Origin of the sequence: Streptomyces mauvecolor (assembly GCF_039532965.1) — a bacterium.
GTDB lineage: Bacteria > Actinomycetota > Actinomycetes > Streptomycetales > Streptomycetaceae > Streptomyces > Streptomyces violascens.
Genome location: NZ_BAAASQ010000016.1, coordinates 1 through 57,671, shown reverse-complemented (window position 1 = coordinate 57,671; position 57,671 = coordinate 1). Strand labels below are relative to the sequence as shown.

General features: G+C 70.0%; 48 protein-coding genes and 1 tRNA gene (1 of these 49 running past the window's edge). 25 read left to right on the top strand and 24 right to left on the bottom strand.

What is annotated here, in order from left to right; genetic code table 11:
• Together ABD346_RS21520 and ABD346_RS21515 are read right to left on the bottom strand one after the other, a co-directional pair.
• Positions 1 to 287: the 5' portion of a Zn-ribbon domain-containing OB-fold protein gene (locus ABD346_RS21520; RefSeq protein ID WP_344376922.1), read on the bottom strand. The gene continues 145 nt to the left of window position 1, outside the view; 287 of the gene's 432 nt are visible here — the first part of the coding sequence; the start codon lies at positions 285 to 287; its stop codon lies off the left edge, out of view.
• Between the two features lie 3 nt (positions 288 to 290).
• Positions 291 to 1,439 carry a lipid-transfer protein gene (locus ABD346_RS21515; RefSeq protein ID WP_344376920.1) on the bottom strand — a complete coding sequence of 383 codons (1,149 nt, stop codon included), beginning with the start codon at positions 1,437 to 1,439 and terminating at the stop codon, positions 291 to 293.
• A gap of 93 nt (positions 1,440 to 1,532) precedes the next feature.
• Here ABD346_RS21515 and ABD346_RS21510 point away from each other — a divergent pair, with 93 nt between their 5' ends.
• The 3 genes from ABD346_RS21510 to ABD346_RS21500 are packed head-to-tail and all read left to right on the top strand — an operon-like array spanning position 1,533 to position 3,748.
• On the top strand, positions 1,533 to 3,128 hold the full coding sequence (locus ABD346_RS21510) for a FadD3 family acyl-CoA ligase (protein ID WP_344376919.1): 1,596 nt from the start codon (positions 1,533 to 1,535) through the stop codon (positions 3,126 to 3,128).
• 33 nt (positions 3,129 to 3,161) lie between these two features.
• Positions 3,162 to 3,380 (top strand): hypothetical protein, encoded by a 219-nt coding sequence (locus ABD346_RS21505; protein ID WP_344376918.1) that lies wholly within the window; start codon positions 3,162 to 3,164, stop codon positions 3,378 to 3,380.
• The gene (locus ABD346_RS21500; RefSeq protein ID WP_344376917.1) at positions 3,377 to 3,748 is read left to right on the top strand and encodes a fic family toxin-antitoxin system, toxin component; all 372 of its coding nucleotides are present in this window, start codon (positions 3,377 to 3,379) and stop codon (positions 3,746 to 3,748) included. Before ABD346_RS21505 ends, ABD346_RS21500 begins: the two co-directional genes overlap by 4 nt.
• 13 nt (positions 3,749 to 3,761) lie before the next feature.
• Here ABD346_RS21500 and ABD346_RS21495 read toward each other — a convergent pair whose 3' ends face one another.
• From ABD346_RS21495 to afsR, 3 genes are all read right to left on the bottom strand, one after another.
• On the bottom strand, positions 3,762 to 3,938 hold the full coding sequence (locus tag ABD346_RS21495) for a hypothetical protein (RefSeq protein ID WP_344376916.1): 177 nt from the start codon (positions 3,936 to 3,938) through the stop codon (positions 3,762 to 3,764).
• Positions 3,939 to 4,013: 75 nt separating this feature from the next.
• Positions 4,014 to 4,214: a hypothetical protein gene (locus ABD346_RS21490; protein WP_189961640.1), complete on the bottom strand. Its 201-nt coding sequence runs from the start codon at positions 4,212 to 4,214 to the stop codon at positions 4,014 to 4,016.
• A 207-nt stretch (positions 4,215 to 4,421) separates the two neighbouring features.
• A complete protein-coding gene (afsR, locus tag ABD346_RS21485; protein WP_344376915.1) occupies positions 4,422 to 7,430 on the bottom strand; it encodes an SARP-family global regulator AfsR in 3,009 nt (1,002 codons plus the stop codon).
• 206 nt (positions 7,431 to 7,636) lie between these two features.
• Between afsR and ABD346_RS21480 the strand changes: the two genes are divergently transcribed.
• The 4 genes from ABD346_RS21480 to ABD346_RS21465 all read left to right on the top strand — a co-directional run bounded on the left by ABD346_RS21480 (position 7,637) and on the right by ABD346_RS21465 (position 10,558).
• Positions 7,637 to 8,863 (top strand): amidohydrolase family protein, encoded by a 1,227-nt coding sequence (locus ABD346_RS21480; protein WP_344376914.1) that lies wholly within the window; start codon positions 7,637 to 7,639, stop codon positions 8,861 to 8,863.
• A gap of 252 nt (positions 8,864 to 9,115) precedes the next feature.
• Positions 9,116 to 9,562, top strand: coding sequence for an ATP-binding protein (locus tag ABD346_RS21475; protein WP_344376913.1), 447 nt, complete (start codon positions 9,116 to 9,118; stop codon positions 9,560 to 9,562).
• 176 nt (positions 9,563 to 9,738) lie between these two features.
• On the top strand, positions 9,739 to 9,939 hold the full coding sequence (locus ABD346_RS21470) for a hypothetical protein (RefSeq protein WP_344376911.1): 201 nt from the start codon (positions 9,739 to 9,741) through the stop codon (positions 9,937 to 9,939).
• Positions 9,940 to 10,057: 118 nt separating this feature from the next.
• Positions 10,058 to 10,558, top strand: a complete 501-nt coding sequence (locus ABD346_RS21465; RefSeq protein WP_344376910.1) for a hypothetical protein — start codon at positions 10,058 to 10,060, stop codon at positions 10,556 to 10,558.
• Between the two features lie 70 nt (positions 10,559 to 10,628).
• Here the strand turns inward: ABD346_RS21465 and ABD346_RS21460 are convergent, their stop codons facing one another.
• On the bottom strand, positions 10,629 to 11,291 hold the full coding sequence (locus ABD346_RS21460; protein WP_344376908.1) for a rhomboid family intramembrane serine protease: 663 nt from the start codon (positions 11,289 to 11,291) through the stop codon (positions 10,629 to 10,631).
• A gap of 95 nt (positions 11,292 to 11,386) precedes the next feature.
• Between ABD346_RS21460 and ABD346_RS21455 the strand changes: the two genes are divergently transcribed.
• The 6 genes from ABD346_RS21455 (at position 11,387) to ABD346_RS21430 (ending at position 18,915) form a co-directional block, all read left to right on the top strand.
• Positions 11,387 to 11,800, top strand: a complete 414-nt coding sequence (locus tag ABD346_RS21455; RefSeq protein ID WP_344376907.1) for a PaaI family thioesterase — start codon at positions 11,387 to 11,389, stop codon at positions 11,798 to 11,800.
• Between the two features lie 106 nt (positions 11,801 to 11,906).
• The gene (locus tag ABD346_RS21450) at positions 11,907 to 12,851 is read left to right on the top strand and encodes an LLM class F420-dependent oxidoreductase (protein WP_344376906.1); all 945 of its coding nucleotides are present in this window, start codon (positions 11,907 to 11,909) and stop codon (positions 12,849 to 12,851) included.
• Between the two features lie 9 nt (positions 12,852 to 12,860).
• Positions 12,861 to 13,646: an SDR family NAD(P)-dependent oxidoreductase gene (locus ABD346_RS21445; RefSeq protein ID WP_344376904.1), complete on the top strand. Its 786-nt coding sequence runs from the start codon at positions 12,861 to 12,863 to the stop codon at positions 13,644 to 13,646.
• Positions 13,647 to 13,792: 146 nt separating this feature from the next.
• Positions 13,793 to 14,920: an LLM class flavin-dependent oxidoreductase gene (locus ABD346_RS21440; protein ID WP_344376902.1), complete on the top strand. Its 1,128-nt coding sequence runs from the start codon at positions 13,793 to 13,795 to the stop codon at positions 14,918 to 14,920.
• Between the two features lie 798 nt (positions 14,921 to 15,718).
• Positions 15,719 to 17,458 (top strand): N-acyl-D-amino-acid deacylase family protein, encoded by a 1,740-nt coding sequence (locus tag ABD346_RS21435; RefSeq protein ID WP_344376901.1) that lies wholly within the window; start codon positions 15,719 to 15,721, stop codon positions 17,456 to 17,458.
• On the top strand, positions 17,455 to 18,915 hold the full coding sequence (locus ABD346_RS21430) for an aldehyde dehydrogenase family protein (protein WP_344376899.1): 1,461 nt from the start codon (positions 17,455 to 17,457) through the stop codon (positions 18,913 to 18,915). The genes ABD346_RS21435 and ABD346_RS21430 overlap by 4 nt, the downstream gene beginning before the upstream one ends.
• Positions 18,916 to 18,918: 3 nt before the next feature.
• Here the strand turns inward: ABD346_RS21430 and ABD346_RS21425 are convergent, their stop codons facing one another.
• The 4 genes from ABD346_RS21425 to ABD346_RS21410 all read right to left on the bottom strand — a co-directional run bounded on the left by ABD346_RS21425 (position 18,919) and on the right by ABD346_RS21410 (position 22,304).
• Positions 18,919 to 19,242 carry a putative quinol monooxygenase gene (locus ABD346_RS21425; protein WP_344376897.1) on the bottom strand — a complete coding sequence of 108 codons (324 nt, stop codon included), beginning with the start codon at positions 19,240 to 19,242 and terminating at the stop codon, positions 18,919 to 18,921.
• Positions 19,243 to 19,341: 99 nt separating this feature from the next.
• On the bottom strand, positions 19,342 to 20,088 hold the full coding sequence (locus ABD346_RS21420; RefSeq protein ID WP_344376895.1) for an IclR family transcriptional regulator: 747 nt from the start codon (positions 20,086 to 20,088) through the stop codon (positions 19,342 to 19,344).
• A 21-nt stretch (positions 20,089 to 20,109) separates the two neighbouring features.
• A complete protein-coding gene (locus tag ABD346_RS21415) occupies positions 20,110 to 20,697 on the bottom strand; it encodes a Uma2 family endonuclease (RefSeq protein ID WP_344376894.1) in 588 nt (195 codons plus the stop codon).
• A gap of 83 nt (positions 20,698 to 20,780) precedes the next feature.
• On the bottom strand, positions 20,781 to 22,304 hold the full coding sequence (locus ABD346_RS21410) for a CehA/McbA family metallohydrolase (RefSeq protein WP_344376893.1): 1,524 nt from the start codon (positions 22,302 to 22,304) through the stop codon (positions 20,781 to 20,783).
• A 240-nt stretch (positions 22,305 to 22,544) separates the two neighbouring features.
• Here ABD346_RS21410 and ABD346_RS21405 point away from each other — a divergent pair, with 240 nt between their 5' ends.
• Entirely contained in the window at positions 22,545 to 23,375 is an 831-nt protein-coding gene (locus tag ABD346_RS21405) for a TIGR03619 family F420-dependent LLM class oxidoreductase (RefSeq protein ID WP_344376891.1), read from the top strand.
• An 84-nt stretch (positions 23,376 to 23,459) separates the two neighbouring features.
• On the opposite strand, the gene ABD346_RS21400 is transcribed toward ABD346_RS21405, so the two are convergent.
• Complete coding sequence (locus ABD346_RS21400; protein ID WP_344376890.1) at positions 23,460 to 25,118, bottom strand: CocE/NonD family hydrolase; 1,659 nt, start codon at positions 25,116 to 25,118, stop codon at positions 23,460 to 23,462.
• Positions 25,119 to 25,360: 242 nt separating this feature from the next.
• On the opposite strand from ABD346_RS21400, the gene ABD346_RS21395 reads away from it, so the two are divergent.
• Positions 25,361 to 27,982: a bifunctional FO biosynthesis protein CofGH gene (locus ABD346_RS21395; RefSeq protein ID WP_344376888.1), complete on the top strand. Its 2,622-nt coding sequence runs from the start codon at positions 25,361 to 25,363 to the stop codon at positions 27,980 to 27,982.
• Between the two features lie 107 nt (positions 27,983 to 28,089).
• Here the strand turns inward: ABD346_RS21395 and ABD346_RS21390 are convergent, their stop codons facing one another.
• A complete protein-coding gene (locus tag ABD346_RS21390) occupies positions 28,090 to 28,578 on the bottom strand; it encodes a cupin domain-containing protein (protein WP_344376886.1) in 489 nt (162 codons plus the stop codon).
• Between the two features lie 109 nt (positions 28,579 to 28,687).
• Between ABD346_RS21390 and ABD346_RS21385 the strand changes: the two genes are divergently transcribed.
• From ABD346_RS21385 to ABD346_RS21370, 4 genes are all read left to right on the top strand, one after another.
• Positions 28,688 to 29,299 carry a TetR/AcrR family transcriptional regulator gene (locus ABD346_RS21385; protein WP_344376884.1) on the top strand — a complete coding sequence of 204 codons (612 nt, stop codon included), beginning with the start codon at positions 28,688 to 28,690 and terminating at the stop codon, positions 29,297 to 29,299.
• Positions 29,300 to 29,338: 39 nt separating this feature from the next.
• Positions 29,339 to 31,825 (top strand): tetratricopeptide repeat protein, encoded by a 2,487-nt coding sequence (locus ABD346_RS21380; protein WP_344376883.1) that lies wholly within the window; start codon positions 29,339 to 29,341, stop codon positions 31,823 to 31,825.
• An 81-nt stretch (positions 31,826 to 31,906) separates the two neighbouring features.
• Positions 31,907 to 33,031, top strand: coding sequence for an ADP-ribosylglycohydrolase family protein (locus ABD346_RS21375; protein ID WP_344376881.1), 1,125 nt, complete (start codon positions 31,907 to 31,909; stop codon positions 33,029 to 33,031).
• A gap of 82 nt (positions 33,032 to 33,113) precedes the next feature.
• Positions 33,114 to 33,494, top strand: a complete 381-nt coding sequence (locus tag ABD346_RS21370; protein ID WP_344376878.1) for a hypothetical protein — start codon at positions 33,114 to 33,116, stop codon at positions 33,492 to 33,494.
• Positions 33,495 to 33,546: 52 nt separating this feature from the next.
• On the opposite strand, the gene ABD346_RS21365 is transcribed toward ABD346_RS21370, so the two are convergent.
• Positions 33,547 to 35,121 (bottom strand): sodium:solute symporter family protein, encoded by a 1,575-nt coding sequence (locus ABD346_RS21365; RefSeq protein WP_344376877.1) that lies wholly within the window; start codon positions 35,119 to 35,121, stop codon positions 33,547 to 33,549.
• 370 nt (positions 35,122 to 35,491) lie between these two features.
• Positions 35,492 to 36,274 carry an SDR family oxidoreductase gene (locus ABD346_RS21360; RefSeq protein WP_344376875.1) on the bottom strand — a complete coding sequence of 261 codons (783 nt, stop codon included), beginning with the start codon at positions 36,272 to 36,274 and terminating at the stop codon, positions 35,492 to 35,494.
• Between the two features lie 81 nt (positions 36,275 to 36,355).
• Here ABD346_RS21360 and ABD346_RS21355 point away from each other — a divergent pair, with 81 nt between their 5' ends.
• Positions 36,356 to 37,195 carry a hypothetical protein gene (locus ABD346_RS21355; RefSeq protein WP_344376874.1) on the top strand — a complete coding sequence of 280 codons (840 nt, stop codon included), beginning with the start codon at positions 36,356 to 36,358 and terminating at the stop codon, positions 37,193 to 37,195.
• Between the two features lie 105 nt (positions 37,196 to 37,300).
• Here the strand turns inward: ABD346_RS21355 and ABD346_RS21350 are convergent, their stop codons facing one another.
• The 3 genes from ABD346_RS21350 to ABD346_RS21340 all read right to left on the bottom strand — a co-directional run bounded on the left by ABD346_RS21350 (position 37,301) and on the right by ABD346_RS21340 (position 39,546).
• On the bottom strand, positions 37,301 to 37,504 hold the full coding sequence (locus ABD346_RS21350) for a DUF397 domain-containing protein (RefSeq protein WP_189961619.1): 204 nt from the start codon (positions 37,502 to 37,504) through the stop codon (positions 37,301 to 37,303).
• A 174-nt stretch (positions 37,505 to 37,678) separates the two neighbouring features.
• Positions 37,679 to 38,548 carry a helix-turn-helix domain-containing protein gene (locus tag ABD346_RS21345; RefSeq protein ID WP_344376872.1) on the bottom strand — a complete coding sequence of 290 codons (870 nt, stop codon included), beginning with the start codon at positions 38,546 to 38,548 and terminating at the stop codon, positions 37,679 to 37,681.
• Positions 38,549 to 38,793: 245 nt separating this feature from the next.
• Positions 38,794 to 39,546, bottom strand: coding sequence for a GOLPH3/VPS74 family protein (locus ABD346_RS21340; protein ID WP_344376870.1), 753 nt, complete (start codon positions 39,544 to 39,546; stop codon positions 38,794 to 38,796).
• 196 nt (positions 39,547 to 39,742) lie between these two features.
• On the opposite strand from ABD346_RS21340, the gene ABD346_RS21335 reads away from it, so the two are divergent.
• Both ABD346_RS21335 and ABD346_RS21330 read left to right on the top strand, forming a co-directional pair.
• On the top strand, positions 39,743 to 42,310 hold the full coding sequence (locus ABD346_RS21335) for a serine hydrolase (RefSeq protein WP_344376869.1): 2,568 nt from the start codon (positions 39,743 to 39,745) through the stop codon (positions 42,308 to 42,310).
• Positions 42,311 to 42,541: 231 nt separating this feature from the next.
• A complete protein-coding gene (locus ABD346_RS21330) occupies positions 42,542 to 44,425 on the top strand; it encodes an MFS transporter (RefSeq protein WP_381227873.1) in 1,884 nt (627 codons plus the stop codon).
• 83 nt (positions 44,426 to 44,508) lie between these two features.
• Here ABD346_RS21330 and ABD346_RS21325 read toward each other — a convergent pair whose 3' ends face one another.
• On the bottom strand, positions 44,509 to 45,063 hold the full coding sequence (locus ABD346_RS21325) for a flavoprotein (RefSeq protein WP_344376868.1): 555 nt from the start codon (positions 45,061 to 45,063) through the stop codon (positions 44,509 to 44,511).
• 134 nt (positions 45,064 to 45,197) lie between these two features.
• Between ABD346_RS21325 and ABD346_RS21320 the strand changes: the two genes are divergently transcribed.
• On the top strand, positions 45,198 to 45,542 hold the full coding sequence (locus ABD346_RS21320) for a hypothetical protein (RefSeq protein WP_344376866.1): 345 nt from the start codon (positions 45,198 to 45,200) through the stop codon (positions 45,540 to 45,542).
• 550 nt (positions 45,543 to 46,092) lie between these two features.
• Here ABD346_RS21320 and ABD346_RS21315 read toward each other — a convergent pair.
• The gene (locus ABD346_RS21315; RefSeq protein WP_344376864.1) at positions 46,093 to 46,596 is read right to left on the bottom strand and encodes a mycothiol transferase; all 504 of its coding nucleotides are present in this window, start codon (positions 46,594 to 46,596) and stop codon (positions 46,093 to 46,095) included.
• Positions 46,597 to 46,891: 295 nt separating this feature from the next.
• Here ABD346_RS21315 and ABD346_RS21310 point away from each other — a divergent pair, with 295 nt between their 5' ends.
• Positions 46,892 to 47,173, top strand: a complete 282-nt coding sequence (locus tag ABD346_RS21310; RefSeq protein WP_344376863.1) for a hypothetical protein — start codon at positions 46,892 to 46,894, stop codon at positions 47,171 to 47,173.
• A gap of 315 nt (positions 47,174 to 47,488) precedes the next feature.
• Here ABD346_RS21310 and ABD346_RS21305 read toward each other — a convergent pair.
• The 5 genes from ABD346_RS21305 to ABD346_RS21285 form a co-directional block, all read right to left on the bottom strand.
• Positions 47,489 to 47,564 (bottom strand) — tRNA-Arg (locus ABD346_RS21305).
• Between the two features lie 545 nt (positions 47,565 to 48,109).
• Positions 48,110 to 48,247 (bottom strand): hypothetical protein, encoded by a 138-nt coding sequence (locus tag ABD346_RS21300; protein WP_344376861.1) that lies wholly within the window; start codon positions 48,245 to 48,247, stop codon positions 48,110 to 48,112.
• 112 nt (positions 48,248 to 48,359) lie between these two features.
• Positions 48,360 to 48,608 carry a hypothetical protein gene (locus ABD346_RS21295; protein WP_344376860.1) on the bottom strand — a complete coding sequence of 83 codons (249 nt, stop codon included), beginning with the start codon at positions 48,606 to 48,608 and terminating at the stop codon, positions 48,360 to 48,362.
• A 162-nt stretch (positions 48,609 to 48,770) separates the two neighbouring features.
• Positions 48,771 to 49,847: an acyltransferase family protein gene (locus ABD346_RS21290; RefSeq protein WP_344376858.1), complete on the bottom strand. Its 1,077-nt coding sequence runs from the start codon at positions 49,845 to 49,847 to the stop codon at positions 48,771 to 48,773.
• An 827-nt stretch (positions 49,848 to 50,674) separates the two neighbouring features.
• The gene (locus ABD346_RS21285) at positions 50,675 to 51,184 is read right to left on the bottom strand and encodes a hypothetical protein (RefSeq protein WP_344376856.1); all 510 of its coding nucleotides are present in this window, start codon (positions 51,182 to 51,184) and stop codon (positions 50,675 to 50,677) included.
• Between the two features lie 74 nt (positions 51,185 to 51,258).
• Here ABD346_RS21285 and ABD346_RS21280 point away from each other — a divergent pair.
• Positions 51,259 to 57,671 (top strand): polymorphic toxin-type HINT domain-containing protein (locus ABD346_RS21280; protein WP_344376855.1); only part of this gene is annotated, 6,413 nt, incomplete at its 3' end.

Below are 57,671 nucleotides of genomic sequence, written 5' to 3'. Positions count from 1 at the left end.
CGGATCAGCGGATCCTCGGCGAGCTCGACGATCACCGCGTTGTACGGGGCCTGCGCCGCGTAGTCGGGGAGCAGCGGGGGATGGGGGAAGACGTACGACCATATGCGGCCGCGGCCCGAGACCCGGCGCCACTCGCTGTCGAAGGACTGGCAGTGCGGGCAGCAGGGGCGGGGCGGGAAGCGGAGCCGGCCGCAGTCGGGGGCGGCGCAGGCCTGGACGCGGAGTTCGCCCCGGGCCGCGTACTCCCAGAAGGGGGCGCCGTCCGGATCGACAACAGGGGTCAGCATCTCTCAACTCCTCAGCAGAATGGCGGAGGTGGGGACTCCCTCGCCCGCGGTGACCAGGCAGGTGGCGGCGTCCGGGACCTGGGCGGTGCTGTGGCCGCGCAGTTGTTTGACGCCCTCGTTGATGAGGTTGAAGCCGTGTACGTAGGCCTCCGACAGGCCTCCGCCGCCGGTGTTGATGGGCAGGCGGCCGCCGATCTCCAGCGCGCCGCCCTCGGTGAAGGCGGCGCCTTCGCCGCGCCCGCAGAAGCCGTAGCCCTCCAGGGAGAGCGGGATGAGCGGGGTGAACGCGTCGTAGATCTGGGCCACGTCGACGTCGTCGGGGCCGAAGTCGGCCTGCTTCCACAGGTGCCGGGCGGCGGTCCAGGCGGGGCCGGTCAGCGGGTCGTCGTTCCAGTAGTTGACCATGCCGTGGTGCTGGGCGGGCAGGCCCTGGGCGGCGGAGTGCACGTACACGGGCTTGTGCCGGCAGTCGCGGGCGCGCTCGGCGGAGACGACGACACACGCCAACGCGCCGTCCGTCTCAAGGCAGTTGTCGAAGAGGCAGAGCGGCTCGCTGATCCAGCGGGACGTCATGTACATCTCCCGGGTCAGCGGGCGCTCATACATGATCGCGGCAGGGTTCTGGTTGGCGCGGTTGCGGCAGGCGAGGGCGACGTTGAAGAGGTGGTCGCGGGTGGCGCCGTGCTCGTGCAGATAGCGGCGGGCCAGCATGCCGATCTCGTCGGCGGGCCGCAGGAGCCCGAACGGGCGGGTCCACTGGGCCGGGGTGGGCAGTTGAACTGCCGTGTTCTTCCAGGGCCTTGGGCCGCTGCCCCGTTTCCGGGACCGCCAGGCGACCCCGACATTCGCCTGCCCGGTGGCGATCGCGGCAGCCAGGTGCCCGACGGTGGCGCAGGAGCCGCCGCCCCCGTAGCCGATCTTGCTGAAGAAGGTCACGTCGCCCGCGCCGATGGACTTGGCGACCTCGACCTCGTCCGTCTCCTCCATCGTGTACGAGGCGAACGCGTCCACCTCGGCGGGGCTGATGCCCGCGTCGTCGAGCGCCGCGACGATCGCCCGGCACGCCAACTCCTTCTCGGACTCGGGCAGTTGCTTGGCGAAGGGCGTCTGCCCGATCCCGACTATGGCTGTCGCGTCCTTCAGGGTGGCCATGGCCCCACCTCCACGAGCGTCACCAGTACTGACAGCGGAGGAGGCTACAGCTAATCTGACGGTTAGTCAGCTACCGGGAAGGGCGGGGCCTCGATGCGCGGAGACCTGGAGTGGGGCACGATCGCGAAGCTGGTACGCGGCGCGGCCGTCCGGTACGGCGAGCGCGAGGCGGTCGTCGACGGCCGGAGCCGCATCTCGTACGCGGAGCTGGGCGAGCGGGTCGAGCGCGCGGCCGCCGCGTGCATGGCGGCCGGCGTCGAGCCCGGCGACCGGGTCGCGGTCTGGGCACCCAACACCGCGGACTGGATCGTCTCGGCGCTCGGCGCGGTGACGGCGGGCGCGGTGCTCGTGCCGCTGAACACGCGCTTCAAGGGCGCGGAAGCGGCGTACGTCCTCGAAAGCAGCCGCGCGAAGCTGCTGTTCGTGACCGGCACGTTCCTGGGCACCTCCTACGTCGCCTCGCTGCGCCGCGCGACCGCCGAGGGCTCCGGTTCGGGCCCGCTGCCCTCGCTCCCGCACCTGGAGCAGGTGGTGGTGCTCTCGGACGACGCACCCGACAACTTCCGTACGTGGAAGGACTTCCTGGCGGGCGGGGAGGGGGTGTCGGGCGCGGAGGTGGCGGCCCGGGCGGACGGCATCGAGCCGGAGAGCCCCTCCGACATCATCTACACCTCGGGCACCACCGGACGCCCCAAGGGCGCGGTGATCACCCACGCCCAGACCCTGCGCGGCTATGCGATCTGGTCGGACCTCGCGGGCCTGCGCGAGGGCGACCGGTACTTGATCGTGAACCCGTTCTTCCACACCTTCGGCTACAAGGCGGGCATCATCGCGTGCCTGATGCGGGGCGCGACGATGGTGCCGCAGCCCGTGTTCAACATCGACACCGCGCTCGCGAACATCGCCGCCGAACGCATCTCGGTCCTGCCCGGCCCGCCGACCCTGCACCAGTCGCTCCTGGACCACCCGGCCCGCGACCAGCACGACCTGAGCGCGCTCAGGCTGGTGGTGACGGGGGCCGCGGTCGTCCCGCTGCGCCTGGTCGAACGGCTGCGGGCCGAGCTGGGCGTGGGCACCGTCCTGACCGCGTACGGCCTGTCCGAGGCGAGCGGCATCGTCACGATGTGCCGCCGCGGCGACCCGGCTCAGGCCATCGCCTCGACCTCGGGCCGTGCGATACCGGGCACGGAGGTGAGGGTCTGTGCCGAGCCGGGCGAGCCGGGCGAGGTCCTGGTGCGCGGCTTCAACGTCATGCGGGGCTACTACGAGGACGAGCCGGAGACGGCGCGGGCGATCGACGCGGAGGGCTGGCTGCACACCGGCGACGTCGGCGTCCTGGACGAGGCGGGCAACCTCCGCATCACCGACCGGATCAAGGACATGTTCATCGTCGGCGGCTTCAACGCCTACCCCGCGGAGATCGAGCAACTCCTCGGCCTGCACCCGGAGGTGGCCGACGTGGCGGTGATCGGCATCCCGGACGCGCGCCTGGGCGAAGTGGGCAAGGCGTACGTGGTCCGCCGCCCCGGCTCCCCCCTGACGGCGGACGACCTGATCGCCTGGTCCCGCCGCGAGATGGCGAACTACAAGGTGCCGAGGGAGGTGGAGTTCTTGGCCGAGCTCCCGCGTAACGCGAGCGGGAAGGTGGTGAAGGGGGAGCTGCGCTCCTCGCCTGATACCAGGAGCTAGCCGATGCCTGGTATCAACTGATACCGTCGCTGTATGGCCAAGACTCAGATCAATATTCGCATGGACGACGAGACGGCCGAGATGGCCCGGCAGGCGGCGGCGACCCGGCGCATAGCGGTCAACGAGTACGTCGAGCAGCTGATCCGGAACGACAACGAGCACCTGCGTGAGAAGTTCATGGAAGGTGCCCGGCACGTCCTTGAGGAGTACGGCGACCTGATCGACGAGATCAGCGGGGAGCGGCGCACGTGAACCTTTCCGTCGACCTCGCCTGGATCCTGGAACTCGCGCGCGAGACCGGCCAGGACGATCCCGCCGTCGAGGACTACGGAGTGGCGCTCGCGGCGGTGGAGCGCCACAGAGCGGTGCTCATGGGCCACAACGTGTACCACGGGACCTTCGCCAGAGCGGCCGCCCTGACCCACACGCTGGGCCGCTTGCAGTGGCTGGAGCGCTCCAACATGAACGTCGCCGTAGCCGTGGCCCACGGCTATCTGCTGGCCTCCGGAGTGGACGTCAAACTGGACGGGGCCAGGGTGCGGGCGCTCGTGACGGAGCTGATGAAGGACACCTGCACGGCCCACAGCGTGGCCGCGGTCCTCAAAACATGGGCCGTCTGAGTCTCACACGCTCTCAAGCGAGTGACTCCCGGGCCGTGCGGTGAGCGGCCTGGATGTCCTCCGTGGCCTCCTGCCAGGCGGGATCGTCCCGGTCGAGGACCTGCGCGGCGTACTCGGCGGCGTGCAGGCGTCGCGGCGGCGTCGGGGAACGGCGGCGGTGCGGGCCCGCCCCCCCCAGCGGGTCCCGCACCGATGGTCTTGCTTCCCCCCCCGGCCGCGGCGGCTCCCCTCCCGCGCCGCCGCGGCCGTCCCCCGCTCGGATGGGCTACTGGGCCTTCGGCCTGAAGGGCTCCGACGTGGCGTGCTGGTCGAGCGTGGTGATCGCCGGCTCGTCCGTGGCGTGCTGGTCAAGGGTGGTGACCGGGGTGCCGGTGGCGTGCTGGTCGAGCGTGGCGATGGCGGGCTCGTCCGTGGCGTGCTGGTCCTGCGGCGTGACGAGCGGCTCGTTCTTCTTCACGTCGCCCATGATTCTCATCTCCCGTTGATGGCGCTGCCTGAGTGGATGGCGAAACCGTCCGGCCACTCCCCCGAGGGTGGCCGGACGGACTTGCCAGGGCCGACAGATTAATGTCCGGCCGTCCTGTCGGCTCTCGCGCCCCCCGACGCGCCGGGCCGACAGGTAAGACAATGCCGGGTGCCGATAAACGTTCAATGAACGCGCTGACCAGGGCCGTTATGCGGCCGCCAGCGGGCTGAGCAGGGCGCGCACCTGGACGGCCTCCGGCGAGCCCAGCTCCTCGAAAATGACCAGCGCGTCGCGCCAGCAGACCTGCGCCCGGCCGGCGTGGCCGATGGCCGCAAGAGCCTGTCCGAGCACGGTCAGGACGTTGCCGCGCCGCCACTCGCCGCCGATGCCGCGCAGCACGGTGAGCGCCATCTCGGCGTTGGCCGCCGCCTGCGCGGGCCGCCTGCCCGCGAGGTCGACCTCCGCGAGCCGGAACAGCGTCATGCCCTCCCACAGGCGCTGCCTGCTGTCCCGGAACACGTCGAGCGCCTCGTTGAGCCGGTCCGCCGCCGCAGGCAGCTGGCCGCCCTTGGTGAGCGCGAGACCAAGCGCGTAACGGGCGTTGGCGCCGCGCAGCTCGTGGCCCATCGCGTCGTAGATGTCGAGGCCCTCCTGCGCCAGGGTGACCGCGCTCGCGGTGCGGCCCATGGCCAGGTGGATGCGGGACAGGTTGCACAGCGCGCTGGCCTCGCCGGGCCGGTTGTCGTCGGCGCGGAACGCCTCGATGGCGCGGGTCAGATGGGTCTCGCCGTCGGTGTGCCGGTTCTGGTAGAGCGCGATGATGCCGCGCGCGTTGGAGGCCCAGCACAGCGGCAGCGGGTCCGCGGTGGGCCCGGCGAGGCGCATGGCCTCCTGGGCCTCGCGGTCGGCCGGCTCGAACCGGCCCGCCAGCTGGTGCACATTGGCCAGCGTCATCACCGCGCGGCCCTCGGCCTGGGTGTCGCCCCAGGTGCGGGCGGCCTCGCGGACCGCCTCGGCGGTCGCCTCGTACTGCTTGGAGTTGGCGCCGGACTCCCCGAGGTCGAGAGCCGCGTACAGGAGGTCGACGGCGCGGCGCAGGGTGCGCGGCCCGGACAGCTGGCGTACGCAGGCGAGCAGCGGGTCGGCCTCGGTGTACAGCCAGTCCTGGGCGGCGTGGCGGTCGTCGAAGACCAGGCCCCGGTGCGTGGTGGGCTCCAGGTGGTCCACGAGGCGGTCGCCCGGCCGCTCCAGGGCGTACACCCCGGACGCCGTCGCCAGATAGAAGTCGAGCAGGCGCGACATCGCCGAGTCGCGTTCCGCGGACGGCAGATCGTCCCGCTCGGCGCAGGAACGCGCGTAGAGCCGCACCAGGTCGTGATAGCGGTAGCGGCCCGGCGCGGCCGACTCCACCAGGGACGTGTCGACCAGCGACTCCAGGAGGTCCTCGGTCTCCTGCTCGGGCAGGTCGAGGACGGCGGCCGCGGCGGCGAGCGAGATGTCCGGCCCGTCGGGCAGGCCCAGCAGGCGGAAGGCGCGGGACTGGGCGGGCTCCAGCTGGCCGTAGCCCAGCTCGAAGGTGGCCTTGACCGCGAGGTCGCCGGCCTGGAGCTCGTCCAGGCGGCGGCGCTCGTCGGCGAGCTTCGCGGCCAGTACGGACACCGTCCAGGTACGGCGCGAGGCGAGCCGGGAGGCCGCGATGCGGATGGCGAGCGGCAGGAAGCCGCAGGCGGCGACCACGTCCAGGGCCGCCTCGCGCTCGGCGGACACCCGCTCCACGCCGACGATCCGGGTGAACAGCTGGAGCGCCTCGTCGGGGGACATCACGTCCAGGTCGACGAGGTGCGCGCCGACCAGGTCGACCATGCGGATGCGGCTGGTGACGAGCGCCGCGCAGCCCGCGGTGCCCGGCAGGAGCGGCCGGATCTGGGCCGCGTCACGGGCGTTGTCGAGCAGCACCAGGACCCGGCGGCCGTCCAGCGTGGAGCGGAACAGGGCCGCGCGCTCCTCCATCGAGTCGGGGATCGCCGAGTCCGGCGTGCCGAGCGCGCGCAGGAACGCGCCGAGCACGGTGTCCGGCTCGGCGGAGTGCTGCCCCGCGCCCTGGAGGTCGACGTACAGCTGGCCGTCGGGGAAGTACGGGCGGGCGGTGTGGGCGACGTGCACGGCGAGGGTGGTCTTGCCGACGCCCCCGATGCCGGCCAGCGCGGAGACCGCCATGACCGTGGTCTCGGCGCTGGCGAGCCGCGAGGTGAGCTCACGCACGAACGACGCTCGACCGGTGAAGTCCGGTACGGACGCGGGGAGTTGGGCCGGGCGCACCGGCGCAGGGACGGAGGCGGGCGCGTCGGCGGGCGGCCGGGCCAGGTCCTCGTCGGCCTGCAGGATGCGGTGCTGGAGGCGGGCGAGCTCTGGCCGCGGGTCGACGCCGAGCTCGTCGGCGAGCAGCCGCCGGGTGTCCGCGTACACGGCGAGCGCCTCGGCCTGGCGGCCGCTGCGGTACAGGGCCAGCATCAGGAGTTCGCGCAGTCGCTCGCGCAGCGGGTGGGCGGCCGTCAGTGCGGTCAGCTCGGAGACGGCCTCGGCGTGGCAGCCCGCCTCCAGGTCCATGTCGAGGCGGGCCTCGGTGAGCTGGAGGCGCCACTCGGCGAGCCGGGTGCGCTGGTTCTCGGCGTACGGGCCCGGCACGCCCGCGAGCGGTTCGCCGTCCCAGTGCGCGAGCGCCTCGTTCAGGAGGTCGCGGGCGCGGGGCTTCTCGCCGCCGGCCCGTGCCTTCTCGGCGGCGGTCGCCAGTTCCTGCGCCTCGGCGAGGTCGAGGGTGGCGGCGCCGGCCCGGATCGCGTAGCCGCCGGACTCGCTGACCAGGACCCCGGGGTCGAGCACCTTGCGCAGCCGGGAGGCGTACGTGCGGAGCGCGGCAAGCGCCTGCGAGGGCGGTTCCTCGCCCCAGATGGCGTCGATGAGTTCGGCGGCGGTGGCGGTGCGGCCGTCGCGCAGGAGCAGGGCGGCGAGCAGGGCGCGCTGCTGCGGGGAGCCGGACGGCAGGGCCTCTTCGCCCCGCCAGGCCCGTACGGGTCCGAGTACGCCGAAGCGGAGCCCGGCGCCGGATGCCTCCGGGTCGTGCTCGGCCGCCGCCTGGACGAGGTGCCCCGTCGTGCGCTGCGGCGGCGGTACCGGAGCGCGCTGCTCCGGTACGCGCGTCCCGCCGTCACGGTCCATAGCTGCCCCCTGTACCCCCGTACTCCTGGATTGCTCCCCGCCAGTCTGCCCTGTCCGGAGGGGTCGCGTCAGCAGCGGGTGACGCTCTGCACAAGGCTTCGACACATGCCCTGCACACTCATCGCAAGCGCTGTCCACCGCGAATCGGGCAGGATGCGGGGGTCAACTAGCTGACGGATCGTCAGATCAGGTCTACCGTAAACGACATGGAGACCTTCCCGAAGATCATCTCGGTGGACGACCACACGGTGGAGCCCCCCAACGTCTGGCGGGACCGCCTCCCGTCCGCATACCGGGACATCGGCCCGCGCATCGTCAGGGCCCCCCTGAAGGAAATGACGTTCCTGGGCGGCAAGTTCGCCCCGGTCATGGGAGCCAAGGGGGACGACGGGCCGATCGGCGACTGGTGGGTGTACGAGGACCTGCACCGCCCGTTGACCCGCCTGGACACGGCGGTGGGCTACGACAGGGACGAAATAAAGCTGGAAGTGATCACGTACGAGCAGATGCGACCGGGCTCGTACGACGTTCCGTCCCGCCTCGCCGACATGGACGTGAACCACGTCCAATCGGCCCTGTGCTTCCCGACCTTCCCCCGCTTCTGCGGCCAGACCTTCACCGAGGCGAAGGACCGCGAACTCGGCCTGCTCTCGGTGCGGGCGTACAACGACTGGATGGTGGAGGAGTGGTGCGGCCCCCAGGCGAGGGGCCGCCTGATCCCCCTCACCCTCATCCCGCTGTGGGACGCGGAGCTTGCCGCCGCCGAGGTCCGCCGCAACGCCGCGCGCGGGGTGCGTGCGGTGGCCTTCTCGGAGATACCGCCGCACCTGGGCCTGCCCTCGATCCACACGGACGACTGGGACCCCTTCCTCGCGGCGTGCGACGAGACCGGCACGGTGATCGCCATGCACATCGGCTCCTCCAGCCGCATGCCCTCCACCTCCCCGGACGCCCCGCCCGCGGTGGGCTCGACCATCACCTTCGCCAACTGCTGCTTCTCGATGGTCGACTGGCTGATGAGCGGCAAGTTCGAGCGCTTCCCCAACCTCAGGATCATGTACGCGGAGGGCCAGATCGGCTGGATCCCGTACATCCTGGAACGCGCGGACGTGGTCTGGGAGGAGAACCGAGGCTGGGGCGGAGTGGCGGACAAGGTCCACCGCCCGCCGTCGGAACTCTTCAGGGACCACGTGTACGGCTGCTTCTTCGACGACGCGTTCGGGCTGCGCAACCTGGACGCGATCGGCGTGGGCAACGTCCTGTACGAGACGGACTACCCCCACTCGGACTCGACGTGGCCCAAGTCGAGGGAGGTGGGGGAGTCGCAGATGGGGCACCTGGCGGGGGATGTGGTGGAGCGGATCGTGCGGGGCAACGCGATCGGGTTGCTGGGGCTGACGCCCGAGGGGCTTTGGGCGGGGGCGCGCGCCTAGGCGGGGCCGAGCGGGAAACACCGGGCCACGCAGGCCGCCCGGTGCGACCGTTGGGCTGCCGGCCGACCGCTGCCACCACCGCGCTCGCTTCGTCGTCCGGCTCCACGCCCCAGTCGTCGCTCATCCGCACCCACCTCCGGGGCGGCCGTACCCGGGACGGTCGGGACGGCACCGGCACAACGCCGGGACAGAAACTCTGTGTACTCGCTCGATCGCTCGCCAGGGTAGGCGCGGGTGGCCACGCTGAGTGATGTGAAACAGGAAACTGCCCAAGGGGTACGTGAGTTCAGCGTCCAGCTCTCCTGCACCAGGCGCGGCGCCCGGATCGCCAGGATCACCACGGCCGAGCAACTCCGCCGCTGGGAAAGAGGCTTCGCGGATGCCGAGTACGTCGTCGGCGAACTGGCGGCCAATGCCGCGCTGCACGGGCGCGTGCAGGGGCGGGACTTGCGGCTCCTGCTCAGAGAGGACGGCGTCACCCTGCGCATCGAGGTGACCGATGCGCAGGGTGACCGGCTGCCCGTCGTGCGTGCCGAACCGTGCGGCGAGGCGGGCCGTGGACTGCTGCTCTTCGGTGCCCTGGCCGACCGCTGGGGCGTCCTGACGGGGCCCGGCCCCTGCAAGACGGTGTGGGCGGAGCTGACGCTGCCCGGTCGGTCCCGTCACCGTGCGGACCGCGACGACCCTGGCAGGGGCTGATGGTTGCTGCCGGTGCCGCCGCCTTGCGGGCCAGGAGTGATTGAGTACGCGTACTCATGAAGCTGCCCATCCCTCCTCATAGCCGTGCGGCGGGAAGCGTGGGGCGGGAGAGGCGGAGGGGAAGAGTGGCGTCGTTCGAGGAGGAGTGGGCGCAGCTCAAGCGTGACGCTACGGCGATGCGGTTGGCGAGCGCCGCGCAGGACGATGTGGGCACGGCGGACGTGAAGGTCTCGCAAGCCGTGTGGACGTCGGCGGGGCGCGCCGTCGGGGAGCTCGGCGGCGACGTGAAGCAGGCACTTGGCGCGCTGGACCAAGGGCAGCAAGGGCTCGCCACCGGTGGCGGGGTGGACACCGCGGCGGCCCAGTCCGACGTCTAGAAGTCGGACGCCGCAGATCACGGAGCGTACTGGGACGAAGATTCTGAGAGTCTCCGCAACCAGGCGGCCGTAATAACTGGCAGGTACAACAAGGTGACCTATGGCTAAGTGGCATTCAGTGACGATCGGTCTGGTCGCCGCGACCTTGGTTCTCTCGGGTTGCTCTGGGGCGAAAGGTGAGAGCGTGCAAATTCGCGACGAAGCGCAGGTGAAGAAGAAGGTGCAGGGCACGTCGAGTCAGTTGCTCGACATCATGGGGGTCAAGGGAAAGGTGTCGGAGCCCGGACCGTCGACGCTGGCCTGCTCGGACTACCCGGACGATCAGACGGTCCACAGGATGCGGCATCCCTGGAGTGTGTACGGGGTTCCCGACGATGAGTTGCGACGTGCGATGGACCGGCTGCGGGATCGACTCCCCCGGAACGGGTGGAAGATCACCAAGGACGGTGTCGACAGCAGCCGGTCGAAGTCTCCGCAGATCATCGCCGAGTCTTCTGCCGACCGTCTCGCCGTTGACATCCGGCTGGGGATCGAGCCCGCAGGCGGCGAGTATTCCTCGATGATCGAGGTGACTGTCTCCTCCGCCTGCTTCCGTAGCCAATCGGCGGATGCCGCATAAGTCGGCCCCAGGTGCCGATGCGAGTGGATCACCTCTACCCCGCGGGCCGCTTGCCGGGCAGGAGTTGGTGCTACTCGGCCAGCCGGACAGCCGTCCGAACCCGGAGCCGAGCCAGGCACGCGCCCAGTACGCACCCCGCCAGGATCCCCACCCCGTGGTTGTTGCCCAGAGCGCACAGGATCAGGCCCGCCGCGGGGATCAGGGCGGGGAGAAGGCGGGGCGCCAATGGGGCCGGGCGCGGGAGTTGGGCTGTTGCCAGGGCGCCCAGCAGGCCGCACAGGGCAACCGAGTCGCCGCCTCCCGTCGGGCTCCAGCCCGCCATGCTCACTGCCTGCGCGGTAGCCCCGCTCGCCAGGAATATCAGCGGCATCCACACCGGGCCGAACCGACGCTGGGCCACGGGGGCGATGACCACGATCGCCGCCAGGTTGAAAGTCAGTTGGAGCGGGCCGGAGGTCTGCACCAGGAGTGCGGTCAGCGCCCGCCACCAGGGTGCGCCGGGCTCGCGCTGGAGGTGGTCCATGGCGGAGGGGACTGCCGTCTGCACGACCGCCATCGCGGCCATTACCACCACCAGCGCCGCCGCGACCCACGGCACCGGGCGCCGCCACAGGATGCGCAGCAGTTCGGCCGGGTTCACGCGGCGCGCGCCCGCCCCGGCCTGGACGATCTTCGTGCCGGGCACCACGACGGCCGCCGCGCAGCCGTAGAGGAGCACCGTGTGGAGGGTCATGGGCTCATCGTGGCGCAAGCGGTCCGGGACGCGGCAGGGTGGTCCGTCGTCGGGTGGCGGTGACATTTGTCCGGGGCGCCGCCACCATGAGCGGCATGGCGCTGACCCTTGCTGAAGCAGAGAAGATCCTGGCCGACAACTTCGCACCCTGGGTGCTCGGTCTCGGGCTGACGGTGGAGGACACCGGCGAGTTCCATGCCGTACTGCGGCTGCCCTGGAGCGACGCGCTCGCCCGGGACGGGGGCGGGATCAGCGGGCAGGCGCTGATGGCCGCCGCCGACACCGCCACCGTCATCGCCGTGGCCTCGGCGCGCGGGGCGTACGGGCCGATGACGACCGTTCAGCAGTCCACCACCTTCCAGCGCCCGGTGACCGGCGTCGACGTACTGGTCGACGCGCGCGTCACGAAGCTCGGGCGCCGGATGGCCTTCGCCGAGATCACCATGACGGCCGAGGGCGCGGAGGAGCCGGCCGCCCGCGCCTCCACGGTGTACGCCCTGCTGGGCTGACACCACCACCGCCCGCACACCCCTTGCCTGACGATGCGTCAGCAATGACGATGGGGCCACCGAGTCATTTGACGGATCGTCAGATCAGGGTGGAGGCGGGCGTACGGTGCCGATACTGCCGAACGGGCGACTGGTGTACGGGATGCAGCTTCCCGTCCAGTCGCAGAGCACCATCTACGCGGAGGGGTGGGAGGCCGACGCCGGGCCGGAGGATCTGGCCGCGATCGCGCGGGCGGCCGACCGGTCCGGCTTCGCGTACGTGGCCAGCTGCGATCACGTTGCCATTCCCCGGCGGCTCGCGGGACCCATGAGCACCATCTGGTACGACCCCGTCGCCACCCTCTCCTTCCTCGCCGGGGTCACCGAGCGGGTCCGGCTGATGAGCCATGTCGCCGTCGTCGGGCTCCGGCACCCCCTCGTCACCGCCAAGCAGTACGCGACCCTGGACCACCTCAGCGGCGGGCGGCTGATCCTGGGGGTCGGGGCCGGGCACGTACAGGAGGAATTCGAGGCGGTCGGGGCCGACTTCGAACGGCGCGGGCCCGTGCTCGACGAGACCATCGACGCACTGCGGGCCGCGCTCGGGCCGGAGGAGTACCCGTCCTTCCAGGGCGAGCGGTTCGCGTTCAGCGGGCTCGGACAGCGGCCCCGGCCCGCCCAGCGGCACGTACCCGTCTGGGTGGGCGGATCGTCCCCGGCGGCGGTCCGCCGGGCCGCCCTGCGCGGGGACGGCTGGCTGCCCCAGGGGGACAAGAGGAGTGAACTCCCTTCCCAGATCGCCAAGTTGAAGGGCATCCGCGAGGATGCCGGGATCGTCGACCCCATCGTCATCGGCGCGATCACCGAGGCGTTGTACGTCGGTGAGCCCGGCTGGGAGACCGGCCGGCGCACCCTCACCGGGAAGCCGGAGGCCCTCGCGGAGTCGCTGCGCGCGTACCGGGCGATGGGCGTCGACCAGATCCAGGTGCGGTTCCGGTCCCGGGGGCGCGACGAGCTCACCGACCAGATGGCCGCGTTCGGGGCCGACGTCGGCCCGTACCTCAATGACTAGGAGTCCAGTATGGGCAAGCTCGATGGGCGGGTCGTCCTCATCACCGGTGCGGCGCGCGGGCAGGGCGAGCAGGAGGCCCGCCTTTTCGTGGCCGAGGGAGCCAAGGTCGTCATCGCCGATGTGCTGGACGAGCAGGGCGAGGCGCTGGCGAAGGAGTTGGGGGAGGAAGCGGCCCGCTTCGTCCATCTCGATGTGAGCCGGGAGGAGGAGTGGACGGCCGCCGTCGGCGCCGCCAAGGATGCCTTCGGGAAGATCGACGGGCTGGTCAACAACGCCGGGATTCTGCGGTTCAACGCGCTGGTGGACACCCCGCTGGATGAGTTCATGCAGGTCGTGCAGGTCAACCAGGTCGGCTGCTTCCTCGGGATCAAGACCGTGGCGCCCGAGATAGGCGCCGCGGGCGGCGGCACCATCGTCAACACCGCCTCGTACACGGCGATGACCGGCATGAGCGCGGTGGGTACGTACGCGGCCACCAAGCACGCCATCCTCGGGCTCACCCGGGTCGCGTCGATGGAGCTCGCGCACTTGAAGATCCGGGTCAACGCGGTGTGCCCGGGGGCGATCGACACGGCGATGTCCAACCCCGCCCAGCTGGATCCCACGGCGGACGCAACCGAGACGTCGGCGGCCCTCGACGAGCTCTACCGCAAGCTGGTGCCGCTCGGCCGGGTCGGCAGGCCCGAGGAGGTGGCCGCGCTCGCCCTGTTCCTGTCCGCCGAGGACTCCTCGTACATCACGGGCCAGCCGTTCGTCATCGACGGGGGCTGGCTGGCGGGGGTGTCGCTGTTCTGAGGCCGGTCCTGGTCACGGTCCCGGTCCTGTACGTCTTCTGACTTGTCGTCAGGTATTGACTGCCTTCGCGGCCGGTGGAACAGTCGAGCTCGTCACAATCTGACGATGCGTCAGAAACTCGTGATATCTCATGAAGGAGAAGTCCCTTGGAATTCGGACTCTTTGTGCAGGGATACGTGCCGGCAGCACGGTCCGCGGTCGACCCCATGGCGGAGCACAAGGCGCTGATGGAGGAGACGAAGTACGTCATCCAGGCCGACAAGTCCGGCTTCAAGTACGCCTGGGCCTCCGAGCACCACTTCCTGGAGGAGTACTCGCACCTCTCGGCCAACGAGGTCTTCCTCGGCTACCTCGCCCACGCCACCGAGCGCATCCACCTCGGCTCGGGCATCTTCAACCCGCTGGCCCAGGTGAACCACCCGGTCAAGGTCGCCGAGAAGGTGGCCATGCTCGACCACCTGTCGGAAGGGCGCTTCGAGTTCGGGTCGGGGCGGGGAGCGGGCTCGCACGAGATCCTGGGGTTCATACCGGGCGTCACCGACATGAACTACACCAAGGAAATCTGGGAAGAGACCATCGCGGAGTTCCCCAAGATGTGGCTCCAGGAGGAGTACCCGGGGTTCCAGGGCAAGCACTGGCAGCTTCCGCCGCGCAAGATCTTCCCCAAGCCGTACGGGAAGTCGCACCCGGCCATGTGGTACGCCGCCGGGTCCCCCTCCTCGTACGCCATGGCCGCGCGCAAGGGGCTCGGGGTGCTCGGCTTCTCCGTGCAGAAGGTCTCCGACATGGAGTGGGTCCTGGAGCAGTACAAGACGGCCATCCAGGAGGCCGAGCCGGTCGGTGACTTCGTCAACGACAACGTGATGGTGACGTCGACGGCGATCTGTGCGCCCACGCATGACGAGGCCGTACGGATCGCGGTCGAGGGCGGGCTCAACCGGCTTCAGTCGCTGGTGTTCCGGTACCACGACACCTTCCCCCGGCCGGAGGGGATTCCGGAGTGGCCGGAGACCCTGCCGGAGTACAACGCGGAGATCATCGAGCTGCTCATCGCCGAGGAGCTGATGATCTGCGGCGATCCGGACGAGGTCACGGCGCAGTGCAAGCGGTGGGAGCAGGCGGGGGCGGATCAGTTGTCGTTCGGGCTGCCGATCGGGGTGCCGTTCGAGGACACGATGCAGACGATTCGGCTGATCGGGGAGCATGTGATTCCGAAGATCGACACGGATCCGGTGCACCGGTCGTCCCGGTTCCGGGCGGCGGCGGGGGGCTGACGCCCCCCGGGCCCCGGGGCCCGCACTCCCTCCCCTTCCGCTGTGACACTCTGCGTTCCGCCGCGCGGGCTCCGGGGGTGAGATGTCCGGGTGCGGCCCGGTGGTCGCTGCCGGGGCTCTGCCCCAGACCCCGTATCGCGCCTTAAGGGCGCTCGTCCTCAAACTCCCCCAAGGCCTCAAGGGCCAGGGGGGACCCCCATGACGGGCTGAAATGCTCCCGTGCCGGCCAGGATCAACCCTGCTAGGGGCGCGGGGAACTGCGCGACCAGCCACCTGCGGTCCGCAGGCGAAGGCGGGTTGGGGGGAGCGGGGCGCAGCCCCGCCGGGGTCCGGGGCGGAGCCCCAGGGCACCCCGCATCCCACCCCCGTCACGGGCGGGTGGGTGGGCGAACCCCCCGGGGTCTGGGGCGGAGCCCCAGGAGGGCCCGAGCTGTTCGACCCCGCGCATACGGGCGGGCCGGTGGGCAACCCCCGGGGGCCCGCCCCAGCCCAGGGGGTGCCGGGGGCAGTGGCCCCCGGGCACAAAGACGCGGGGTGGCGTCTTCCCGGACCGCCGCCTCGTACCCGGCCCCGGCCGGAGGCCATTCGCGGCGGCCCCCGGCCGGGGCAGACCCGCGTACGCGGAGAACGGAGGCGCACCCTGCGTACGCAGAACCGCCCCCGGCCGGGGCAGACCCGCGCGCGGAGAACCGGGGCCCGCGTACCCGGCACCGCCCCGGCGGGGGTGCGCGCCCCGTACCCAGAACCGCCCCCGCGTACCCCGCACGGCAAAGCCGCCGTACCGAAGAAAGGGACCCCATGCTCGACCACCTGATCAAGGGCGCCACCCTCGTGGACGGCACCGGCGCCCCCGCCCGGCCCGCCGACGTCGGCATCAGGGGCGGCCGGATCGCCGTCATCGCGGACCCCGGCACCATCCAAGAGCCCGCCGCCGGCACCGAGGACGCCACCGGGCTCGTACTCGCCCCCGGGTTCGTCGACCCGCACACCCACTACGACGCCCAGCTCTTCTGGGATCCGTACGCCACCCCGTCCATGAACCACGGCGTCACCACTGTCGCCGGAGGCAACTGCGGATTCACCCTCGCCCCGCTCCACCCCGACCGCCCCGAGGACGCCGACTACACCCGCCGCATGATGTCCAAGGTCGAGGGCATGTCCCTCAAGGCCCTTGAGGAAGGCGTGAGTTGGGGATGGGAATCGTTCGGCGACTATCTCTCCGCCCTTGACGGGCGCATCGCCGTCAACGCCGGATTCATGGTCGGCCACTGCGCCCTGCGCCGCCACGTCATGGGTCCGGACGCCGTCGGCGGGCAGCCGAGCCCCGAGCAGCTCGACGCCATGCTCGCCCTGCTCCACGACGCCATGGACGCCGGGGCCTGGGGGCTCTCCACCACCCAGTCCTCCACCCACTCCGACGGCGACGGCAAGCCCGTGGCCTCGCGGCACGCGCTGCCCGCCGAACTGCTCGCTCTCAGCAGGGCGGTTGGGGAGCACGAGGGTACGCAGCTGGAAGCCATCGTCGCCGGGTGCCTGGACCAGTTCGCGGACGAAGAGATCGATCTGCTCGTCGACATGAGCGCCGCCGCCGGGCGTCCGCTCAACTGGAACGTCCTCACCATCGACGCCGCCGTACCCGAACGCGTACCCCGTCAGCTCGTCCCGAGTGAGCGCGCCCGCAAGGCCGGTGGCCGGATCGTCGCGCTGACCATGCCGATCCTCACGCCCATGAACATGTCGCTCGGCACCTTCTGCGCCCTCAATCTCATCCCCGGCTGGGGCGAGATCCTCGGCCTGCCCGTCCCCGAACGCATCGAGCGCCTGCGCGACGCGGACGTACGCGCCGAGATGCTGCGCCGCGCCGACAGCAAGGAGGCCGGCATCTTCCGCCGCCTCGCCAACTTCGGGCGGTACGTCATCGGCGACACCTACAGCCCCGAGAACGAGGGCCTCTCCGGCCGGGTCGTCGGCGACATCGCCGCAGAGCGCGGGCTCGACCCGTTCCACTGCCTCGTCGAGATCTGCGCCAACGACCGGCTGCGTACGGTCCTTTGGCCCATGCCGACCGACAACGACCCCGCCACCTGGGCGCTGCGCCGCGAGACGTGGGAGCACGAGGACGTGCTGCTCGGCGGGTCCGACGCGGGCGCGCACCTCGACCGGATGTGCGGCGCCCCGTACACGACGCGCTTCCTCGGGGACTGCCTGCGCGGCCGCAAACTCGTCCCCCTGGAGCGGGCCGTGAAGATGCTCACCGACGATCCCGCCCGCCTGTTCGGGCTGCGTGAGCGCGGCCGGATCGAGGAGGGCTTCCACGCCGACCTCGTCCTGTTCGACCCCGAACGCATCGAGGCCGGGCCCGCCACCCTCGTACACGACCTGCCCGGCGACAGCCCCCGGCTCGACTCCAAGGCGATCGGCATCGTCTCGGTCCGGGTCAACGGCATCGAGACCCTCCGCGACGACCGGGTGACCGGGGCCGTGCCCGGCACGGTGCTCCGCTCGGGCCGCGACACCAGGACGGTGAGCACGAAATGAGCGACGGCGAACGGCAGTTGTTCATCGGTGGCGAGTGGGTCGAGCCCGACGGCGGGCACTATCCCGTGCTCGACCCCGCGACCGAGGACGTCGTCGGGCTCGCGCCCGAGGCCAGTCGCGAGCAGGTGTACCGGGCGGCGGCCGCCGCGCGCGAAGCCTTCGCATCCTGGTCGCGCACGCGCCCCGAGGAGCGGGCCGCGATCCTCGACCGGGCCGCCGACCTCATGCAGCGCGACTTCGCCCCGAACGCCGAACTCGCCCGCGCCGAGACCGGTGCCACCAGCGCCACCGCGCGCGGCATGCAGGTGGGCGTCGGGGTCTCCCGGTTCCGCCGGTACGCGAAGGGCGCCCTGGAGCCGGTCGAGGAGGCGCTCGTACCGCAGATCAACGAGGCCGGGCCCATGGGCAAGGCGGGGGTCTTCGGGGCGCTCGCCGTGCGGCAGCCGGTCGGCGTGGTCACCTGCATCACCTCGTACAACAACCCCTGGGCCAACCCGGCGGGCAAGGTCGCGCCCGCGCTCGCCATGGGCAACACGGTGGTGGTGAAGCCCGCCCCGCAGGATCCGCTGTCGGTGTTCAAGATGGCCGAGGCGCTTCAGGAGGCGGGGGTGCCGCGCGGGGTGGTGAACGTCGTCACCGGGTCCGCGCCCGCGGTCGGCGAGGCGGCCGTCGACTCACCGGACGTGGACATGGTCAGCTTCACCGGCTCCACCGCCGTCGGGCAGCGCATCGCCGAAGTGTGCGGCCGCGACATGAAGCGGCAGCTGATGGAGCTGGGCGGCAAGGGCGCGGCGCTCGTCTTCGACGACGCCGACCTCGACTCGGCGGTCCAGGGCATCGGCACGACCTTCGCCTTCTACAGCGGCCAGATCTGCACCGCGCCGACCCGCGTCCTGGTGCAGCGAGGCGTCCACGACCGGCTGATCGAGAAGCTCAAGGGGTACGCGGGCTTCATGAAGGTCGGCGATCCGACGGCCCGGGACACGGTGGTCGGCCCGGTGATCTCGGCCGCCCACCGGGACCGTATCGAGTCGTACGTGGAGCTGGGCAGGAAGGAGGGGGCCACGGTGGTGGCGGGCGGCGAACGCCCGGCCATGGAGCGGGGTTTCTATGTCGCCCCCACCCTCCTCGCGGACTGCACCAACGACATGCGGGTGGCCCGCGAGGAGATCTTCGGCCCGGTCGTCGTGGTCGTCCCCTTCGACGACGAGGACGAGGGCATCGCGCTGGCCAACGACAGCGAGTACGGCCTGCTCGACTACGTCTGGTCCGGGGACGTGGCCCGCGCCTTCCGCGTCGCGCGGCAGCTGCGCGCGGGCGGGGTCGGCGTGAACACGATCGGCCGCAACATGGAGGCGCCGTTCGGCGGCTTCAAGAAGAGCGGGGTGGGCCGGGACGTCGGCTCGTACGCCCTGCACGCGTACAGCGAACTCCAGGCGATCGTCTGGCCGGGCTAGCGCCTACTTCGGGGACAGCTCGGCCATCTTGTTCCACCCCTGGCCGGGCACCTCGACGTTGATGATCTCGGGGGTGGCGGCGATGGCGCCGGCCATCGACTCCATGCCCGCGCGGAAGTGGTCGGAGTCGACGTGTGCCGCACCCGCGGCCGCGTCGGCGAAGGCTTCGAGGAGGGTGTACTGGGTGGGGTCGTCCACGCTGCGGGACCAGTCGTAGAACAGGTTGCCCGGCTCGGCGCGGGTGGCGCGCGTGAAGTCGTCGACGATGGTGAGCCAGTTGTCGGCGTGCTCGGGGCGGACGGTGAACCGTACGGCGATGAAGATCATGCCTTCACGGTGCGGGGCGGACGGAGCCGGTGCAAGCGGGGCGGCGGCGGATTCCGGCTCCTTCGGAATCCGGGCCGGAACCCGTCGCGGCCGGGCCTCTCAGGCCCCCGGCACCAGCTCGGCGGCCGCCCGGGCCACGGCACCCCGGATCGCGCGGTGCCGCCTGCGGAAATCGGTGGTGGCGAGCGACACCGACAGGGCATGCACACTGCCGTCCCCGCGCGGACCGGGAAGCGCGACCGCGAGACAGGTGTACGCCGGATCCGCCTCCCCCATGGACACGGCGAACCCCTGCCCGCGGACCCGGGTGAGCTCCGCCTCGAACCGGTCGGCGGCCGTGATCGTACGGTCGGTGAACCTGGCCATCCCGTGCTCGTCCAGGTAGCGCCGGCGCACCGGCCGGGGGAGCCCGGCGAGCAGCGCCTTGCCGTGCGCGGTGGCGTGGGCGCGGATCTCGGGCCCGGGCGTGAAGGGGTTGGCGGTGTCGGCTACGGGGGCGGTGCTGTCGACCACGGTGATCAGCCCGCCGCGGTACGCCGTGTAGTACGCCTCGGCGCCGGTGGCCCGGCGCAGCCGCCCGAGCAGCTCACCGACGCCGGGGGCGAGACGCAGATGCCGCTGGAAGGACCGGTGCAGCGCGGGCACCCGGGGCCCCGGCGCGTACCCCTCGGCGGTCCGGGTGAGGTGCCCGCGCGCGGTGAGCGGCCCGAGCAGGTGGTACACGGTCGACAGCGAACAGCCGAGCCCCCGGGCGAGCTCCTTGGCCCCCACCGGCCCGGGCGCGTCCGCCACGGCATCGAGGATCGCGAGCGCGCGGTCGACGGACTGGGGAGTGCTGCTGGTCATGGGGCGAGGGTACGGCGAGGCTCAGTCGCGGGCGAAGTCGTCGGTCTGGAGGGTGAGGCCGACGACGGTTCCTTCGAGGTCGATGGGTGCGCCGAAGTCGAGGGTGAGTTCGCTGCGGTACTTGCCGTCCCTCGGCAGGGTGTGGAGGTGCCACTCGCTGGAATAGGGGTCGACGATCAGGTAGACGGGAACATCGGCCTTGGCGTACGTCTCCTTCTTCGAGCCATAGTCGTTGGCTGCGGTGTCCCTGGAGATGACCTCGGCGACGAACTCGATGTCCTGGTAGCGCCAGTGCCCCTTCGCGTCCTTCTCGGCACCGACGGCCAGGGCCGTCACATCCGTAGCGAACCCGTTGAGCCGCCCAGGGAAGTCGATGCGGACGTCGGACTTGAGGCGCTGGCGGGGATATTTGGCCCGGAGCTGTTCGATGATGTTTGCCGTGATGTCCCAGTGAGTGTCCCGCTGCGGCGACATGTAGATGGCCCCCTCGACGACCTCGACCTTGTATCCCTCGGGGACGCGCATCTGCTCAATCAGCTCGAACATGGTGTCGAGGGTGAGCTCGTTGCTCTGGTTGGCCATCTTGATCCTGTCGTCGACAGCAGTCACTGTGGCACTCCTTCCCCGCCGCGTGTGTGGTCACAGGCAGCCGCGCAGTACAACGATAAGCACGGCCGCGGGGTCACGTCGGGTTACCGGCCGTCCAGGAACACCGGATTCGTGAACGCCGTCAGCGGTCCCGGGAGCCCCTGGACGACCGGGGCGTGGCGGACCTCGGCCCGGATGTACGTCGCGTACTGGGGGGTCGTCTGCCAGGTCGCCGTGCCCGTGCCCGAGGCGGGGAGCCGGGTCGTGTACAGGGTGCCCTGGTCCGTCACGAAGGATGCCGAGCAGCCCGGCGCGCCCGTCACTTCCAGGCGGGCCGTCACCGGCTCGGCGGCGTCCGCCCGCAGGCGTTCACCGATGCCCGCGTGCTGGCCGTGGCCGCCGGACACCGAGAAGGACAGGGACACCTGCGCCGACTCCGCCACGTACGAGTGGCCCGCCTTCAGGCCCGCCTGGATCGCCTCTCGGCTGAGGTCGTCGGCAAGGACCACCGTCTGGGGGCCGCCGATGCGGTCCGGGTCGCGGTGGGCGTCGCTGTTGCCCATCGCTGGGGTCCAGGCCCGGCCCGAACGTGCCGACACCGTAAGGGAGTTGTCCCACTCCTGGAGAGTCACCTCGTCGTCCGGGGTGTACGGGCCGTTCCACACCTCCACCGCGTCCGCCTCGCCGAAGCCGAACTTCCAGCCGCAGCCGACGCACGTGGCGTGCGGGTGGGCCGGGACCACGATGCCGCCCGCCGCGCGGACCTCGCGCGCGAAGTGGCCGAAACGGTTGTCCCGGGCCCGGTAGCGCCAGTCGACGAAGGTGCCCGGGTCGGTACCCAGGGCCACCACGTGGCCGTTGCGCGTCGTGATCTCCTCGCCCGTCATGATCAGGAGATCGTCGCCCCACAGGCCCTGCCACGCCCGGTGTGCCGCATTCGTGTTGTGCTCGGAGGTGTTGATGAAGTCCAGGCCGGCCGCCCGCGCGAGCGCCGCCATCTGGGCCGGGGTGCGGCCGCCGTCCGAGTGCACCGAGTGCATGTGGCAGTCGCCCCGGTACCAGGCCCGGCCCCGCCCCTTGGCCCGCGTCGGCGGGTAGACCGGCGCCGGCGTCGTCCCGGGCTCGCCGTACTTCAGCGTGACCGTCACCGTGTACGGCAGGCCCTGCGGCGCCACCGTGTACGGGCCGAGCGCGACATGCCAGGTCCCCGCGCGCACCGGGCCGCGCAGATAGCCCGGCGTCGCGTCGTCCGCCCGGATGAAGAACTCCGTGCGCGCCCCGCCCGACCAGCCCCTGAACCCGGCCCCGCCGAGCCCCGTGCCCCGCTCGTCGAAGATGCCGATGTCCAGGGCATTGCCCTGCGTGCCGGCCGGCACCGTCACCTTCTCGTACGTGTACGAGACCGCCAACTCCCGTACGCCGTGCGGGACTTCGACCGGCAGATACACGAAGTCGGGGGAGCCGGGCGGCAGCGTGCCGCGTACCACCCGGGTCTCGTCGGGGCGGCCGCCCGCGCCGCCGCCGGGTGCCGCGTTCGCGAAGCTCACGGTTCCCAAGGTAAGCGCGGTCGCCGCGCCCGTCACGATGAGACCTCGTCTGCCGATGGATCCGGATCCGTTCTCGGTCATGAGCTGAGCTCCCAAGAGGTTGGGGGATGAGCCGGGAAATGGGTCGAGGTGTTTCCGAGGGGCGGCTGTCCTTCAGCCGGGCGCCTGCCCACTCTCGTACCCACGTGTGAACGCAGGGAGTCGGGGAGTTGAGGGCCCGTGGCCGATTCGGCCGGGCATCGGCCGCGGGCGTCCCTTGCGGGCTCGTCCCGCTGAGGATAGGAAGTGATCCCCACCGCAGACCGACCGGAAGGTATGCCGATGCGCATCGCCGTCACCATCTTCCTGACCGACCAGACGATCACCCCCGTACGCCTCGCCCGCGAGCTGGAGGAACGCGGGTTCTCCGGGCTCTACCTGCCCGAGCACACCCACATCCCCGTGGAGCGGGCCACCCCCTACCCGGCGGGCGGTGAGCTGCCGCCGGAGTACGGGCGCACCCTGGACCCGTTCGTCGCGCTCGGCCAGGCCTCGGCGGTGACCGAGAACCTCCACCTCGGCACCGGGATCACGCTCGTCGCCCAGCGCGACCCGATCGACCTCGCCAAGCAGATCGCCACCCTCGACCACCTCTCCGGCGGCCGCTTCACGCTCGGGCTCGGCTACGGCTGGAACAAGGAGGAGGCCGCCGACCACGGCGTCGCCTGGGCGACCCGGCGCGAACTCGTCCGCGACCGGATGGCGCTGATGCGTGCGCTGTGGGCAGATCAACCCACCTCGTACAAGGGCGAGTTCGGGTCCGTGAAGGCCTCGTACGCCTTCCCCAAGCCCGCCCGCAACGGCGCGCCCCGCACGCTCGTCGGCGGGGCCGCCGGGCCCAAGCTGTTCGCGGCCGTCGCCGAGTACGCGGACGGCTGGCTGCCCATCGGCGGGCGCGGTCTCACCGAGTCGCTGCCGGTGCTCCGCCGGGCGTGGGAGGACGCCGGGCGCGACGTGCGGGACCTCCAGATCGTGCCGTACGCCGTGCTCCCGGCCCCCGGCAAGCTCGCCCACTACGCCGAGCTCGGCATCGAGGAGGTCGTCCTCCAGCTGCCGCCCGCCGACGAGACCGGGGTGCTCAAGGTTCTGGACGAGTACGCCTCGTATCTGTAGGCGGGAAGTGGGGGCGGCCATTGGGGTCTCCCCTGCTCCCTTCAGGAGCTTGGGGAAGAGCCGCCCCCGGTCGCTCGGACTGGCTCAGCTCAGCGGGATCTCCAGGTACGACGGGTCCTCGTCGGGCGAGGTGATCGTGATCGTGCCGGGGGCCCCGTTGGGCTCGTCGTAGAACGGGTCCACCGAGTCCACGACGAGCATCAGGCGGTGGCCGGCCTTCACGTCGTACCCGGTGACCTGGAGCGCGATGTCGACCGTGGCCGGCGTCTTCGGGGTGCCGCCGAGCAGCGTGTACGGCGCGTGCGTGATGATGCGGGCCACGCCGAGCGCGTTCACGTCGAAGAGGTACGCCACGAAGGTCGTGTCCGGCGCGCTCGGCGCGACCGTCAGGCGCAGCCTCGGCACGCCGCGCAGCTGGTGGCGGGAGGGCAGGGGCGCGCTCGTCCACACCCCGGCCGCGGCACGGTCGATCTTCCCCGTCAGATACGCCTTGGGGAGCCCAGCCAGTTCGGCGTACCCGGTGAAGATGATCCGGTCCGCGACGGTGGCCGGGGTGTCGGTGCCGGTGGCGAACGTGGTGTGCCAGCCGTTGGTGGGCTTGTCCAGGAGCCCGCCGTCCTTGGCACCCTCGGAGGGGCCGGTGAGGTAGAAGCGCTCGGGGTTGCCGGTCGCCGCGTGCCAGGTCGCCCGCGACTCCAGGGCCCGGCCCCACATGATCTCGCTGACGATCTGGTCCTCGGCGCCGGACTCGGAGTCGAACGCCGCGGCCGCGGCCTCGTCCCCGTTCACTTCGCGCAGATGGCGGTCGAACCAGCGGTGCGCCTCGTGCCAGATCCGGTTGGGAAGGCCCACCATGCCGGTCATCTCGGGGCCCGAGTGGTCGCCGATCGACCAGAGCAGCCGCTTGGGGCCGCTCAGCGCGTTGAACATCTTCAGCGTCTGGTTGCCCGGGAACAGCGTCTCGTGCCAGGCCTGTGCGAAGAGCACCGGAACCCGACGCTCATTCAGCTTGTCGACGCGGTGGTAGGGCGAGCGCTCGGCCGCCCACTCCAGCGTCTCCTCGACGTTCTCGTTGGCCAGGACGTCGTCGAAGGCCTTCTGGGTGCGCGCGCTGAGCCGGGCCGTGGCGGCGGCGCCGAGCAGCGTCCGGACCGAGGCCACGTGACGCGTGCCGTTCTCGTAGAACGCCTCGCCCAGGTCGCCCCAGGTGCTGAGCGCGACCACGGCGTGCACGCGGGGGTCCTCGGCGGCGACCAGCTGGCTGATGCCGGAGCCGTACGAGTCGCCGAGGAAGCCGATTTTCCCGACCGAATCCGGGCCGCCGGCCTGGGAGATGAGGTGGTCCAGGGCCTTGATGCCGTCCGCGATGTCCTTCTCGCCGGCCACCTCGACCTCGCCGCCGGACTCGCCGAAGCCCCGCGTCGTGTAGGCGAGGACGTGGTAGCCGCTGCGGGCGAAGCGCATCGCCTGCACGGTGTAGACGGTCCAGCCCTGCTTGGCCCACGGCGAGGGCATCACGATCAGCGGGTGCGGCCCCTCGCCGTTGTGCAGCCATAACGCGGCGTCGAGTTCGACGCCCTCCCCGACCGGCACTTTCACGCCGTCCAGGAAGGTCGCCGTCTCCCGTGTCTCGGCCACCTCGGCCGCCCGGGCGGGGGCGAGCTTCGAGGTGTCGCCGGTGCGCAGCGCCTGCACGACCTGTACGAGCGCACCTTCGTCCAGCTCCGGGTAGAGGCTCACCACGGCGGCCGGTTGCGTTCCCTTTGAACCCTTTGAAGTCACGTCGGTTCCATCCCTGTTCGTCGTCGTCGACTTGCACGGGTGTCGCCGCTCGGGCCCGGAGCGACCCCCAGTATCGGGGCGGGCGCGCTGCGTAGCGATGCCCTTTGGTGCAGAACGGCCGGAAATGTGCGGCGGCTTGATCTCGGGGGGCTGGTGACGATGCCCACGGTCCCCGGGCGAGCGCACGCTCGTATGCTCGGTGGATGACTTCCAGCGCGCAGCCCCCGCAGGCAGAAGGACCGGGCCCTGCCTCACCGCAGTCCGCCGCACCGACCGCCAACTCGATGCGGCGTGCGCTGAAACGCGCCAGGGACGGCGTCGCGCTCGACGTCGCCGAGGCCGCCGTGCTGCTCCAGGCCCGCGGCGACGACCTCGACGACCTCACGGCCTCGGCCGCCCGGGTCCGCGACGCCGGCCTCGATGCGGCGGGCCGGCCCGGGATCATCACGTACTCCAAGAGCGTGTTCATCCCGCTCACCCGGCTGTGCCGGGACAAGTGCCACTACTGCACCTTCGTCACCGTGCCCGGCAAGCTGCGCCGGGCCGGGCACGGGATGTTCATGTCCCCCGACGAGGTCCTTGACATCGCGCGCAAGGGCGCCGAACTGGGCTGCAAGGAAGCCCTCATCACGCTGGGCGACAAGCCCGAGGACCGCTGGCCCGAGGCCCGCGAGTGGCTCGACGCGCACGGCTACGACGACACCATCGCCTACGTACGCGCCATGGCGATCCGCATCCTGGAGGAGACGGGGCTGCTCCCGCACCTCAACCCGGGCGTCCTGTCGTGGACGGACTTCCAGCGCCTGAAGCCGGTCGCCCCGTCCATGGGCATGATGCTGGAGACGACCGCGACCCGGCTTTGGTCCGAGCCGGGCGGCCCGCACTACGGCTCCCCGGACAAGGAACCGGCCGTGCGGCTGCGGGTGCTGGAGGACGCGGGGCGCTCTTCGGTGCCGTTCACCAGCGGGCTGCTCATAGGCATCGGCGAGACGTACGAGGAGCGCGCGGAGTCGCTGTTCGCGCTGCGCCGCGTCTCGCGCTCGTACCACGGCATCCAGGAACTGATCATCCAGAACTTCCGCGCCAAGCCGGACACGGCGATGCGCGGCATGCCGGACGCCGAGCTCGACGACCTGGTGGCGACGGTCGCCGTCGCCCGGCACATCATGGGCCCGGCCGCCTGTCTTCAGGCACCGCCGAACCTGGTCGCGGGCGAGTACGGGCGGCTGATCGGCGCGGGGATCGACGACTGGGGCGGGGTGTCCCCGGTCACCATCGACCATGTGAATCCCGAGCGCCCGTGGCCGCAGATCGACGAGCTGGCGGACCGCTCGCGGGAGGCGGGCTTCGCGCTGCGTGAACGGCTGTGCATCTACCCGGAGTTCGTGCAGCGCGGCGAGCCGTGGCTGGACCCGCGCCTGCTGCCGCACGTCCGCGCGCTCGCGGACCCGGAGACGGGCCTGGCCGACGAGTCGGCCGAGGTGCGCGGCCTGCCGTGGCAGGAGCCCGACGAGGGCTTCACCGCCAGTGGCCGTACCGACCTCCACCGCACCATCGACACCGAGGGCCGCACCGGCGACCGCCGCGAGGACTTCGACTCGGTGTACGGAGACTGGGGTGCGCTGCGCGAGGCGGCGGCCCCGGGCATGGTGCCGTCCCGCATCGACGCGGACGTACGCCAGGCGCTCGCGGTCGCCGCCGACGACCCGACGAAGCTGACCGATGCGGAGGCGCTCGCGCTGCTGCACGCGGACGGCGAGGCGCTGGACGCGCTGTGCCGGGTGGCGGACGACGTCCGCACGTCGATGGTGGGCGACGACGTGACGTACATCGTCACGCGGAACATCAACTTCACCAACGTCTGCTACACGGGCTGCCGCTTCTGCGCCTTCGCCCAGCGCCGCACGGACGCGGACGCGTACACGCTGTCCCTGTCCCAGGTCGCGGACCGGGCCGAACAGGCCTGGGACGTGGGGGCGGTCGAGGTCTGCATGCAGGGCGGCATCCACCCCGACCTTCCGGGCACCGCCTACTTCGACATCGCGAAGGCGGTGAAGGAGCGCGTCCCCGGGATGCACGTCCACGCGTTCTCCCCGATGGAGGTCGTCAACGGGGCGACCCGCACCGGCATGTCGATCCGCGAATGGCTGACCGAGGCGAAGGCGGCCGGCCTGGACTCGATCCCGGGCACGGCGGCGGAGATCCTGGACGACGAGGTCCGCTGGATCCTGACAAAGGGCAAGCTCCCGACGGCCACCTGGATCGAGGTCGTCCGCACGGCCCACGAACTGGGCATCCGCTCCTCCTCCACCATGATGTACGGCCACGTCGACCAGCCCCGCCACTGGCTGGGCCACTTCAGGACGCTGGCCCGCATCCAGCAGGAGACCGGCGGCTTCACGGAGTTCGTGACGCTCCCCTTCATCCACACGAACGCCCCGGTGTACCTGGCGGGCATCGCGCGCCCGGGCCCGACGTCCCGCGACAACAGGGCGGTCACGGCCATGGCCCGCCTGCTCCTCCACCCCCACATCCCCAACATCCAGACCAGCTGGGTGAAGCTGGGCCAGGAGGGCGCGGCGGAGATGCTGCGGTCGGGCGCGAACGACCTGGGCGGCACGCTGATGGAGGAGACCATCTCCCGCATGGCGGGCTCCAGTTACGGCTCGTACCGCTCGATCCAGGACCTGGTGGCCATCGCGGACGCGGCGGGCCGCCCGTCCCGCCCGCGCACGACGCTGTACGGCGAGGTACCCCAGGAGCGGGTGCGCGCGGCCCACGCGTCGGACGGGCATCTGCCGGAGCTGCTGCCGGTGGTGGACTGACGCGGCCTGCTGGGTGCGGGGTTCATCTGCGGCCCGATGGGGGCTGGCCGCGCGGTTCCCCGCGCCCCTGAAGGGGCGTGTGCCACGGCCGAATTGCACAAGTTCGCTCAGTCCAGCGCCATCGTCCCCCGCGTGTACCGCATCCCGTACTTCTCCCCCAGCGCGTTGACCTTCTCCAGGTCCATCGCGCCCTCGGCCGTGCGGATCTTCGGGCCCGCTTCGAACATGTCCTCCACGAAGCGGTCCCAGCCGCCCGGGGTCGAGATCTGGAGGGCGCGGACCGGGGGCTGGGAGGCGTTGCGCATGGCGTGGGGGATGCCGTGGGGGAGCAGGGCCGACATGCCCGCGGTCAGGCGATGGGTCGTGCCCCGGTAGTCGATCTCCATCTCGCCCTCCAGTACGTACACGAACTCGTCCATCAGGTCGTGGACATGGGGCGGGATGTCGACGTCCAGGCGGTTCTCCAGGACGGCCAGGCGGCCCTCGCTGTCGGTGGTGGTGACCTTCACGCCGAAGCCGGGTGGCAGCGGGACGCGGGTGGGGCGGGTCTCGCCCGGCTTGAGTACGAAGAAGCGGTCCTCGGGTGCAGAGGGCATGGGTGTGCCTTTCCGGTCTGCGGCTGGTGTGCCGGTGGCTGGCAGCACCACCGTACGCCGTATCTGGAGGAAAAGCTCCAGTTAGCTGGCGGCACCTAGCATGTTCCGCATGACAGGACTGCGTGCCGACGCCCGGCGGAACCGGGAGAAGATCCTGGCCGCGGCCCGGGAGCTGTTCCGTGAGCAGGGCACGGCCGTCGCCCTCGACGACATCGCCCGGCGGGCCGGAGTCGGCATCGGGACGCTCTACCGGCGCTTCCCCGACCGGGACGCGCTCGTCACGGACGTCGCCCTGGAGGGGTTCGAGACGGTTCTCGCCGTCGTCGAGGCGGCTCGTGCGGCCGGGGGTGGCGCTGAGGCCGTGCTGGACGAGATCTTCCGGCGCGTCGTCGAGCAGCGGGAGCGTCTCGTCATGCCGCTCGTCGGGGGACCCGTCGTGCGCGACGCCCGCGTGCGGAAGCTGCAGCGGGCGATTCTCGTCGCGTTGGAAGAGGTGCTCGTCGAGGGGCGTGGCGAAGGGGTGCTGCGGGCGGACATCACGGCGTTCGACCTGGTCGGGGCGGCGGCGATGGCCTGCCGGCCCATGCCGCACCTGCCGCGCGAGGCGGCGGGAGCGCTCGCCGCGCGGCATGTCGGCGTCTATCTCCACGGGCTGCGGCCCCACGGCGCTCCGGCGCTGCCCGATATGGTCGACCCGGGGGAGTATCTCGGTCTCGGCTGACGGGGGTTGGGGGGAGTGATGGGAGGCGTGCAGCCTTCGATGCAGGAGCTCATCCGACGCCGCAAACGCGCCGGGTTCGTGGGGCGGCGGGACGAACTCGCCGTTTTTCAGGGGAACTTCGATGTCCCTGTTGAGGATGAGCGGCACCGGTTCGTCTTTCGTGTGCACGGCAACGCCGGGGTCGGGAAGACCTTTCTCGTGCGGGAGCTGGAGCAGGCCGCCCTGGAGCGCGGGGCGCTGACCGCCTACACCGACGAGGGTGTCGACAGCGTGCCGGAGGCCCTCGGCGCGATCAGTGCGCGGTTCGCCCGGCAGGGGTGGCCGCTCAAGGCGCTCGACAAGATCCTGGCCACCTACCGCCAGCGCCGCTACGAGGCCGAGGCGGCCGGGGCCGGGGCCGGTTCGGGGCCCTCGGCGGGGGCGGTCGTCGCGGCTCGGGCGGGGCTCGCCGGGGTGGGCCTCGTGCCCGGGGTGGGCGTGCTCGCCTCCACCGTCGATCCGGTCCAACTCGCCGAGGGCGCCGAGCGGTTGAGGGCCGCGCTCAGTGCCCGCCTCGGGCGCCAGGAGGACGTGCAGCTCGTCCTCGACCCGCTGCGCGTGCTCACCCCCGTGTTCGTCGAGGAGCTCGGCCGGGTGGCCGCCCATGCGCCGTGGGTGGTCCTCTTCTTCGACACGTACGAGCGCACGGGCGCGTTCCTCGACGGCTGGCTGCGCGATCTGGTCACCACCGACCGGTACGGCGGGCTGCCCGCCAACACGGTCCTCACCCTGTCCGGCCAGAGCCGGCCCGACCCCCTGCACTGGCCCGCCGCCGCCGACTACGTGGCCGACCTTCCGCTCGACCCCTTCACGGAGGAGGAGGCCCGCCAACTCCTCGCGAGCAAAGGGGTGCTGGAGGAGGACGTCGTACGCGATGTGCTGCGGCTCTCCGGGCGGCTGCCCGTGCTGGTGAGCACCCTCGCCGGGAGCCGGCCCGCGACGCCGGGCGACATCGGCGACCCCAGCGCCACGGCGGTGGAACGCTTCCTGAAGTGGGAGCCCGACCCGGTCCGCAGGTCCGCCGCGCTCGAAGGCGCGCTGCCGCGCCGGCTCGACGAGGACGTGTTCCGGGCGGCCGTCAGCGGGGACGCGGCCGGGCTCTTCGACTGGCTGCGCTCGCTCCCGTTCGTCCGGGACCAGGGTGGCCGCATCAAGTACCACGACGTCGTCCGCGCCCCCATGCAGCGCCTCCAGCGCACCGCCTCGCCGCAGCGCTGGCGGGCCGGGCACGAGCGGCTCGCCGCCTGGTACGCCCAGGAGCGGGCCGCGGCAGGGGACGGGCGCTGGCGCGACGAGAGCTGGCGCGAGCCGCGCCTCGAAGAGCTCTACCACCGGCTGTGCGCCGACCCCGCCGGCGCGTTCGGGGTCGTCCTGCGCGACGGCATCGAGGCCTGCCGCCAGGGCACGGTCACCGCGCGGCGCTGGGCGCGGGTGATCGCCGAGGCCGGCGAGGACGCCAACCGCGAGCCGCTGCGCAAGTGGGGCGCCGCCTGCCTCGCGGCGCTGGACGCCGAGCGGCGCCACGCCATAGACGTCCTCGGCATGATGCTCGCCCGCCCCGAACTCACCGACGGGGACCGGGTCGCCGTGCACATCGCCCGCGCCTGGGGCTACTTCAGGACCGAGGCGTACGAGGACTCCCTCGCGGACTACCGTCGCGCGCTCACGCTGGACGCGTCCTGCGCGGACGCCCACCACGGGCGGGCCGTCGCCCACCGGGCCGTCGGCGACCACGCGGCCGCCCTCGCCGACCTCGACCGGCTCGAAGAGCTGGAGCCGGGCCGCCCGCGCGCACCCCGCGAGCGCGGCGAGACCCACCGGCGCGCGGGCCGCTACGAGGAGGCCGTCGCCGAACTCGGCCGGGCCCTCGCGCTCGACCCGGCGGACGCGCTCATCCTGGGCAGCCGGGGCCAGGCATGGGCCCAACTCGGCCGTCCCGCCGAGGCGTTGGAGGACTTCGACCGGGCGCTGCTCATCGACCCCGACTACGGCTGGGCGCTGGTGCGCCGGGCCCATGTGCGGGGCCTGCTCGGCGACACCGAGGACGCGCTCGCCGACCTCGACCGCGCCGAGCGGCTCTCGCCGTCGTGGGCGTGGGTGCTCGGCGAGCGCGGCGACGTGTACCGGTTCGCGGGGCGTTACGAGGAGGCCGTCGCCGCGTACGGACGGGCCCTCGCGCTGGACCCCGGGTACGCGTGGGCGCTCGGCAGCCGCGCGGTGGCTCTCGCCGAACTGGGGCGCGTGCCCGAGGCGCTGGCCGACCTGGACCGGGCGGTGGCCCTGGTGCCGGGCTATGTGTGGGCGTACCAGCAGCGGGCCCGGCTGCACCGGGCCCAGGGCCGTGAGGAGGAGGCCCTCGCGGACCTGGCGCGGGCCGCGCGGGCAGGGGCGGCCCAGGGCATCCCGCCGGGGCCGCTGCCCGCCGACGAGGGCGACCCGGCGTACCCGGGCATCCCGCCGGAGCCGGGCCCCACCCCCAGACCCTGACCAGCTCGTGACCGCCCCTGCCCGGGTTCGGTCAATTTGCCCTCTTAAACGGGCGCATCCGTTCAGGTACCGTGCTGCCGCATGAGCGCAGCAGCCGGAGCCACCGCACCCGTCTGGGGCCGTGCCGAACAGCAGGACTTCCGCAGCCGGGTACGGGGCTGTCTGCTCGGCGGGGCCATCGGGGACACGCTCGGCGCGGGCGTCGCGGGGCTCGCCCTGACCGAGATCCGCGAGCGGCACGGCATGGACGCCCTTGGCGACCTGGTCCCCGCGTACGGACGCCCGGGCGCGGTGAGCGCGGCCACCCAGCTCACCCTGTTCACCGTCGACGGGCTCATACGCGCCCAGGTGCGCCGCGACACCGGCGCCTGGCACCCGCCCACCGATGTGCACCGGGCGCATCTGCGGTGGGCGGCCACCCAGCGCGACTGGGGGCCCGACGAGCGCCGAGAGGACAACGGCTGGCTGGCCCGCGAGGAGTGGCTCTACGCCCGCCGCGACCCCGCCAAGGCCTGCCTCGTCGGGCTCGGCGACGACGTCATGGGCACCCTGGAACAGCCCAAGAACCCGGGTGCCGACGACCCGGCCGCGCTGACCCGGTCCGCGCCCTTCGGCCTCCTGGTCGGCTGGGAGCCGCAGTTGGTGCTCCAGCTCGCCGTGGAGTGCGCGGCGCAGACCCACGGCGACCCGGCGGCCTATCTCTCGGCGGGCGCGCTCGCCGTCGTCGTGCACGGGCTGGCGCGCGGCGAGTCCATGGACGGCGCCGTCCAGCGGGCCCTCGCGCAGCTCGCCGTGCGCCCCGGGCACCAGCCGGTCACCGAGGCGCTCAAGCACGCGCTCGGCGCGGTGCGGCAGGGCATGCCGAGCCCGGGCCTGGTCGCCACCCTCGGCACCGGGCACACCGCCCCCGAGGCGCTTGCGATCGGCGTGTACTGCGCGCTGGTCGGGGAGGACATCCGGCACGGACTGCTGCTCTCGGTCAACCACGACGGGCCCTCGGACGCCACCGGCACCGTCTGCGGCAGCCTGCTCGGCGCGATGCACGGCGAGACCGCGCTGCCGCCCGCCTGGCTCGCCCAGCTCGAAGGCAGATCCACCCTCCTCGAACTCGCCGACGACTTCGCGATGGAGATGACCCAGGGCCCCGCGTTGCACGGCCCGGCCGTCAACACAGCGAGTTGGCTGCTGCGCTATCCGAGGGGCTGAAACCACTCGTGCGGGCGGATGGCCGCACCCGGAACCGCGTGTCCCTCGCGCGCGCACGCGGGAGTTCGCCAGGGTCGTCCTCATGACCCCCATCCCCAGAGCCCGCACCGCGTACTCCCGCGGCCTGTCGGCACGCTGGATCACGGCCCCGCTGGTCGCCCTCGTGCTGCTCGGCGCCGGCGCGGGCACCTCGCTCGCGGCCCCGGCCGACGACTCCGGTCAGCAGCAGTACGTCCAGTCCGAGGCGGAGCCCGCGTTCACCGACCCCTCGGCTCGCGAGGGCGACCTTCCGCCGTACGACGCCAGGGACGCCCAACAGGCCGTCGACGCCATGGTGATGGACGAGAACGAGGGCGACGGCCAGCACTGCCCGCCGCAGAGCGACGACTCCCGGAGCCGCTACGAGCGCTGGGGCCCGCACCGCGACGACGCCTACCCCGACCAGCCCGAGATCATCGGCTGAACCCCCGCGCCGCAAGGAGCGGGGCAGGCCGTCGGCGTCGTACCGCCGGTCATCACTCGGCCGTCACCGCCTTCGCGTCCCCCGCCGCCGGCTGAGCCGGAAGCGACGCCGCGGCGGATGCCGAACCCGGGCCGTCGTCATCGGAGTTGATGAGGGCGAGCAGCGCGTCCCGCTCCGGGGTGTCCTCGGGCCTGAGCAGCCCGATCAGGACGTACAGGACGAGCGAGATCGCCAGCGGCACCGACACCTGCCACTGCAGGGCCACACCGGCCTTCTGCGAGCCGTCGAGGTTGTAGTTCACGAAGAAGAAGGCGAGCAGCCCGGCCGCCCAGCTGGTGAGCGCCGCGGTAGGGCCCGACTTCCGGAAGGTCCTGAGCATGCCCAGCATGAACGGGATCGCGATCGGGCCCATGAGCCCGGCCACCCACTTGATCACGACGGTGATGATGTCCTTGAACGCGGGTGAATTGACCTGCGTCGCGATCGTCATCGACAGGCCGAGGAAGACCAGCGTCGACAGGCGTGCGGCGACGAGTCCCGCGCGCGAGTTCCAGGAGCGGGCCGCCTTCGAGAGCACCGGCATGATGTCCCGGGTGAAGACGGCCGAGATGGCGTTGGCGTCCGAGGAGCACATGGCCATGGTGTGCGAGAAGAAGCCGACGACGACCAGGCCGAGCATGCCGTGCGGCAGCAGCGTCTCGGTCATCAGGGCGTAACTGTCCGAGCCGTCCGGCTTCTTGGCGTGGACCAGGAGCGGCGCGCACCACATCGGGAAGAACAGCACGGTGGGCCAGACCGCCCACAGGACCGCGGAGAGCCGGGCCGAACGGGTCGCCGAGCGCGCCGAGTCGGTGGCCATGTAGCGCTGGGCCTGGTTCCACATGCCGCCGTTGTACTCGAAGGTCTTGATGAACAGGAACGCCATCAGGAACGTGACGGTGTACGGGCCGGCGGTGGCGTGCGCGTGGCCGCTGGGCAGCTTGTCCCAGACCGTCCACAGCGTGGAGAAGCCGTCCAGCTTGCCCATGACCGCGATCAGCATCGCGAGCCCGGCGAACAACTGGATGATGAACTGGCCGAGTTCGGTGAGCGCGTCCGCCCACAGCCCGCCGACCGTGCAGTACACCGCGGTGATGCAGCCCGTGATGAAGATTCCCTGGGTGATCGTGATGCCGGTGAACACCGACAACAGGGTGGCGATCGCGGCCCACTTGGCGCCCACGTCGACGATCTTCAGAAGCAGCCCGGACCAGGCGAGGGCCTGCTGGGTGGAGACGTTGTAGCGGTTCTTGAGGTATTCGAGCGGGGAGGCCACGTGCAGCTTGGAGCGCAGCCGGTTGAGCCGGGGCGCGAAGAGCTTTGCGCCGATGCCGATGCCGACGGCGATGGGGAACGACCAGGTCACGAAGGACGTGACGCCGTACTGGTAGGCGATGCCGGCGTAGCCGGTGAACATCACCGCGCTGTAGCCGGACATGTGGTGCGAGATCCCGGACAGCCACCACGGCATCTTGCCGCCGGCGGTGAAGAAGTCGGAGACGTCGCCGACCCGCTTGTGGGACCAGACGCCGATCGCGACCATCACGCCGAAGTAGCCGATGAGTACGGCCCAGTCGAGACTGTTCATGTGCCCCCTCCAAGGGGTCCGCCTTGTGAACGTCAATGAACTCGGATGCTCTTCGTCAGTACGTCCGGCTCGGCGGCGCCCCGTGCGGGAGCGGGGACTTCGGGGATTGAACCCGTTGTCGGAGGGGTGGTCAAGACATCGCACGGTCACAGATATGAACGAGGATCACAAAGTCGAACGATTTTGCCGTCCCTTTGCTTCGAGGGGTGTTGTCGCGCCCGTGACGGGGGCCACACGATGAGGGCACTTCGTCAGGCTCGGTCCATCGGGCTCCCTGCACATGCGAACGACCGCACGGGATGCGGGTCCCGTGCGGCCGAGAGAGTCGGGTCCAACTGCCTTTGTCCGTACGTGAGGTGAGACCGTACGCCTACCTCATCAGCTCGCCCGCGTTCACCAGCAGCGACTGGCCGGTGATCGCGCGGGACCGGTCCGAGGCCAGGAAGGCCACGGCGTCCGCCACGTCCGCGTCCGTGGCCAGCTCCGGCAGGGCCATCCGTTCGGTGAGCCGCCCGAGCACCTCCTCCTCGGGCACGCCCTCGGTGTGCGCGGTGAACTGGACGTACGCCTGCACCGGCGGACCCCACATCCAGCCCGGCAGCACCGTGTTGACCCGGATCCGGTCCGGGCCGAGCTCGCGCGCCATGGAGTACATCGCGGAGGTCAGCGCCCCCTTGGACGCCGCGTACGCCGCCTGCCACACCTGTGAGGGCGCCGCCACCGACGACTGCGTACCGATGACGACCACCGAGCCGCCGCGCGCCTTGAGCGCGGGCAGGCAGGCCCGCGTCATGCGCAGCGTGCCGAGCAGATTCACGTCGATGACCTGCTGCCAGGTGGCGAAGTCCGCGTCCTGGAGGCCGCCGAAGTAGCTGTCCCAGGCGGCGACATGGACGACGGCGTCGATCCCGCCGAAGCGCTCCACGGCGAGCGCCGCGAGCGCCTCGCACTGCGCCTCGTCGGTGATGTCGGTCGGCGCGTGCGCGGTGTGGGTGCCGTCCGGGTCGATCTCGGCGGCCGACTTCGCGAGGTTGGCCTCGGTGCGCGCGCCGAGCACCGCGTTGCCCCCGTCGCGCACGACGGCCGCGGCGACCTGGTGTCCGAGCCCGGCCCCGACCCCGGACACGATGACGGTCTTCCCACTCAGCAACATCCGGTCGCCTCCCGGCTCTGGCACTTCGTCTGACGGGGCGTCAGAGTATGTCCGTCCGGTGGCGGAGGGAAGGGGAGCGGCATGACGGAGGACACACGGCCCGAGGCGTATGCGGAGCTGGCCTCGGTGGGGCCCTACGGGGTGCGTCCGGGGCACGCGCTGATCACCATGGTGGAGCCGCATCCGGGCCATGAGTACGCGTACAACCGCTGGTACGAGGACGACCACTACTACGCCGGCGCGATGGCGATGCCCTGGATGTATGCGGGGCGCCGCTGGGTGGCGACCCGCGAACTCCAGGAGCTGCGCTACCCGGAGAAGTCGGCGATCGCCCAGCCGGTCGGCGCGGGCTGCTACCTCTCGACGTACTGGATCACCGACGGGCGCTACGACGAGCACATGAAGTGGACCGTCGGCATCAACAAGCGGCTGAACCGTGACGGGCGCGTCTACCAGGACCGCACCCATGTCTTCACTTCGTTCCAGGACCACGAGGCGACCGTCTACCGCGACGGTGCCGCCGGGCCGCGCGACTACCACGCCCTGGACCACCCGTACGCGGGCCTCGTCCTGGAGGTCGTCGACGCCGAAAGCCCCGATGCGCGGGCCGAGTTGCTGGAGTGGTTGCGTTCGCGGCATCTGCCCAAGCGGCTCGCCGGGGGGCCCGCCGCGATGGTGACGGTGTTCCGGCCCACCCCGCTGCCGGGCGACCGCATGACGTATGTGAAGCAGGTCGAGGGCGTCGGCACCCGGCTCACGCTGCTGTGGTTCCTGGAGCGGGATCCGGGGGAGGTGTGGGCGGACCACTTCACGGGGCTCGATGCCGAGGTCGCCGAAACGGGGCTGGGGAGGCTGGAGCTGGCGGCGCCGTTCATTCCCACCGTGCCGGGCACCGACCGCTACGTGGACGAACTCCGGTAGCGGCCGGGGCCCGAGGACATGGCCGAGCCCCCTCGGCCGGGACGGCGGACCAGTCGAGAGGGCTCTTGTCGGTGAGGCGGGTATCACGTCGGCTGTCGTGGGTGGTCAGCTGAGGGAATCCCGGGTCACCTCGGCCACGAACGCGTTCCACGCGCCGGGGGCGAAGGCGATCGAGGGGCCCTCGGTGACTTTCGAGTCCCGCACGGCGATGGCGTGCATCTCGGGAGACTTGACTTCGACACATGCGCCGTTTCCGGTGGAGTACGAGGACTTGGTCCAGGTGTCCGTGGCGCCCTGAAGAATTGCCATGTTCGCTCCGGTTCTTGCCAGTTGGTCGTTCTCGGCCAGCGTTCTTCGTTGGCGTGATCGACGCTACTCGCAGGTCCCGGGGTGCGCGGCGGCCATTCACTCGACCGGATGGCATATTCCGGCCGGGCCTTCCATCGCGGTACGTGGGGGGTGTACGGTGCCGCGCTTCAGATCTCAGCCGGCCGTGCCACGGGCGTAGTCCTTCGCGATCCCGGTAATGAATTCCCGGGTCTGGTCCACATTCAGGGCCTGTGCGCGCAAGTGCTCGTACATCACGCTGTATTTCTGGACATCATTGGCCTTTTCCAGGTAAAGGTCGCTGGTGACGCCCTCGATGTAGACGACACTGGAGTCCGAGGCGTCCGGAAATTCCAGAATCGCGTACTGGCCGTTGATTCCCGGATGCGCGCCCATGCTGAACGGCAGTACCTGCACGGTGAAATGCGGCAGTTGGGACCGCTCGATGAGGAACTCCAGCTGGTCGATCATCAATTGCTTGTCCCCGACCCGGCGGCGCAGCGCGGCCTCGTCGATGACCACCCACAGTCGCAGGGGGTTCTCCGCCGCCCGTACCCGCTCCTGTCGCCGCAATCGGACGTTGACCCGTTTCTCGACGTCCGTCGGGGCTGTCTCGGGGAGCGCCCCCGCGATGAGGGCCTCGGCGTACTGCGGGGTCTGGAGCAGGCCCGGCACGACCTGGGGATCGTAGACGCGCAGGCTCGCGGCGTCCGTCTCCAGGCCGATGTAGACGCTGTACGGGATGTCGCCGAAGGCGTGCCACCAGCCCTGCTGGCGGGAGTCCTTGGCCATCTGCATCAGCGAATCGACGATGCGGTGGTCCTCGACCTCGTACACCCCGCACAGATCGCGGACATCGCGCTGGCTGATGGAACGGCGGCCGTTCTCAAGGCGGCTGATCTTCGACTGGGACACCAGCAGGCGTTCTGCGACCTCTTCGGCGGTCATGCCTTTCAGTTCGCGGAGCCTGCGCAACTCCTGGCCCAGTCGGCGTCGCCTCACGGTGGGATTGACATTGGACGCCACGGGAAACGCACCTCCGGCTCACGGCTTTTCTGTTCTTCTGCTCTGCAGACTGCCACCAACATCCGGGCGCGCGCTGGAAAATGGCCACACACAGCGACTACGCAAACGCGCGGGGCTGTTGGGACAGCCCCGCGCGTTCATGGTGCGGCTCCCGAACCGGGTCATGGGGACGACGGTGCGGCGGTCATGCGATGCGGCTGGTGATGCGACTGGTCGTGCAGGTCCTGCCGGTGCGGCTGGTGGTGCTAGTGGTGTGCCACGGCCCTCGCCATCGCCCCGTGATGCGGCTGCATCGGGACGCCGGCCGCCGCCGCGTGGCGGCTTCCGGTCTCCGGCGCGGCGCCGGGGCCCTGGCCGCCTCGGCGTGGCTGAGCGGCCACACCGTTCTGGACGTCCATCACGGCGTGCGCGACGAGACCGCCCATCGGGTCGTGCCTGATCAGGTCCCTGAGACGGGAGCGCGATGACCGCCCCTCGTTGCCGGGGTACAGGTGCTTGCCGAGCCCGACTGCGTGGGCCAGCGCGGCAAGCGCCGCGGTCCGCGGGTCCGGCGGTACGCCGGTGCGGATCGCACTGTCCAGCCGGGCCCTGATGTCCCGGCTGATCGCCGTGTCCGTCGCTTGGTAGCGAGTCGTCGGCAGCACCCCGCACATCTGGCCCGACACGGCATGGACCATGCCGCACCGCTCCAGGTGCGCTAGGTAAATCTGGCGGAGCCCGAGGCGGGGCCCGCCGATCCAGTGGACGGCCCGGACCGGGCTGCCGCGCCTGCGCAGCAGTTCCAGTGCGGAGTCCAGTGTCGGATCTCCTGTCGGCCGTGCCATCACCACGGCGATACGATCCCCGTCTGGGGCTATCCGTCCTGCCAGAGCCAGCTCCACTAGCTGGGCTCCGGCGAGGCCGAGGTCGAGCGACTGCGGCTGCGCTGTGGTACCCGTGGCCGGGTCCAGAGCGAGCAGCAACAGCTCTTCCGGAATAGTTCTGCGGCTCCTGCCCATCCATGCCTCCCCGCGTGGATGAATGACAGGGTGACCCCTCTCACATTCATCTGTCGAGAGCGCCTGGGTGGTTCGTACGGGAACCAGCAGGTATGTCGTTCTCGTCTAGCCGGGGGGTCCTACCCGGCACACGGGACACTGGTACATGGTTCGGGCAGTTTCGGATGACGCCACCCGGCGTCTGGAGGAGGCATCGGTGGCGGGCGAGTCCCCCGACAAGTCGGAGCAGAAGCAGTCGTCGGGGGAGACGACTACGAGCGAACGCGACCCGCGTATCGCGGTCTCCTCCCCGTCCCCCTCCGGGGTCCCCTCCGGCGAGGACGGCGCCAGGACGGCGAATGGTTCCGGCGCCGGTGCCCGTACGGGTTCCGTTCCGGCCGGGGCGACCGCGCCGGGCGGCGTCGATCAGGCGACCGCGGTCTTCCGGGCCCCGCGCCAGGAGGACGGCGACTCCCGGCTCCGCGCGGCGGTCGCGGCGTGGGTCGACCAGGAGGCGGAGCCCAAGGGTTCGGATTCCGAGGGTGCGGCTTCCGGGCCGGAGGGTGCTGCCAGGACCCAGGGTGCGAAGGCCGAGCCCGAGGACGCCAAGCCCGGCGCGGCCGATGCCGAGGCCGCAACCGGTACGGACGCCGACGCGGAGGAGGACGGCGGGCCCGAGCCCACCGCCCCCAAGGCGGATGAGGCCGAGCAGGCGGGCGCCGAGCCGGAAGCCGCCGAGGACAGCGGCACCGACACCGGGGCAGCCGCCCCGAAGGCGGACGACGCCGAGCCCGCGCCCGCGACCTCCGGCAGCACCAAGCCCGAGGTGTCCGGCACCGCTCCTGCTGCCGCCGAGCCCGGCGTGGCCGAACCGAGCGACGCCGAGCGCGCCGACGCCAAGGCCGCCGACGCCGAGCCCGGCGACGAAGACGCGGGCCCCGGCGCGCGAGCCACCTCCTGGGGAGCCAAGCCGACCGACTCCGAGCCGAAGGCGAGCCCCGCGAAGGCCGAGCCCAAGGCGAGCCCCTCCGAGGCCGACGCCAAGGCGGAGCCTTCCGAGCCGAAGGCCGGCCCCGCGAAGGTCAGTCCCGCGAAGGCCGATCCCAAGGCCGACGGAGCGAGCCCCTCCGGATCCGGTGCGAAGCCCGCCGAGCCCGAGGGAATCGACCACCCCACCGCCGTCTTCAAGGCCCCCGCGCCGCCCGCCGTCGACCAGCCGACGGCGATGCTCAAGCTGCCCGCGCCCAAGCGGGAGCCGGCCGCCGAGCGGACCAGCCGGTTCATACCGCTGCGGTCGGACGACGCGGGCGCCGGCACGGCGGCCCCCGCGAGGAATCCCGCCGCCCCCGCCAAGAACCCCAGCGCCCCGGCGAAGGGCCTCGACGCCCCCGTCAGGAAGCCCGAGGCGCCGAAGGTCACCCCGCCGCCGGCCGCGGCCCCCGGCCCCGCCCCGGTCATCCCGGAGCGCGCCGAGCGGACCCGTCAGCAGCCGCTGCCGCCGAAGCCCCCGCTCGACCTGCTCGCCGAGCTGACGAACACCCCGCCCCCGCCGCAGACCCCGGTCCGCACCACGGTGCGGCGGTTCAAGATCTGGACCCCGCTGGTCCTGCTCCTCCTGATCGTCTTTGCAGTCGTACAGATCATGCGTCCGCTTCCGGAGCCGAAGCTGACCCTGACCTCGTCGGCGACGTACACCTTCGACGGCGGTGCGTTGAACCTGCCGTGGCCCGCCGAGGGGCAGTCGGCGGTGTCCGTGGACGGGGTGGGCAGCCTCGGTACGCACGGGGAGCAGAAGCCCGCGCCGCTGGCGAGCGTGGCCAAGACGATGACGGCGTACGTGATCCTCAAGGGCCACCCGATAACCGGGAAGCAGGAGGGCGAGAAGATCACGGTCGACCAGCAGGCCGAGGACGACGCGAAGAAGCCCGACGAGTCGACGGCGCCGATCCGCAAGGACCAGCAGTTCACCGAGAAGCAGATGCTGGAACTGCTGATGATCCCGTCCGGCAACAACGCGGCCCGTCTCCTTGCCCGCTGGGACGCCGGATCCGAGGAGGCGTTCATCGCGAAGATGAACGACGCCGCCAAGGAACTCGGCATGACCAGCACCACGTACACCGACCCGAGCGGTCTGAAGGAGACCACGGTCTCCACGCCGGTCGACCAGCTCAAGCTGGCTCAGGCCGTCATGCAGAACGACGTGTTCCGCGGCATCGTCAACACGCCCCAGATCAAGATCCCGGGCATCGACACGATGATCTACAACAACAACACGATCCTGCTCAAGCCGGGTGTCAGCGGCATCAAGACCGGCTCCTCGACCCCGGCCGGCGGCAACCTGCTGTGGTCGGCCGACACGGTCGTCGACGGCAAGAACCAGCGGATCTACGGCATCGTCATGGGCCAGCGCACCGGCACCACCCTCGACAACAAGCTGAAGGCCGCGATCAACAACAGCTACACGCTGATCCAGGCCGTGCAGAAGGCCGTCACCTCGGCGACGGTCGTCAAGAAGGGCGATGTCGTCGGGTACGTCGACGACGGGCTCGGCGGGAAGACCCCGCTGGTCGCCGCCAAGGACCTCAAGGCGATCGGCTGGCCGGGCCTGAAGGTGGACGTCACCCTTGGCTCGGGCGGCAAGCCCGTCCCGCACTCGGCGAAGCCGGGCACCGTGGTCGGCGAGCTGTCCATCGGCTCCGGCAACGGCAGGCTGACCGCGCCGGTCGAGCTGAAGAGCGCCCTGACCGAACCGGGCACGGGCGCCAAGCTCACCCGACTGGGCTGACCGCCCCGGACGCATCGAGGGCGCCCCGACCTGCGGGGCGCCCCCGTGCTAGCTTCGGGCAACTGGGGACGCGGGGACGGCGTCCTTGGAATCAGGGGACAATCTCGGGGGAGAGTCCTGGGGAGAACCTCGGGAACCCCCGCGCAGACCGTATGCAACTGCAAAGTAATGCACTGCAAGCGCGCACGGTCGCGTATGCCAGGTGAGACAGCGTGAGGCGGGAGAGCCGCAGTGACCACCGCTGAGCCGACGCCCACCCGCGCCGACAGCACCGCGAGTACGAGCAGTACGAGCAAGACCGACACGGCGAGTGCGAGCTCCGCCGAGACCGCGAGCTCGACCGGGTCCGCGCTCTGGTCCAAGACGCGAATACGCCTCGGAATGGGACCGGGACTGGGACTGAGCCCGGACTCCTGGCCGATGCGCCACCCCGTCGCGTTCGTGACGGCGGCCGCGGCCGTGACCCACATCCTGTGGTTCTTCCTCTTCGCGAACAGCGGCGGCGACCTCGCGGCGCAGGACGCCTGGACCGAGTTCGTCGGCCGCAACCCGGAGTCCGCGTACAACCTGGCCTGGTACGGCGGGATGCACCCGGTGTCGTACAGCGTGGTCTCGCCGTATCTGATGTCGGTGCTCGGCGTGCGGACGACGATGATGATCGCCGGGACCGTGTCGGCCGGGCTCACCGCGCTGATCCTGGTGCGCGTGAAGGCCGTCCGCAACCCGCTGGCCTGCTCCTTCGCCGCGCTGTTCGCCTTCCTGTGCAACGCGATGTCGGGCCGGGTGACGTTCGGGCTCGGCATGATGTTCGCGCTCGGCGCGGTGGCCGCGGTGTTCTGCTGGCCGCACAACAAGCGCGAGAACCGCTGGCCGAAGGCGGCGGTGGCCGCGCCCTGCGCCGCGCTCGCCACCGCGAGCAGCCCGGTCGCGGGACTGTTCCTCGGCCTCGTCGCGGCCGCACTTTTCCTGAACAAGCGCCGCCCGGGCGCGTACGCGATCGGTCTGCCGCCGGTCGTGGTGGTCGGCCTGTCGGCGTGGCTGTTCCCCTTCTCGGGCACGCAGCCGATGTCGCTGGCCACGACGTCGGGCCCGTTCCTCTTCGCGGTGCTGATCCTCTTCCTCGTACCGAAGGACTGGCGGACGGTCCGTACGGCCGCGCTGGTGTACGGCGTCGCGGTGCTGCTGTGCTTCGCGATCCAGTCCCAGATCGGCTCGAACATCACGCGCATGGCGATGCTGTTCGCCGGGGTCGTGCTGCTCGCGGCCCTCCCGTACACGGTGCCGAAGTCCCGCAAGTGGTACGCGGTGGTGCTGGCCTTCGTCGGGCTCAACGGGTGGATCGGCTTCAAGTCGGTGGACGACATCGTCAGCACCGCCCCCGCCGCGACCTGGGCGCGGGACCTGGCGCCGCTGGTCGACCAGTTGCAGGGCCTCGACGCGAAGACCGGCCGGGTGGAGGTCGTCCCCGCCTCCAGCCACCGCGAGGCCTCGGCGTTCACCCCGTACGTGAACCTGGCGCGCGGCTGGAACCGGCAGGCGGACATCCAGCGCAACCCGCTCTTCTACGACGACACCCTGAACGCGGACAACTACCACGCCTGGCTGAACCGCTGGGCGGTGCGCTACGTGGTGCTGCCGCTGGGCCCGGCGGACGTGAACGGCGCCGTCCAGGAGGGCAAGCTCATCAAGGAGGGCCTGCCCTACCTGAAGCAGATCTGGTCGAACGAGCACTGGCGTCTGTTCGCGGTCGAGAACCCGACCCCGCTGGCGGACCCGCCCGCCACGGTCAAGCACGCCGGCGAGGGCGAGGTCACGGTCGAGGTCCGCTCCCCGGGCAAGATCCTCATCCGCATCCCGTACTCGCCCTGGCTGAAACTGGTCGACGAGAAGGGCAAGGGTGTCGTGCCGCCGCAGGAGACCCCGGAGTCCAAACTCCGCGGCCACGGCCCGAAGACGTACACCAACCCGAACGGCTGCCTCCGCAAGGCCGCCGCGACGCCGGCGGGCGACGAGTGGACAGAACTCCTCGCCCCGAAACCGGGCACGTACCACGTGGCCGCGCCGTACAGCATTCCCCGCGGGACGGGGTGCCCGGAGGGGGTTGTGGAGCCGTGAGGCCTTTCCGGCAGACGTTCCGCGCCGGGTAGCAACGGTCAGCCCGATCCCGGTTCTCGGGAAAGCTCCGAGGGGCCCGGGGATCAGGCCCGATCCCCGGGCCCGGCGAGCGTCTCGACGATGTCCAGTGCGAGGTGCCACGGATAGCCGTCCGCCCGGCGCTCACCAGGTTCGTTCGGTACGAACCCGCCCTCGCCGTACAGCACCGTCACCCCGGCCGAGCGCAAGGTGGCCACGGACTGCTCGAACTGAGGGTGCTGTACGTAGGCGGCGTTCACGCACGGCATGGCCACGATCGGGATCCGCTTGCCGATCGCCTCGGCAGCCACGCCCACGACGAAGGTCGAAGTCAGGCCGAGCGCCCATGAGTTGACGGTGTTGAACGTGACGGGCGCCACCAGGATCAGGTCGGCCTTGGGCCACACGTCCGGCTCTCCCGGCCGCTTGTACTGCGACCGAACGGGATGCCCCGTCAGGGTCGCAAGACCCGACAGGCTCTCCCTCAGCCAGTCGGCCGCAGTCGGCGTCAGCCCGAGGCACACGTCCCAGCCCCGAGCCTGCAACGCCTCGATCACCGTGGCGACCTCGAAGACTGGCGGGGCCGCCGAGCAGAACAAGTACACGGTCCGTGAAGTCATGGCGCCCAGTGGATCACATGCAACTGCCGCTGAAGCGAACGGAATCAGAGGTGGACGCTCCCCCACGGGCCCGTCCGCGCGTACCGTTCCAGGAGGCCCGGTCTCTTGCCAAGTGCACGGGATAAGCCGGGCATGTGCACTTCCTGTCCTTCGGCCCGACGAACGTCGCCGTGCACGAAGTATCGGCGAACGTCGAACTGCACCACTACGGCACGGCCGTCGAGAACGCCGCCGCGGTCAACATCCCGCGCTCGTGGGCCATGTCGCGCAGGGCCCACTTCCACATCGACAAGGCACGCGCCGAGATGGAGACAGGCCGCACTGAAGCGGCTCTGGCCGATCTGGTGCAGGCCCGCAAGATGGCACCGCAGCAGACCCGCTATCACGCAGGCGCCCGCGAGACCATCAGAGGGCTCGTCCACGCCCGGCGCCGCACCCCCGACACTCTCGACAGCATGGCGACCTGGATCGGCCTGTAGGACGGCTCGGCCTCCGGTCGAGTGCCACAGAATTGTGGCACTTCATGCCCCGCCATGTCGTCAGGCTGGTCCTGTACCTGATCGACGACGAGGCGGGGCACACGATGACGGGTCACGACGAAAGAGAGCTGACGCTCCACATCTGCACCTACTGTGATGAATCCGGTGCCAGTTGCTGTGTGCGCATGGTCAGTGCTGCGGAGACCGGTACACGATTCGAATGCGGACACCCGGGCTGCGCCGCCGACAACGGGGTCCGCCCGCTCTTCCTTGTCGCAGACTCCGGGGCGGAGCGGGCGTCATGACATCCACAAGCCGCACCCAAGTTCTGCGTCGCCTGCGACCGGCCCATCGAAGGGGCCGCCATCAAGGTCGCGGGCGAGTCTCACCTCGGCGCGTCGAGTGGGGCCAGGGGAGACGATTACCGGCATGTGAAGGGCGACCCGGCTTGTCGGCCGAGGGTCCGTTGATGCCGGGGCTCCCGACGCCCCTGGCCGCTGGCGGCACAAGGCGCTCGGCCTGACCGGGGGTGCCGAGGTCCCGGGGTGGGTCAGAGCAGGCCCCGGACGTAGGCGGCCTGGCCGACGTGCTGGAGGTCGTCGCCCAGGACGCTCACCAGGCGGACGCCCAGCGTGACCGGCGGGTCCCAGCGCTCGTCGACGACGCGGTTGAGCGCGTTGCCGTCGAGCTTGCCGAGGAAGCCGAGCGTCTGCTCGTGGACCGCGTCGTAGTAGCCGAGCAGCAGCTTGCCCGAGGTCACCCGCACCTGGCCGACCTGCTGGGACGTGTGCCCGTATCCGGTGTCCGCCTTCGCCAGCGGCAGGTCGAAGCGGTCTGCCCAGCCCTTGGCCAGCCACACCTGCTCGATGCCGGCCGCGTCGGCGATGTGGTCGTCCTGGACCCGGGTGAGGTGCCAGATCAGCCACGCGATGGAGTTCGCCTCGCCGTCCCCGGGCCTGGCGTGGAGATCGTCCGCGGAGAGCCCGTCGACGACGGCGTGCACCTCTTCCCGGATGCGTCCGTAACCGTCGATGAGTACGTCCTGTGAGCGCATGCCATGCAGTCTCGTCCACGCGAGGGGCCCCGGCCAGCGGGGCAGAGGGGCGTTTCGCGCCGAAACGGGCTCTGCCTGTTTCGGGGGGAGCGCGCCCCGGGCCCTCGCACAAGCGGGTGGTGGCTGACGACGTCGAAGGGCCGCTCGTGCGCGTTACGACTTCAGGGTGGTTCCCAACAAGGTCGCGACTCCCGGCGCGTCTACGGGCGTTTTGGGATTATCTAATACTAATTTTCGTGACCGTAAGGAATCGATCTGCCACGGATCGTGTCCACTGCACTCCATTGGAGATGAAATGAACGAGCTTCGCAAGGCGGCCGTCCTGGTCGTTGCCCTCGGCAGCTTCGGAATGCTGGCCGCCGGCACGGCCCAGGCGCACGACGGTGGGAAGGGTGGTGACCAATTCGCCATCGGGCAGAGCAGCAACTGCCGGTCGCACGACCTGAACGTCGACGTCCTCGGCCAGGTCGGCATCCTCAACGGCGTGCTGGGCAACGCGCTCAACGGCGAGGGCAACCCGGGTGCGCAGAACACCCACATGGGTTCGAGCATGGGCTGCAACAACAGCGCCCTGTAAGCCGGGCTTGCGGCAAAGCCTTGTGGCTGCCGCATCGCCGCGGGCCAGGGCCCTGAGCCTCTGGCCCCCGGCGAGTGCGTACGACTCCTACGGTGCATGATGAGCGTCGCGCCCACGACCGACCCGGGCGCGACGCTCATCCACGCCCCCAGGAGCCGGGGCCAAGTCCTCGTACCGCCGCCGGGGCAGCTCGACTTCGTGAGCATCACCCGCTGCTCCCCGCCCTCGGCGCACCCCGGTGCGCCGCACCTGTGCTGCGAGACCGAAGGCCCTGCCGCCCATGAGGACGGCAGGGCCTTCGACCTGCTGATGCGGTGGTGCCCCCGGCAGGATTCGAACCTGCGACACCCGCTTTAGGAGAGCGGTGCTCTATCCCCTGAGCTACGGAGGCGGGGGCTTGTCGGAAACCTTGCTGAAAACCCCAGTGCGGAGTCCCTGGCCTGGCTAGACAAACGCCCTGGTCAGACTGCTGATGCCGGGTTCGGGGGCAGTACCCCGAGGGGTACTTTGCCGAGCACACGGCCCCGATAGCCGACTGACCGCGGATAGCCTAGCGGATCGGGCGGGGAGAGGGCGTACTCGGTGGTGTGCCCGGTCTTCGGGATGTGCGTAGTAGGCCTCTGAGCTGGGATTTCTATGGCTGCTGTGGCTGCGGCGAGGATGCTGGGGAGGCAGTCGGGTGCGTGGGGCGTCTGCTGAGATGTCCGTTTCGGGCTTCTGGTGCTGGGCGAGCCCGCTGATTCGTGAGGTTCTGGTTCTACGGCCTTCTCAGACTCCGGACGCTGGTGGTGAAGTCCGCAAGTGCGCTGGCGACGGTTGCAGACGGGCAGAGGGGCTGGGGTTCTTCAGGCGGCGATACAGAGTTCCCTCCGCGTGCGCTGGATGAACTTGCGGACGCCCGGTTCGCGGCGCCAGGAGGTGAGAGCGGTGTGGCATTCAGCGCCGTAGTCCTTGGCCCGGGTCGAGGGTCGATTGGATGTGGGCGAGGATGTCGACGCTGCGGTTGCCGAGTTTGAGGCCGTGGTCAAGATCGTGGGCCTGCAGGTGGGCGGTGACAGCGGTGGCGAGCCGCATGCTGACGGAGCGGGTGATACCTCCCGGCCGGCACGGCGGTGGCCTGCTTGTGCCAGGCGAGGGCGGCGTTGGGATTCTCCAGGTCGCGGAGGACCGCGACGGGCACCCTGGGTCATGTCGACGACTTCGGAGGAGAAGCCCCCGCATTAGGGACTGCGTCGCCATCGTGGTCAGCACATTGCGGGCCGAGCTGGACGTCGCCGCCGGCGCGGGCCAGGCGGAGGGCCTGGATGAAGTGGCGCAGGGCGGCATCGTGCCGATCGATATGGAAGGCCGTCCAGCACGTGAGGCCCGACAACTTGCCATTCATACGGAAGAGTTCACGGAAGACCGCGCCGGAGAAGCTGCCTGCCTTGACCACTGCCCTCATGATGGGCGGTGTCGTCTGTGGGGCTGACCAAGCAACGGGTGATGGGCATGGCGAACGGCTGGTCTTGGGTAGTCGCCCCTGGACTCTTGCTGCTGGTCATCGAGACCCACAACTCAAGTGTCCGGTGCGGAAACCGTGGGCTTTCTGCCTGCTTTACGCGGCTCGGTTCCGGGTGCTTTCGCCTTGGCGGAAGAGCCAGTTGAGGCGGGGCTCGATGAAGGGCCTCGTCGCCTGCTGGATGGGACGGGTGCAGAGCAGGAGGGCGAGGGAGATGGACAGGACGGTGAGGGCGACCTGGCCTGCCGGGTGGTGCAGGACTTCACGGTTGTAGACGTGGGTGTGGACCAGGGCTTGGCGCACGAAGGCGTGGATGAGGAAGGCGCTCATGGTGCCGGCGCCGAGTGCGGTGAACCAGGTTCGGCGATTGGGGACGAGGGCGAGGAAGGCTGCCGTGAGGATGAGTCCGACGGCGTAGATCGCGGCCGACTGGGCGAGCCAGTGCGTGTAGGAGACGTGGAGCTCGTCGGCACTGCTGCTGCGGTACAGCCATCCGGCTCCGAGGCGCGGAGCCAGCCAGTACGCCGCAGCGCCTGCCACGGCAAACACGGTGAGGGCTGCCCCCTTGAGCCACCGAGTCTCGCGCAGCCAGGTCAGGTGGGACGGGCGCAGAGTCAGCCCGATGACGAAGAACGGCAAGAACTGCAGTACGCGGGTGATGGAGAACTGGGCGCCGAGGGAGAAAGCACCGGCGGCCAGGAAGAGCGCGGTGGCGAACGTCACCGGTGCGCGCAGGGTTTGCCATATCGGGGCAGTCAGGCGCCAGAGGCAGAGGGCGATCAGGAACCAGGTGATCCACACTGGAGTAAGCGGTTGGATCTTCGCGTGGGCGCCGGAGAGCGTGTTGTTGAAGAGTGTCAGCAGGGTTCCCCACAGCACGAAGGGTATGAGCACGCCGCTGGCCAACCGTCTGAGTTGTTGCGGTTGGGCGGTGAAAGTCCGAGAGAAGAAGCCCGATATCAGAACGAATGCGGGCATGTGGAAGGCGTAGACGAGCAGGTAGAGGGCTTTGAGGTGGCGCTGCCCCGACTGTTCTATGAGCGGTTCCCAGAAGTGGCCGCAGACCACCAATACGACGGCCAGCAGCTTCGCATTGTCGTAGTAGGGGTCCCGGCCTTTATCGGGTCTCTCCTTGTTGTCGGAGCGGAGGGCAGGGGGAGCGAGCTGGGTCACGTGGGCTACCTCGGAGACTGGCGGTCATGGGCAGGCGCTGCGGACGCGGAACCGCCACAGTCGACGCCGATCGTAGACCCGCCCGTGGGACACCTGTGCGACAGCTCGGTCTGGCCCCCCTTTTTCTCTCAAGGCGCCGCCACGTTCACGCCGGGTGCGGCCGAGCCCTGGGCGTTGTGATGCTGTCGGCAGGCTGTGCCCGATTGCTTCTGGGATGGACGGGGGCATGTGGATGTTCGAGGGAACAGGTCATTTCATGCCTGAACATGAGAAATGCTCAGATAGGGCAAAAGGGATCTTCGAGCTTGGGTCTGGGCCTCGACTTCAGCCTGAACAGTCGATTGCCCCGATCGATGCGCTATCGCGTATGTAGGGGCGATATCTGGACTTAGCGGAAAGATCTGTCCATCTGCGCAACCGGGAGTCCATAAAGGGCTGTTAAAAAAATGTGATGCGTACGTGACTGGCTTCCCTCTATCTTGCGCCGGTCGTATGCATGCCTCTGCGTCACCCTCAGATGAGTCAAACCTGCCAATGCGCAGGGAAGTTCATGCCCTGTCGGTCGCCCAGCGGTGAGTGGCGGGTGTCCACGGCCTCGGGCTCGGCGGCTGCCCCCTTCCGGCCAATGTGGCCTGAGTCATGGGTTGACCGCGAGTGGTTATCACCGTTTGATTCGGTCACTTGTGTGATTTCTGTGTTGTTCCTGTGGGGGGAGCGTCGGTGGTGAATGTGCTGGGCCATAGGCCTGTCACGGGAAGGCTGGGGCATCGTGCTGTGGCACGGCTGGCCGTGTTGGCTGCGGTATCCGGTCTGATTGTGTCCGGAGGTCAGCTGCCAGCGGCAGCAAGCGGCCTTGCCGCGTCCGGCGCGCAATCGGAGCGGGGCGATGCCTCCCCCGGCCATGGCGATACTGCCGAGTCGCTGGCCGTGGCGGAGGCGAAGCGTAGCGGCAAGGAGGTGAACGTCCCCTCGCTCCAGGACGAGTCCAGCGAGGTGTCGGCGAGGCCGGACGGCACCCTCGTATCCACCACCCACACCAAGCCGGTCCGGACGCGTAAGAACGGCTCTTGGCGCACGATCGACACCGGGCTGGAGCCCACGTCGGGAGGCGCGGTGGCGCCGAAGGCGACGCTGTCCGACCTGGAGTTTTCTGGTGGCGGGACGCAGCCGCTGGTGCGGATGTCGAAGGCGGGCAAGGAGCTGAAGCTCACCTGGCCCAAGCCGTTGCCCAGGCCTGTGATCAGCGGAGATACGGCCGAGTACCGGTCGATCCTGCCGGACGTGGACCTGCGGATGACCGCCACCCAGGACGGCTTCACGCAACTCGTCGTGGTCAAGACGCCAAAGCGTCAGCGTCGACTACAGCGCCTTCGCGGATGCGGCGGGTGCCGGGTACGGCGAACGCCTGCACTTGGTCCAGTTCCCGGCCTGTCTGCTCACAACGCCGGACAAGCCCGAATGCCGCAAGTCCACCCCTCTCGCCGGGCGCAACGATGCGGAGAAGAAGACGGTCACCGCCGATGCGGTCGCCATTCCCGGCACTCTGAACAGCCCGAAGTCCGTGACTTCTATGGTCGGCAGGGCCTCGATGGCGGGGGGAGCCCTGGTACTCGCCGCCACGCCCTCACCCAGTGGGCTGTCCGGCGACTTCAAAGCCTCACCACTGTCGTCAGCGACGACGTGGAGCACAGCGCTCAACAGCGGCTCATTCTCCTGGTCCTACGGCATGCCAGTTCCCAACGTCCCTGGGGACCTGAAGCCCGACCTGAGCCTGGCCTACTCCTCCGGAGCCATTGACGGCCGCACGGCCAACAGCAACAACCAGGCCTCCTGGGTCGGAGACGGCTTCGACCTCTCTCCGGGATTCGTGGAGCGTTCGTACAAACCATGCGGTGACGAGGGCGTCAAGACCGATGGTGCGGAGCCCGGCGACCTGTGCTGGGCATACGACAACGCCACCATCAGCTTCGCCGGGCATGCCGGTGAACTGATACCGACCGGCACCGACGAATGGCGCATCAAGGGCGACGACAACACCAAGGTCGTCCGATTGCGCGACACCGCCCGCGGAAACGGCGACAACGACGGCGAGTACTTCCAGGCCACCACCACTAGTGGCACCCGCTACTACTTCGGCTACAACCGGCTTCCCAACTGGGGCGTCGGCAAGACGGAAACCAATTCGGTGGAAACCGTCCCCGTCTACGGCAATAACAGCGGCGAACCGTGCAACAAAGCGACGTTTGCCGACTCGTGGTGCCAGCAGGGACGGCGCTGGAACCTCGACCTCGTCCTCGACACCAACGGCAACGACATCACCTACTGGTACAAGCCGGAAGCCAACTCCTACGGCCGCAACCTCAAGGACACCGCTGGTACCGCCTACGTCCGTGCCACCACTCTGGACCACATCGACTACGGACAACAGCAGGGCGACATCTACTCCGCCACCGTCAGGCCGATGGCCCGTGTGGATTTCACCACCGGCGAGCGCTGCCTGGAAGACGACACCACCCGGTGCGACCCGGCCAATATCGGTACCAACCGGCAGTACTGGTACGACGTCCCGTGGGACCAGAACTGCAAGGTCGGCAGCAAGTGTGACCAGGACCGATTTTCACCTACATTCTGGACGCGCAACCGGCTGGCGAAAGTCACCACCCAGACCCTGCAGGCCGACGGCACCTACAAGCCGGTCGACGAATGGGCGCTGCACCACAAGTGGGGTACTGCCGACGTCGACTACCAGCTGCTGCTCGACTCCATCCAGCACACCGCTCTGGCGGGCACGACCCCGGTCAAGCTCCCCACGACCAGCCTCTCCTACACACCGCGCATCGGCCGCCTCGACAAGGACGGTGACGGCCGCCTCGCCTACTACAAGCAGCGCCTGAGCACCGTCGCGGACGAATCCGGCGGACAGCTGGACGTGAACTACTCACAGGCCGCCTGCGACTGGAACCACCTGCCCACTCCGCAGACCAACACGACGCACTGTTTCCCGCAGAAATACCAGCCCAACAACGACGTGCCCATGACCACGGAGTGGTTCAACAAGTACGTGGTCGACAGCGTCATCGCCACCGACCGCACGGGCGGCGCCCCCGACATGGTCACGCACTACAGCTACCTCGACGACGGGGCGTGGGCGTTCGACGATGACGACGGCATCACCAAGGAAAAACTCAAGACCTGGTCCCAGTGGCGCGGCCACGCCCACGTGCGGGTGGAGACCGGCGGCGACGCGGCCATGTCCACGCAGACCGACCACTACTACCTGCGCGGCATGAACGGCGACCGTACCGATCCGTCCGACAAGACCAAGACACGCAACCTCAGCATCCCGGATGGCGAGGGCACCACTCTCACCGACGACGAGGCATGGACAGGCGTCGAATACCGCACCGAGACCTATGACAAGCCCGGCGGCAAGATCCTGTCCAAGGTAGTCAACACGCCTTGGAAGAAGGAGACCGCCAAGCGCGTACGCGACTGGGGCACCACGACCGCCAACCTCACCGGTGTCGCCACCGCACGCAATTTCACGTCCCTCGATGCGGGAGCCGGGACCAACTGGCGCGAGACCCGTACCAACTCCACGTTCGACGACCGAGGACGAGCCACCCAGTCCGAGTCACTGGGCGACATCGGCACGGACAAGGACGACACGTGCACTCGCACCACCTATGCGGACAACACCACCGCCTGGCTCTTCACGGCTCCCATCCACACGGAAACCGTGGCCGCCAGCTGCGCCGCCACTCCCAACCGTGACACCCGGAGCGACGGCTCCTCCGTCGTGCTGACGGATACCCGGATCCGCTACGACGACCAGGCCTACGGCGCCACCCCGACCAAGGGCCAGGCGACGATGACCGAGTCGCTCAAGTCCCGCAGCGGAAACAGCGCGACGTACCTCGACGACAAGGCCACGTTCGACACCTACGGACGACCGCTGACGACCACCGCGCTGTCCTCCACGAGCGTCTTCAACCCGGCGGACGAGACCAAGGCCCCCGTTACCACCCCAGCAGTCGACGCCCGCACAACCACCACCGCCTACACCCCGCCCACTGGCCGTCCGACAGCGCAAACGGTCACCACACCGCCCGCCACTGTCGGCACCGCTGCCTCGGCTCAGACCACAACCACGTACTTCGACCTCTTGCGTGGTCTGCCGATCGTGTCCACCGACCCGACCGGCCGCCGTATCGAAGCCGACTACGACGCCCTCGGTCGTCCGCTGAAGGTCTGGAAGCCCAACCGCTCCAAGGTCGACAGCCAGAGCCCGAACCTTGAGTTCCGCTACAGCAACGACCCGAACGTCATCCAGTCCGTCGCGAGCCTGACCCTGAACAGCGACGGGTCCCAGGACACCGCCTACACGCTGTACGACGGCTTCGGCCGCGTCCGCCAGACCCAGGCACCAGGCCAGGACGGCGGCCGTCTCCTGACCGACACCTTCTACGACGAGCGCGGGCAGGCCAAGCTCGCCTATGCCCCGTACTACGCCACCGGCGCACCCAGCACTGCCCTGTTCAAGGTGGAGGACGCCACAGGAGTCGAAACCCAGACCGCGACCCAGTACGACGGCCTGGGCCGCCCCACGAAGACGACGCTGTTCGCGGGCGACAGTCAGAACACCGTGCTGTCCACCACGACTACGCAGTACGGCGGTGACCGGGTGACCGTCACCCCGCCTCTGGGTGCCACCCCCACCACCACGATCACCGACGCGGCTGGACACACCACCGAGTTGCGTCAGTATCACGCCAACGTCCCCACCGGCCCGGCCGGTCCGTACGACAGCACCACCTACAGCTACGACCCGGCCGGTCATCTGGCCAGCCTGACCGACCCGGCCGGCAGCGTCTGGATTTGGATCTACGACCAACTCGGGCGGCAGGTCAAGGCGGTCGACCCGGACAGCGGCACCAACACCAAGGCGTACAACGACCGAGGCGAAGTCACCTCCACCACGGACGGACGCGGCAAGACCATCACCAGCGTCTACGACAACCTCTCGCGCCTGCTGGAAACCCACGACGGCACGGCCGCCGGACCGTTGCTGACGTCCCAGACCTGGGACCCGGCCAACAATCAGGGGCAGCAGGCGTCTTCGACGCGGTACGCCACCATCGGTGGCAAGAGCTACGCGTACAAGACGACAGCCAACAGCTACGACGCGCTGTACCGGCCGACCAAGACAACCGTCGCCGTACCATCAGTGCCTGGTCAGGAGGGCCTTGCAGGGAACTACGTCACGACCAGTTCCTTCAACCTGGACGGCACTCCCAAGTCGGCGACCTACCCGGCAGCGGGCGGGCTCGCCGCCGAGACCGTCGCCTTCACGTACGACAAGCTGCACCGGCCAATATCCACCAGCAGCAACTTGTCCACCTACCTCACCAACCAGACCTACAGCCTGACCGGCAAGCCCCTGCAGTCCACTCTCAACGCCGGCGGCAAGAACACCCAGATCACCAACGGCTACGAGTACGGGACGCAGCGCCTGTCGAGCAGCCGTACCGACCAGGACGGCATCACAGGCGCTGCCCGGTCCACGGCCTATACATACGACCAGGCCGGCAACGTCACTTCAATGAGCGATGTTTCCCGTTCGGGCACCGATCGCCAGTGCTTCCAGTACGACTACTTGACCCGCCTCACCGAGGCGTTCACCCCTACCGACGCAACCTGCCCCAGCACCGCGGACGGAAGCAAGCTCGGCGGTGTCGCCCCGTACTGGAGCAGCTACACCTACAACACGGACGGCACCCGCAGGACCGAGACGCGGCACGACCCCAAGGGCGACACCAGCAAGGACAGCACTCGCTCTTACACCTATCCCGCCAATGGTGCCGCCCAGCCGCACTCGCTCCTGTCCACCAGTACCTTGACGGGCGGCGGCACGGGAGCGCGGGTCGACGAGAGCTATGCCTATGACGCCGCAGGCAACACCACCGGACGCCATCTCAACTCCAGTCCGACTGCCGCCAACGACCAGACCCTGACCTGGAACTCGGAAGGTCGCCTCGGCAACGTCGCCGACATCGTCAAGACGAAGTCCGGCTCGTCCACGTTCACCACGAACAAGAACACCGACTACGTCTACGACACCAGCGGCAACCGACTCACGGCCCATACCCTCGACACAGCCGACCCCGCCGCCGAAAACACCACGCTGTACTTCGGCAGTACCGAGCTGAACTTCATCAAGGGTGCCGCCAAACCGAAGGCAACCCGCTACTACGCACTCGGTAGTGCCACCGCTGTCCGTACGGACGACAATAAGGTCACCTTCCAGGTCACCGACCACCACGGAACCGCCGACACCAGCATCAACGCCGCTGACGGCAGCCTCAGCCAGCGCCGCTCCACACCGTTCGGTGAGGACCGTGGCACGGCCCCCAGCGCGTGGGCAGGGACCAAGGGATTCATCGGCGGTACGAAGGACACCGACACCGGACTCACCCACCTTGGTGCCCGCGAATACGACCCTGAAACCGGCCGATTCATCAGCGTTGACCCCATTCTCGCCGACCAGGACCCGCAGTCCCTCAACGGCTACACCTACAGCAACAACAACCCGTTGACCCTGGCCGATCCGAGCGGCGAGCGCCCGGCAGGAACGTGCGACGGGACAGCGCAGTGCAAAAGCCCTGACGGCGTAGTCATCCAGGACCTCTGGAGTTACGACACTGACAAATGGACTGTCAAGTTCAAAAAGAGCGATGAGACGAAGGCAGTCCTCTACGGTGGCGTGGTCGTCAACAAGACCAAGAGCTACAAAAAGCTCCAGAAGAAGATCGCAGAAGGAATCCGGACATACCAGCGAAACGGCTACAAGTTCGGGTATGACGCCGCAGCTGATGCTCATCAGTATGTAGCTGCGGCCACGAATGCTTGCTTCGGGGATGAGGAATGTCACTCGTCGGACACGTATGACGAAATTGATGGCAAGCTGAAGCAATGGAAATTTGAAAATGTTCCCATGCTCGGAGGGGAGGGGGAGGATTTCCCAAGTAGCGTAGTCGGCAAGGGGATGGGTAAGGAGGATGCACGGGGAGAGGTTGAGAGGCCCAAGCCTGGCGCCTGCAACAGTTTTCCCGCAGGCACTCCCGTACTCCTTGCGGACGGTTCGCTCAAACCAATTGAAAAACTCGAAGTCGGTGACGAGGTTGCAGCTGCGGATCCGGAGGACGCGAAGTCCGGCTCACGCAAGGTCGATGCAACGATCGTCACCCCTGACGACGCAGACTTCACGACTCTCACCATTGAAGATGCCCAGGGGGCCCGTAGCACCCTCACAGCCACAGACCACCACCCGATCTGGTCACCCAGCGTCCATGCCTGGCTGAACGCTGCCGACCTAAAGCCGGGCATGAAACTCCGCTCGGCAAGCGGGGTGGATGTCGAGGTCGTCAGTACCATCCACTTCAAACACAGGCAGGCCGCCTACAACCTGACGGTCGAAGACTTCCACACGTACTATGTGCTGGCGGGGGCCACGCCGGTCCTGGTCCGTAACTGCAATATTCCGATGGATGAGGCCGTTAACCGTGCCGTGGCAAACGTTGGCGAAAATGCAACGGTTGTGCGGTCCGGCAGCGGTGGACTTCAGTTCATGAGTGTGACGACCGACCAGGCCGGTAACGTGGTCAGGAAGATTGCGCGGTTCGATGTGAACCCCAATAGTCCTCACGTTCAGAAACTGGGACCGCACCTGAATCTGGAAACTCAGATCAATGGAAAGACGGTTACTAGTAGGACTTTGTTAGGTGGTGTCGTAGGGCTGCCAGGGTGCGGGCTGTCTGCAGGTCG

Coding starts and splice junctions, on each gene's coding strand:
- ABD346_RS21380 (WP_344376883.1), top strand. CDS start 29,339: ATGCAGGAGCTCATCCGACGCCGCAAACGCGCCGGGTTCGTGGGGCGG.
- ABD346_RS21510 (WP_344376919.1), top strand. CDS start 1,533: ATGCGCGGAGACCTGGAGTGGGGCACGATCGCGAAGCTGGTACGCGGC.
- ABD346_RS21435 (WP_344376901.1), top strand. CDS start 15,719: ATGCTCGACCACCTGATCAAGGGCGCCACCCTCGTGGACGGCACCGGC.
- ABD346_RS21340 (WP_344376870.1), bottom strand. CDS start 39,546: ATGGGCAGGAGCCGCAGAACTATTCCGGAAGAGCTGTTGCTGCTCGCT.
- ABD346_RS21470 (WP_344376911.1), top strand. CDS start 9,739: ATGCGGTTGGCGAGCGCCGCGCAGGACGATGTGGGCACGGCGGACGTG.
- ABD346_RS21370 (WP_344376878.1), top strand. CDS start 33,114: ATGACCCCCATCCCCAGAGCCCGCACCGCGTACTCCCGCGGCCTGTCG.
- ABD346_RS21365 (WP_344376877.1), bottom strand. CDS start 35,121: ATGAACAGTCTCGACTGGGCCGTACTCATCGGCTACTTCGGCGTGATG.
- ABD346_RS21420 (WP_344376895.1), bottom strand. CDS start 20,088: ATGACCAGCAGCACTCCCCAGTCCGTCGACCGCGCGCTCGCGATCCTC.
- ABD346_RS21455 (WP_344376907.1), top strand. CDS start 11,387: ATGGCGCTGACCCTTGCTGAAGCAGAGAAGATCCTGGCCGACAACTTC.
- ABD346_RS21315 (WP_344376864.1), bottom strand. CDS start 46,596: ATGCGCTCACAGGACGTACTCATCGACGGTTACGGACGCATCCGGGAA.
- ABD346_RS21300 (WP_344376861.1), bottom strand. CDS start 48,247: ATGCGGCTCGCCACCGCTGTCACCGCCCACCTGCAGGCCCACGATCTT.
- ABD346_RS21480 (WP_344376914.1), top strand. CDS start 7,637: ATGGAGACCTTCCCGAAGATCATCTCGGTGGACGACCACACGGTGGAG.
- afsR (WP_344376915.1), bottom strand. CDS start 7,430: ATGGACCGTGACGGCGGGACGCGCGTACCGGAGCAGCGCGCTCCGGTA.
- ABD346_RS21390 (WP_344376886.1), bottom strand. CDS start 28,578: ATGCCCTCTGCACCCGAGGACCGCTTCTTCGTACTCAAGCCGGGCGAG.
- ABD346_RS21490 (WP_189961640.1), bottom strand. CDS start 4,214: ATGGGCGACGTGAAGAAGAACGAGCCGCTCGTCACGCCGCAGGACCAG.
- ABD346_RS21410 (WP_344376893.1), bottom strand. CDS start 22,304: ATGACCGAGAACGGATCCGGATCCATCGGCAGACGAGGTCTCATCGTG.
- ABD346_RS21385 (WP_344376884.1), top strand. CDS start 28,688: ATGACAGGACTGCGTGCCGACGCCCGGCGGAACCGGGAGAAGATCCTG.
- ABD346_RS21395 (WP_344376888.1), top strand. CDS start 25,361: ATGACTTCCAGCGCGCAGCCCCCGCAGGCAGAAGGACCGGGCCCTGCC.
- ABD346_RS21445 (WP_344376904.1), top strand. CDS start 12,861: ATGGGCAAGCTCGATGGGCGGGTCGTCCTCATCACCGGTGCGGCGCGC.
- ABD346_RS21350 (WP_189961619.1), bottom strand. CDS start 37,504: ATGGCAATTCTTCAGGGCGCCACGGACACCTGGACCAAGTCCTCGTAC.
- ABD346_RS21505 (WP_344376918.1), top strand. CDS start 3,162: ATGGCCAAGACTCAGATCAATATTCGCATGGACGACGAGACGGCCGAG.
- ABD346_RS21325 (WP_344376868.1), bottom strand. CDS start 45,063: ATGACTTCACGGACCGTGTACTTGTTCTGCTCGGCGGCCCCGCCAGTC.
- ABD346_RS21460 (WP_344376908.1), bottom strand. CDS start 11,291: ATGACCCTCCACACGGTGCTCCTCTACGGCTGCGCGGCGGCCGTCGTG.
- ABD346_RS21425 (WP_344376897.1), bottom strand. CDS start 19,242: ATGATCTTCATCGCCGTACGGTTCACCGTCCGCCCCGAGCACGCCGAC.
- ABD346_RS21360 (WP_344376875.1), bottom strand. CDS start 36,274: ATGTTGCTGAGTGGGAAGACCGTCATCGTGTCCGGGGTCGGGGCCGGG.
- ABD346_RS21515 (WP_344376920.1), bottom strand. CDS start 1,439: ATGGCCACCCTGAAGGACGCGACAGCCATAGTCGGGATCGGGCAGACG.
- ABD346_RS21310 (WP_344376863.1), top strand. CDS start 46,892: ATGAACGAGCTTCGCAAGGCGGCCGTCCTGGTCGTTGCCCTCGGCAGC.
- ABD346_RS21355 (WP_344376874.1), top strand. CDS start 36,356: ATGACGGAGGACACACGGCCCGAGGCGTATGCGGAGCTGGCCTCGGTG.
- ABD346_RS21375 (WP_344376881.1), top strand. CDS start 31,907: ATGAGCGCAGCAGCCGGAGCCACCGCACCCGTCTGGGGCCGTGCCGAA.
- ABD346_RS21430 (WP_344376899.1), top strand. CDS start 17,455: ATGAGCGACGGCGAACGGCAGTTGTTCATCGGTGGCGAGTGGGTCGAG.
- ABD346_RS21405 (WP_344376891.1), top strand. CDS start 22,545: ATGCGCATCGCCGTCACCATCTTCCTGACCGACCAGACGATCACCCCC.